We start from the raw sequence: 57525 nt of genomic DNA, 5'->3' as shown, positions 1-57525 counted from the left end.
GCGATCACCGCTTATTGACAATATTGCGCCTATTTCTGGCGTTTCACCGGGCATCAGGCCGACCGGAGTGCCCTCGGGGATCACCTGCCCGGGCTGGCCATAAATCTCTTGCAGGCCCGAAAACACGAATAAAAGGCCTGGTTGCGGCTCCAGAATGATCAGGTTTCCCAGATCCAGCAAGGGCCCTCGGTAGCGGATCGTTGCTGCAGTGGGTGATGTTACAAGCGCACGGGACCGGGTTCCCATAACCAGTCCTGCACGAGCGACCCCTGCGGCATCCGATTCACCGGCTTTGTGCAACAGGACGCCTTGCACGGGCAAAGTAATCTGCCCTTTTTGGTCCGAGACGCTGGCGTTGGTTTCAATGATCTCGCCCTCCGAGATTTCGGACAGCCCGCTTGCGAACCCATCCAGAGTCTCGGTCGAAGATATCAAAATGGCCGTGCGCACCGGGTCTTCAACAAACCGACGCGGCAAATCCGTGCGGTCCGCGATCGCTTCGCTCAAACGCGTGCGGGCGTTTTGCACACCGCTCAGCCCTTCTGTCAGAGTTTCCGAGGCGCTTTGCTGCAGAATCCGCAATGTCTGAACTTCGTTCAGGTCTTGTGCCAGCGCTTGTGCTTTGGCGTTGAGACCGGGTGTCACCTCGGACAGTATCATTCCGGTCCGCGCCGCGCCCAACGGGCCTGAAGGGTGCAACATCAGCACCGGTGGGGCGGTTGTTTCGATGGTTTGCAAAACGCCGAGCAATTGCCTGACATCCTTTTCGCGCGCTCTTAGTTCCGCGCTCAACTGCGCTTCGCGTGTTGCGGCCTTGCGCAGCCCGGACCGCATGGCGCTTAACCCGGCCTCATAGGCCTGTATCGTTTCGGTCAGCGCCCGCACCCGATCCCGGGCACTTTCAGCTTCGGTCAGCGAGATAGACGCCTGTTCCAGCATCTCTGCCGCTTCCAGCGCTGCTTGGGACGAATCAGTCTGGGCCAAGGCCTGCAAGGCTGACAGCAGATATATCGCAAGGGCGATCAGCCTCATGACAAAAGGCTTTCTCCGGTCATTTCGGTCGGCTTGGGCAGGTTCATCAGGTCAAGAAGAGTTGGAGCCAGATCGGACAGCCGACCTTGACGCAATTGCGCCCCTTCAGGTCCTCCAACCAACGCAACGGGCACAGGGTTCAGCGTGTGCGCCGTATGTGGGCCGCCGGTTTCAGGATCAACCATCACCTCACAGTTTCCATGATCGGCGGTAATGATCATTGCGCCGCCCGCCTTGTCCAAGGCGGCAACGACCTGAGCCAGCCCCGCATCGACAGCCTCACATGCCTTGATCGCAGCTTGCAGATCACCGGTGTGCCCGACCATGTCGGGGTTGGCATAATTGGTGACGATCAGGTCATAACCTTCCTCTATCGCCTCGACAAACTTGGCCGTGACCTCGGCCGAGGACATTTCAGGCTGCAAGTCATAGGTCGCGACTTTGGGGGATTTGGGCATAAAGCGATCTTCACCCTGTTCCGGGGTTTCCTTACCCCCGTTCAAAAAGAAAGTGACATGGGGGTATTTTTCCGTTTCAGCCAGCCGGAATTGACGCAAACCCTGTTTGGCCACCCATTCGCCCAATGTGTTCACAATCTCCCGTTTCGGAAAAACCGTTGTCATGTAAGCTTTGTGGCCGTCCGAATACTCGACCATACCCAACAGCGCCGACAGTTTTGGCCGCGGCCCGGTTTCGAATTCCGCAAAGTCCGGTTCACCGATCGCGCGTAGGATTTCGCGCGCGCGATCTGCCCTGAAATTCAGGCAGAAAAAGCCATCCCCATCGACGACACCCTCGTAACCATCCAGTACAGTGGGTGTGATGAATTCGTCAGACTCAGACTGGTTGTAAGCGTGGTCCACGGCACCATGCGCGGTGCTGGCCGCCCTGCCCTTGCCGTTGATCATCGCGTCATAAGCTTCGGAAACCCTTTCCCAGCGATTGTCGCGATCCATAGCGAAATAGCGACCGCTCACCGTGGCAATACGGGCCCCCTCGGGCAACTGCTCGTTCAGTTCGGAAAAATAGGACAGTGCCGATTTAGGGGCCACATCGCGCCCGTCCGTTACGGCATGAAGGGCGACCGGAACGCCGGCATCCGTAATGGCCTTGATTGCCGCAATGATGTGGTTCAGGTGCCCGTGGACACCGCCGTCCGAGACCAACCCCATAAGGTGAGCTGTTCCACCGGAGGACTTAACCTTGGAAATGAAAGCCTGCAGCTCCTCATTGTCAAAAAAAGAACCGTCTTCGATGGCCAGGTCAATCTGACCCAAATCCATGGCAACAACGCGGCCCGCACCGATATTTGTGTGGCCGACTTCGGAATTGCCCATCTGCCCGCTGGGCAAACCCACATCGGGGCCGTGCGTTATCAGCGTGGCGTGCGGGCATTCGGTCATGATCGCGTCAAAGGTCGGAGTGTGCGCCAGGTAGGGCGCGTTCGCCTGTGTGTCGTCGGACAGGCCCCACCCATCAAGAATGCACAGGACAACCGGTTTGGGGGTGGACATTGAAATTCTCCGATTACTGCTCTTGGGTCACCTTCTAGCGTCTGGCTGGCAAGGGGTGAACCGTCTTTGCAGCAATTGATGCAGAATTAATCAAGAAGTCAGGCAACGAAGGTCTTTCGCCGGAAGACATCACACCGCTGAACCATTCGAGATACAGGTGGTTTGGCGTATTCATTGAAAATCCCGGAAAATTTAATCCTTGAGATAGCTCTTGTAAGGGCGCGCCTTGCGGTCGCGATACTTGACCGTCAAATCCAGCGGAGCGTCATTTTCATCGTAAACACCCAAAACAACCCCCCGGCCCCGGCTCTTGGTACGCATTTCGATCAACTGCTGTTCAGAACGAGTGGTGCGCTGTGACGCCCGGCGAGTCCATGCGAACAGATGATCATACATTTCGGCAATCACGTCAGCATGATCAGCACTGTCGCCAAGATCGTTCAATTCCTCAGGATCGTTTTCCAGATCGAACAGGATCGGCCGATGACCACCTTCACAATGGATCAGTTTCCATTTCTTGTTTGCGGCCATGAACATCACAGCATCACGTACGGAGGCATCCAATATATCCGCGATGGGCGAGGCCGAATAATCATACTCGCAGATCGCGATGTCACGCGGCAGCACCTCTGTCGTCCCATGCAGGATCGGAAGCAACGAATGGCCTTCAAGGATATGTGTCGCCACTTCACCTCCGGCGAAGTCGACAAAGGTAGGTGCCAGATCAATGGACTCCACCAATGCATCGCTAACTGTGCCACGCGTCGCGTCAGCCTCAGGTGATGGATCATAGATAATCAGCGGCATCTTGGTCGAAGCATCGTGAAAAAAGGTCTTTTCGCCCATCCAGTGATCGCCCAGAAAGTCGCCGTGATCCGATGTCAACACGATCATCGTGTCGTCCATTCGTCCGGTTTTCTCCATCCAGTTGAACAGGCGGCCCATCTGGTCATCGGCTTGCTTGATCAGACCCATATAGGCCGGGATCACCGCATTACGAACGTCCTGCCGCGAAAAGGTTTGACCGATTTTTGTGTCCATGAAGGCTTTGAGCACTGGGTGCGCATTCTGGCGTTCTGCCTCAGAGCGCACCACGGGCAGCACATGTTCCGGTCCGTACATCGAGGCGTACGGTTCGGGTACGATGTAAGGCCAATGTGGTTTGATAAAACTCAAGTGGCAACACCACGGACCATCATGCGTTTCCATGAACTCGATACCACGACCGGTCAGGTATGGTGTTTCACTGTCTTCCTCGGCAATGTTTGCCGCTTCGGGCGAGTTTTTCAGAAACCAGCCGGACAGAACGTTTCCATCTTCATCCAATCCCGAATTGGCAAAGTCGTGCCAAGCGTTGTCGCTCTCATATCCTTTGGCTTTCAGAAACTTGTTGTATTCCTTCGCGCCGTCCGGATCGTAATACCCATCCGGCCCTTCGGGCAGCATACCGTCATCCCGTTCGAACACGTCAAAACCGCATTCGGCGACCCGGGCACCAATCAGGCTGTCGGGCTCCAACCCAAGCCGGGCCATCCCCTCAGCATCTGCCCGCATGTGGGTTTTGCCGACCAACCAGCAATCCATCCCAGCTTTGCGCAGATGATCGCCCATCGTGATCTCGCCGACCTTCAATGGAATACCGTTCCATGACGCCCCATGCGAGTGCACGTAGCGCCCAGTATAAGTGGACATGCGCGAGCTACCGCAGATCGGCGACTGGATATAAGCGCGGTTGAAACGGACGCCCTTGGCAGCCAAGAGATCGATGTTTGGGGTGTGCAGATGCGGATGCCCGTAACAACTCAGGTAATCCCAGCGCAGCTGGTCGAACATGATGAACAGAATATTCTTTGCCTTGGCCAACGCAACGCCTCCACGAAAGTCATGGGGTCTTCATTAGCCATTTCCATCCGCAGAACGAAGCAAAACTTGTTTCAGGCCTGACGTTCCATCTGTTCCAACATCTTCTTGGCGCGTTTGCACTGCAACTGATCGCGCAGTGGGCTGTCGGGATCGACGTCCTTTTGGCACACAACGCATTTATCCGCACCCGAGATCGCGTTCAAACCACCGCAGCTGCCCTTGATGGTCTTACCCATCAGCATGACGCCCAGAGACATGCCCACCATGACAAGAGCGAGAAGAATGAAGGCCAGAATAAAGGTGCTCATTTAAGCTCCAACAGTCAGTTTGATCCCAGCGCGTCTTTGAACGCAGTGCTATGCGTAGTGATATAGGCATTTTCGCCGCCTGTCACATCCCGCGAGATGAAATACACGGCAAGTTTATGGTCTTCCGCGATCTCCATTCCCTTTTCCTGACCCAAAGCAAGCATGGCTGTTGCCCAGGCATCTGCCATCATTGCGTTTTCGGCCAGAACCGTGACGGAGGTTGTTCGATGCGTGATCGGTCGGCCAGTAGTCGGGTCAATGATATGTGAATAGCGCACGCCATCCTGTTCGAAGAAATTCTTGTAGTCGCCCGAGCTGGCCATGCCGCGGTCATCCAGAGAAACAATCAATTGGATGCTCTGAGCGCCCGTTTCAGGTTTTTCGATGCCGATGCGCCAGGCTTCGCCCTGCTCGTTCTGACCTTTGGTGACAAGATCACCGCCAATCTCGACTAGATAATCTTCTATCCCGGTATCCTTCAAAGTTCCGGCCACGGCATCGATGCCATAGCCTTTGGCAATCGCGGACAGGTTGATGCCAACCTTGGCGTCGGACTTCGACAGAGTGCCGGCATCAGTGTCGAGCTTCAGCAGACGGTTTTGCCCTACGCTGGCTAGCGCGGCCTCAATTTCAGCATCTGATGGCACCGGGTCCTCGGGCTTGCGCGGGCCAAAGCCCCAAAGTTCGATCAGCGGCCCCAGAGTTACGTCAAAAGTACCCCCGGTTTTTTTGTGCACGTCATTCGCTGCCGAAAGAACCAGCGCAAATTCGTCCGAAACAGGCATCGGGTCAGTGCTGGTTGATCCCGAAAAGACAGAGACCTCGGAATTCGGATCCCAGTTGGACATTTTGGTGTTAACCTCAGCCAATGTTTCTTCGACAGCCGCGGCCAATGCAACCTCATCAAGATCTTCGCCAATCGCGGTAATATTGAAGGTCGTGCCCATTGTTTCGCCCGACAGACGAACCACCTCGGGTTCCTTCTCGAACAGACAGCCGGAAAGAAGGGTGAAAAGAGCCAGTACAGGCAAAAGACGCATGGGCGATCTCCGGGAAATTCTGTGCCCGGCATATGCCAGTGGCCCTCGCCAGAGTCAAACTGCGATCACATCTTAAGCGGTAGAAAGCCCAACATCAAAAGACCAATCCCCGCAGGTACACCGAACAACCACGCACGCTTTTGCCAACCTGGCGATTGTTGTTTCCACGCCATGCGAAAATTGTGACCGCTGACAACAACTGCAAAAAAGATCAACGCAGCTATGGGCGGAGTAAGATAGAGTTCACTCAAAAGCTCAAACTTCCTTTCCGCGCCCGCGATTTCGCCGATCCGTACAATTCCACCCTATACAGGTCGTTTAGCTGCGCTAAGGTGAAAGGGAAAGACTTTGCAAGAACCATAAGGAGATTGCCCATGGCTCCAACCTCATACCAGTCGCCGTCGCGCGGCGACAAGGCTGACAAAACGACGTACAGCCAATCGACGGAATCGAACCTGTCGCACTCGCAAACAACCGTGGCAAAGCTGCTTGAGGGTAAAGGGGACTCGGTTTTTTCGGTACGACCAACTGATACCATCCATTCGGTGGTCAACACGCTCAAGGAAAAGCGGATTGGTGCCGTACTTGTGACGGATCAGAATGGCGCATTGCAAGGAATTCTGTCGGAACGCGACATCGTTCGGCGGATGGCGGACACTCCCGGCCAGACCCTGCCACAATCGGTCGAAGACCTGATGACCAAGGATGTAAAGACCTGCACGCCTGAAGATCTGTTGAATGGCGTTCTGAAAACAATGACTGAAGGCCGTTTTCGCCATATGCCGGTGCTGCGCGACGGCAATTTGTGCGGTGTCATCACCATCGGAGACGTTGTCCATTTCCGCCTGAAAGAGCTGGAATACGAAGCCCTTCGCATGAAGCAAATGATCGTAGGTTAAGGCCCTTGCGTTCACACGGTCGAAAGGAACCGAACGCTCCCGCTTTGGATTTCGACGGCCGTTAAACGGCCTGAGGCGAAAGCACCAGTGTCAATGGATACGACCCGATTTCTAATCCGGGGGCGGTTTACTATCGTATGACCGTGTACGACCCATTGGGTGTCGCAGCGTGAAAGCCGAGGAAACATTGGGTGTCCCCACAAGCAGATTTGGCGTGATTGTTCATTCAGAGGTTGCCTAGGGTCCAGTGCGGCGTGAACAAGTGCAACATTGCCACTGGTCCAGGTCAACGGCAGATCTGCAAGCCATGTGAGCAAATCCTTTCCCATCGCACGGCGCAATTGTTTGGCAAGCTCAGGCCCGTGTTCGCTGATCTCGGTTTCACTTGGCAATGGAATTCCGAAAGATGCCAGGGTTTGCAAACCTCCGTTGTGAAACCAAAGATTAATATAACGCTGAGGATCATCGACAAAGCGCAACAGCATTTCTTCGTGATTGCCAAGAAGGCACTGAACACGCCCTTCTGATGTTTTGCTCAGATGATGCAGCTGGCGTAATACTTGGGCGCTGTAAGGCCCGCGGTCAATGTAATCACCGACGAAAACCAAAGGTCGCTGATCGTTTAGCCGCGGCAGCAATGCTTGCAGCAGGTCGAGACGCCCATGGATGTCGCCGACAGCCGTCAGCTGCTCTGCCGGCGCGATGTCGCACGACACAAGATCGGTGTTCTGGTCTGTGGAGGGCCGGAACTGTCGTCTGATCCAATCGGTAATCATATCTCACGTTCCCTACCCGGCCCGCGCGTCGGCAGCAATCAACAACTGGTTGAATAGGCAGAGTGTTGACCAAAGACCTCTATATGTCAGATATGACAATCAAAGTGTTCGACAACAGTCGTGCAAACGTCTGGGGCGGTGCCCTTCGATCAACGATGAGAGTTAAACGTGTTCTGAGGGTATTATGAAACGGGTTTTGATTACGGGTTCTGCAGGCTTCATCGGGTTCCATCTGGCCAAGCTGCTTTTGGCGGACGGGTACCGCGTGCACGGCTATGATGGGATGACAGACTATTATGACGTGGTCCTGAAACAGCGGCGACACCAGATTCTGCTTCAGAATTCGCAATTTACCGCAACTGAGGATCGATTGGAAAACGACGACCGGCTATTACAGGTCGCCGAGGAATTCCAGCCGCAAGTCATCGTCCATCTGGCGGCCCAGGCGGGCGTACGACACAGCTTGGAATTTCCCCGCAGTTATATTGAATCGAACGTCGTCGGGACGTTCAACGTGATGGAAATTGCTCGCCAACATAAGGTCGATCACCTGTTGATGGCGTCAACCTCGTCTATTTATGGTGCCAACGAAGAGATGCCGTTCATCGAGACGGAAAAGGCCGACACCCAACTGACCATCTATTCCGCTACAAAGAAGGCGAATGAGGCAATGGGGCATTCATATGCCCATCTGTGGGATTTGCCGACAACCATGTTCCGGTTCTTTACGGTCTACGGCACGTGGGGGCGACCTGATCTGGCATATTTCAAGTTTGTTGCCGCGATCTTGGAGGGCCGACCGATTGATATCTACAATCACGGCGACATGTATCGCGACTTCACTCATGTGGAAGACCTCGTGCGGGGGATCAGATTGCTGATCGACGTGCCGCCGGTGCGGCCATCCAGCCGTGAGGACATCGAGGACGGAGACAGCCTGTCACCCGTTGCACCTTATCGCATCGTCAATATTGGCAACGGCGAAAAAGTGCGTCTGATGGATTTCGTAGAAGCCATCGAAGAGGCCGTAGGGCAGAAAGCCATTAAGAACTTCATGCCGATGCAGATGGGGGACGTTCATGCCACCTGGGCTGACAATCGTCTGCTGCAGCGACTGACGAATTATCGCCCGCAAACAGACCTGAAAGACGGTATTGCCCAGTTCGTCGCGTGGTATCGGGATTATTACGGAAAATAGCGCTGGCAGGTCACCAAGTGAAAAAACCGGCGCATTCAGCGCCGGTTTTTCGTTTCTTACCCGCCGAAATCGTCGAGCATGATGTCTTCGCGATCCACACCCAGATCCAGCAGCATGTTGATGACCGACTGGTTCATGATCGGCGGACCACACATGTAGAACTCGCAATCCTCTGGCGCCGGGTGGTTCTTGAGGTATTCCTCGAACAGAACGTTGTGGATGAAGCCTGTATAGCCTTTCCAGTCATCCTCAGGCTGGGCATCCGACAGGGCCACGTGCCATTCGAAATTGTCGAACTCTTCGGCCAGCGTGTCGAAGTCCTCGACGAAGAACATCTCTTTCTTCGACCGCGCACCGTACCAGAAACTGATCTTGCGATCACGGTTCTCAAGACGCTTGAGTTGATCGAATATGTGGCTGCGCATCGGCGCCATGCCAGCACCGCCACCGATGAACACCATCTCTTTTCCCGTCTCGCGGGCGAAAAATTCACCAAACGGGCCCGAGATCGTGACTTTGTCGCCCGGTTTCAGATTGAAGATATACGACGACATCTGACCGGCCGGGATACCTTCGGACCCCGGTGGCGGTGAGGCAACCCGGACGTTCAGCATAATCATGCCCCTCTCGTCTGGGTAGTTGGCCATCGAATAGGCCCGCTCAATCGGTTCGTTCACGACCGATTCATACTGCCACAGATTGAACCGGTCCCAATCTTCGCGGTACTCTGCCTCAACGTCGAAATCGGTGTATTTCAACTGGTGCGCCGGGGCCTCGATCTGGATATAACCACCGGCGCGGAAGTTCACGTCCTCGCCCTCGGGCAAATCCAGAGTCAGCGCCTTGATGAAAGTCGCCACGTTTTCGTTCGAGCGGACGGTACATTCCCATTTCTTGACCCCAAAGACTTCTTCAGGAACTTCGATGTCCATATCCTGCTTCACAGCAACCTGACAGGACAGGCGATCACCGCACGACGCTTCGCGTTTCGTGATATGGCTTTCTTCGGTCGGCAAGATCGACCCACCACCGGAGTGCACACGTACACGGCATTGCGCACAAGTGCCGCCGCCGCCACAGGCCGAAGGTACAAACAATTTTTCAGCCGCCAGTGTTTGCAGTAGCTTGCCGCCCGCTGGCACGGCGATGGTTTTCTCACCATTGATGGTGATGTTCACATTTCCGGTCGAGACCAGTTTCGAGCGCGCGGCCATGATGATGGCCACCAGCGCCAGAACGATAAGGGTGAAAAGGACGACGCCCAGGCTAAACGTTTCCATTGACGCCTCCTTACAGTTTCACGCCCGAGAAGGACATGAAGGCCATCGCCATCAGTCCCGCGGTGATGAAAGTGATGCCCAGACCCTGCAAGCCGTCCGGAATATCCGAATATTTCAGTTTTTCGCGCACGCCCGCCATCGCGGTGATCGCCAGCGCCCAACCGAACCCGGAAGACAGGCCATAGGTCGTCGCTTCGGCAAAGTTGTAATCGCGTTCGACCATAAACAACGAACCACCCAGAATAGCGCAGTTCACGGTGATCAGCGGCAGGAAAATCCCCAATGCATTGTAAAGCGGCGGGAAGTACTTATCCAGGATCATCTCGAGGATCTGAACCATCGCCGCGATTACGCCGATATACGAGATCAGGCCAAGGAAGGTCAGATCAACATCCGGAAAGCCAGCCCATGCCAGCGCGCCCGGCTTCAGCAGATAGGTCAGCAGAAGGTTGTTGGTGGGAACAGTGATCGCCTGCACGACCATCACGGAAATTCCCAGACCCAGCGCGGTCGAAATCTTTTTCGACACGGCGATGAAGGTACACATGCCAAGGAAAAAGCTAAGCGCGAGGTTTTCGACAAAGATGGCCTTTACGGCCAGAGAGATAAGCCCTTCCATCAGTGTGCCTCTGCCTGCTGGATTTTATATTCACGGTCTTCGACCTGGCTCGGCTTCCATGTACGGAAGGCCCAAATGATCAGGCCGATGATGAAGAAAGCTGAGGGCGGTAGTAGCAGCATACCGTTGGGCACGTACCAGCCACCGTTGTTAACGGTTTCCAAAATGGTGACGCCAAACAGAGATCCGGCACCGAAAAGCTCGCGAATGAAGCCGACCAGCAGAAGGATCAGGCCATAGCCCATCCCGTTGCCCATCCCGTCAATGAAGGACGCGACCGGGGGGTTCTTCATGGCAAACGCCTCGGCGCGGCCCATCACGATACAGTTGGTGATGATCAGGCCGACGAAAACCGACAAGGTTTTCGAGATCTCAAACGCGTAAGCCTTGAGTATCTGATCCACCAGGATCACCAGCGAGGCGATGATCACCATCTGCACAATGATCCGGATCGAACCCGGAATCTGGTTGCGCAGGCACGAGATGAAGAAGGACGAGAACGAAGTCACGAAGATCACCGCCAGTGCCATCACCATCGACACCTGCAGCGACGAGGTGACCGCCAATGCTGAACAGATGCCCAGCACTTGCAATGTGATCGGGTTGTTGTCGACAAGCGGGTCGACCAACAGCTCTTTCTTGGTCTGAGACATCAGAAATCTCCTGCTTGCAGGTTGGCCAGAAAAGGACCGTAGCCCGCATCACCCATCCAGAATTTCACCAGGTTGTCGACACCAACGGAAGTCAGCGTGGCACCCGCCAGTGCATCGACATAGAAGTCTGGCCCTGCGGCGGGTTGCGACTTGGCGACGGTGATCTGCAACTCGCCCGCGTCGTCGCGCAGTTTCTTACCGCTCCACAGTGCTTTCCAGCGTGGGTTGTCCACCTCGGCGCCAAGACCGGGGGTTTCGCCATGCTGGTAAAACTGCAGGCCGAAAATGTCGTTGCCGTTGTTTTCCAGCGCAATGAACCCGTAAAGCGTGGACCAAAGGCCATAACCGTGTAGCGGCAGGATCACCTTATCCAACCCGCCCGTGTCATCTCGCAACAGATAGATAACGCGATATTTCGACTTGCGCCCAATGCCTGCTGGATCGTTGTCCAGTGCAACGCTCAGCTCAGGGTCGCTGGCGGCGGCGGTGTCGTCGAACGTAGTCGGATCGAACTGATCATCGACGAATTCACCAGTGGACAGCTCCAGCACGTGGGGCTCGAACGCGGCAAACGCTTCGGTCACGTCAATGCCAGGCTCGAACACTCCGGCGACCTGAAGTACGTTGACCTGCCTGTCCTTCAGGCGGTTAGCTTCCTGCACCGGGCGCAGGCTGACTGCAGCGGCGGACACGACCATTGAGGCAACGAGGCAAACGGCAACGGCGACGAAGATTGTTTTGCCAACCGAATCCGGTGAGGCCGCCAGGAATTTGGCCAGTGCGCCTTTTGGTTCTGGGGATTGCGTATCAGACATGACGACGCGCCCTCCGTTTGATGTTGGCTTGCACGACGAAATAGTCGATCAGCGGTGCAAAGACGTTCCCGAACAGGATTGCCAGCATCATGCCTTCAGGGAAAGCCGGATTGATCACGCGGATCATCACAACCATGACACCAATCAGAGCGCCGTAGATATAGCGACCCACATTGGTGTGGCTGGCCGAGACCGGTTCGGTCACCATAAAGGCCAGTCCGAAAGCATAACCACCCAGTACAATATGCCAGTACCATGGCATCGCAAACATCGGGTTCGTGTCCGATCCGATCAGGTTCAGAAGCAGAGTAAAGCCGATCGTTCCGGCCAAACAGCCAACGATCAAGCGATAATTGGCGATCTTGGTCATCAGCAAGAAGGCCAGACCGATCATGCAGGCCAGTGTTGACGTTTCACCAAAGCTGCCCTGAATTTGGCCGAAGAACGCGCTCGACCAGGTGATGCCTTCGGCGGCCAATGCCTGAACACCGTCAGCTGCCGATACGGCCAAAGCTGTTGCGCCCGAGAACCCGTCAACCGGAGTCCAGACCGCATCGCCTGACATTTGCGCCGGATAAGCGAAGTACAGGAAGGCACGCCCGACCAACGCCGGGTTGAGGAAGTTCTTTCCGGTGCCGCCGAACACTTCCTTACCAATCACGACTCCGAAGATAATCCCCAAAGCAACCTGCCACAGGGGCGTGGTTGCGGGCATGATCAGTGTGTACAGCATTGATGTAACAAGGAAGCCTTCGTTTACCTCGTGTCCGCGAACGGTCGCGAAAATGACCTCGAAGATGCCACCCGCCACCAGCGTGACAATATAGATCGGCAGGAAGTACATCAGCCCGTGCATGACGTTGGCAAAGATGCTGTCAGGGTTCAGTGAGATGCCAAATGTCTGCAGAATGGCAATCCGCCAACCGGTGGCCGAGTCAGGCCCCAGCGTAGCTATAGCCGAATTGGCTTGGTAGCCGGTATTGTACATGCCCCACAGAATGCAGGGGATCGTCGCGATCACGACATAAGTCATGATTCGCTTCATATCCACGTAAGATCGCGCATGAGGGGCGACGGTGGTCACAGTTTTCGGAGTGTAGATAAAGCTTTCCACCATCTCGTAGATAGGGAAATATTTCTCGTACTTGCCGCCCTTGGTAAAGTTCGGCTCGATCCGATCGAAGAAGCTGCGCAAACCCATTTGGATCAGCCCTCCTTTTCAATCTTGGTCAGGCAGTCGCGCAGCGCCAACCCGTATTCATATTTTGCCGGGCAGGCAAATCCCGCAAGGCCCAAATCCTCTTCGTCCAGCTCCAGCGCACCCAGTGCCTGTGCTGTATCGGTATCCATAACCAGCAACGCCCGCAGCAACTGAGTTGGCAAGTAATCCTGCGGCATCAACTCTTCGAAGATACCCGTCGGCACCATCGCACGGCGTCCGCCGTTCAAGTTTGATGTGAAGGCATACAGCTTCTTTGCGAATGCCGAACCCAAAACCGGTTGGGCCGAATACTTCGACGGCATCGGACGAATCCAGCCCATCGGAATTTGGTCGGGATCTTCCCGGATGATGCTGATCTGGCGGGCAAACCGGCCCAGATAGGCGGTAGGGCCGTCTGCTTTCTGGCCAGACAGGATCGAGCCCGAAATGATACGGGGGGTGCCATCCAAGTTGATTTCGTCTCGGGTCAGTTCGTCGGTCGATGCGCCCATGACGGTGCGGATCAAACGCGGCTGACGCGCACCGGGGCCGGTCAGAGCGACCACAATATTTGGGTCCAGATGTCCGGTCTGCATCAGGCGGCCAATTGCGATGACGTCCTGATAACTGATGGTCCAGACCTGTTTGTCACCCGCAAGCGGTTCAAGAAAGTGAATATGGGTTCCGGCCAAGCCCGATGGATGAGGACCGGCAAATGCCGCGACTTCAACACCGGCTACGTCTGCACCGGGGAGTGCGTCACCTTCTTTCTGGCAGAGATAGGTTTTACCATCGGTCAACTTGCTTATCGTCGTCAGTCCGGCGGCAAAGGCCTCGGTTGCCGCGGCGATGATCACGGCGGCGTCGGCGGCCAGAGGATCACTATCCATGGCGGTTACGAATATCGCATTCGGCTTAGCGCCAGGTTCAGGCATTTTCGAATATGGCCGCGTGCGGAACGAGGTCCACAAGCCTGCAGCGCACAGTTTGGCGGTCACGCCTTCAGCGCTGTCCGCATCGCCAACGCCCGAGAAATCCATGCCTGTGTCGTTGACGTCGGAAACCTCGATCACGACGCTTTGAAGCACTCGGCGGGCACCACGGTTGATAGCGATTACCGTTCCACTGACCGGTGCGACCATCATCGCGTCGGGCGCGTCCTTGTGACAGAACAACGGCGCACCACGTTTTACACTGTCGCCTTCCTGCACCAACATCTTTGGTTTCAGGCCGATGTAATCACCACCTAGCACGCCAACCGTCGTATATTTCGGACCCGGGTGAATGGTCTGGTCAGGAGCGCCTTCCACGGGCAGATCCAGCCCTTTTTTCAGTTTGAAAGTTTGCATGTCGCTACGTTCTTCCAAGCCTCTTTGTCTGCGCCAGCTTTGCCAACGCCCTTTCGGGGTTATGCAATAGCCCGGTTTTTTCAAGCCTTCGTCGCAAAAGCGTCGAAAACGGTCCAAAATCCGCAGGCGTATTTCCGATCATGGACCCTTTACGCGGGGATGGTCACAAACGCAAACCTGTTACCGCCAAAAGTTAAGAATGAGTCACACATTTCTGCGATTTATCGATCATATCCCCCAAATCCGCCCTGTAAAATTGCGTGTCGCGCCCACCGAACTTCCAGTGTAAGCAACCGGAATGGAAAAAGACACAGACTTGGAAATCTTTCTGGTGGCTACGCCAGGCCTTGAAGCACCTCTTAGTGCCGAGGCGCAATCCCACGGGTTCGCAGAGGTCAAAACCATACAGGGTGGCGTGACGTGCCGGGGACCCTGGCCCGAAGTCTGGCGCGCCAACCTGACGTTGCGAGGTGCCAACAAGGTACTTGTCCGTCTGGGCAGATTCCCGGCTGTGCATCTGGCCCAACTGGATAAACGCGCGCGTAAGTTTCCCTGGAGCGATGTCTTGCTTCCAGATGTTCCGGTCAAAGTCGAAGCCACCAGCCGAAAATCCAGAATTTACCATGCTGGCGCGGCCCGTCAGAGGATCGAGCGTGCAATTTCCGAGACATTGGGCGCTCCGATCTCGGCCGACGCCGACATTCGGATATTGCTGCGAATCGAGAAAGACATTTGCACAATCTCGGTCGATAGCTCTGGTGAGCTTTTACACAAGCGCGGTCATAAAGAAGCGATTGCCAAAGCTCCGATGCGCGAGACTATGGCCGCAATGTTCCTTAGGGATTGCGGCTACAGCGGCGACGAACCCGTACTGGATCCGATGTGCGGGTCGGGCACATTCGTGATCGAGGCCGCCGAGATCGCATTGGGTCTGCGCCCCGGCCGGTCCCGCAGTTTTGCATTCGAACAGCTGGCTGGCTTCGATCCTGACCAGTGGCAAGCGATGCGAAGGGGAACGACAACGGCAGAATGTCCTGTCACCTTTCACGGCTCGGACCGAAACACCGGTGCAATTGATGCAGCAACTGCCAATGCCGAGAGGGCACAAGTCAGCGCTTGGACACGATTTCAACAACGTTCTGTCAGTGACATCAAACCCCCTGAAGGTCCCGCAGGATTGGTCATCGTGAACCCGCCCTACGGAGCGCGAATTGGGGACGAAAAACGCTTGCGTTCTGTCTATGGAGCCTTGGGCAAAGCCCTTATGAGTCGGTTTCAGGGATGGCGTGTCGGAGTAATAACCAGCACCCCCGCTCTTGCTCGGGCGACTCGCCTGCCTTTACTGGCACCAGGCCCGGTGGTGGACCACGGCGGCACCAAGATCCGCCTGTACAAAACAGACACATTGCACTGATCGAAGCCTGGGTTCGAAGCGCATTCCCTTAAGGTTTTTCGCCACAGGATTCAGGTGACCGCTCTATAGAATCCACTTGCGCATCGGAAACGTCGCGTATAGATCACCGGCCACGGTCGGAGTGTAGCTCAGCCTGGTAGAGCACTGTCTTCGGGAGGCAGGGGTCGGAGGTTCGAATCCTCTCACTCCGACCAATAAAATCAGGAACTTACACGAAAATTGAAACTTGCAACTTGTGCAATCTTGCACGGGCTGCACAAAATCGCGAGGATGTTCTTGTGAAGAACCCTGTTCCATATGCGCGCCAACGGTCTGATTCTTAATGGGAAATCATTTACGACGACCCCAATACGGGTAAGAAGAAGCGCATAGTCAAAGGTACCAAGGATCAAGCTGAACCGGGGAAAAGCTATCCGAGTTTGACCCGGTCGAAACCGCTGACGCGGTCGATCCTGATACGCTACGTCTGCGCCGACGCATAGACGGTTAAGTTTGTGATATGCATGGTAAATCCTCCAATCCGCCACACCCCGCCTCAACGCCAACCCGACGTTGACGAAAGATCATACTAACTTGATGTGCGTACGCAGAGAATAGCTGCGAATAGCCTATATTAACGGATGTTGCGCGCGCCACAAATGGGGGTAAGTTCCCCAAGCTGCCATTGCCTATTAAATGAACGAACCTTGGCCGCGCTTCTCGACAATGCGACATGGATCATTTCTGCTAGTGCGTCAGCATAGAGCCTTCTGCATTCAATGGCGATGGAACCCGGAGCATCGGGTCATCGAACGGTCTTAATCCAGGGCCACTTCCAAGGTTGGGCTTTGACCTGCCAGTTCCTGAACCACGTCCCGCAAAACTGTTTCAAAGCGGCAAAGAGCTTCAGTTCTGTCCTGCGAGACGGGGTACAACAACCCGAATGTCATCCATTTTTCGGGAACAACCGGCACCAGGATCAAGTTTTCAAGACCAATCTGAGCTGAGACCAATTCATCTGCGATTGTGATGCCCGCCCCTTCCGCAACAAGCGAGCAAGCCAGTTGGGAAGATGCAACTTCGCAAGACTGGCCAGGAGATACGCCAGCGGAATGAAAGATATCATCCAGTTGGTCTCGAAGTAACAATCCCTGCATCAAACGGATGATAGGTTCATTCACAAGCTCGGTCGCTGCGAGTTCCTGTCGCTTGGCAAGTCTGTGATCAGCAGGCAATATCGCCTGCGCCCTAACTCTCAATAACGGTTGTGTGCGAATTCCCGGATGTTCAACGGGCAATGCTCCAATACCGATGTCGTATTCGCGCCCTGCTAACCACTTTCCAGCTTCGCGCCGCGCCCGGACATCCAGGCTGATGTTGATGTTGGAATGTTCTTTGAAAAACCTTGCTACTGCGCGGGCCGACAAGGTTTGTGCAATTCTGGGCATCGTGACAATACGTAGTGATTCCGTTCGCCCAGCACGAATTTCCGCCGCGATCCTCGGCACTTCATCCAGATTTTCCAGAATTCGCCCTGCCTCGCGGTAGAAGGCAAACCCTTCCGGCGTAGGTGTAAGGTTGCGGCCGCTTCGATCAAATAGTGTAAGTCTTAGTTCTGCTTCCAATCCCGATATCAATCGGCTGACAGCAGGCTGGCTCAGGTGCAGGATTTCCGATGCGGCAATCAGAGAGCCTTCGGACAAAGTGATACTAAAAGCGCGCAAGGCTTTGATGTTCATCGCTGCTGGCTTTCATTTTTTGCAAGAGTAGATACGATCTTTGCATTTTTATCAATTCCCAAACTTGGATAGTTTAGGGTCGAGCTTATGGGAGGACCCAATGAAACGTAGAACACTACTAAACACGGCCATTGCCGCCATTGCCGTAGCCACTTCAGCCACAGCCAGCTTTGCCGCTGACTGGCCTAAGCGCCCTATCAACTTGATCGTGCCATACAAGGCGGGTGGTGGCACAGATGCCTATGCCCGCGCCATCTCGGCGGCAGCTGAAGGCGTTTTGGATGTACCAGTCGTTGTTGTAAACAAGCCCGGCTCAGGTGGTTTGAACGGCGCCAACTCTGTTGTGGGTGCACGTCCAGATGGATACACGATGATGATGACGTCGGGCGGGTCGTTTCTTTTGTCGACCATGACGCGGGACACAGACATTGACGCGCTGGACAGTTTCAAATTTGTCGCTCAGGTCGGTCAGTTACAGACATCGCTGATGGTGCCAAAGGATAGCCCATTCGAAAACGTACAAGACATAATCGATGCAGCAAAAGCTGACCCAGGATCGCTCCGTTGGGCGCATTCGGGACGCGGCGGTTTTCACCATGTCGGTGGTATGGGCTTTCTGGCCGGCAACGGCATCGAGGCACAGGATGTACCATTCAAAGGTGGCGGACCAACCCGTGCAGCACTGATCGGCGAACAGGCGGACTTCGGCTTCCTTGGTGTACAGCAACTGGCGGGATTTGAAGACCAGCTGCGTGCATTGGCGGTCAACAGTCAGGACCGTGATGGCATCATGAAGGATGTGCCTTCCTTTGGTGAGCTCGGAATACCTTTTGCCGCAGTTTCGTCCCCGGTGATTGTGTTCGCGCCAAAGGATACGCCACCCGAGGTGGTTACGGCGATGGAAGCCGCGCTGGAACAAATCGTAGCGAAACCCGAGTTTGCCGAACTTCTGGCCTCACGCGGGACCGGCCCGGTTTATCAGAGCGGTGCAGATGCCAAGGCAACTCTGTCGGCAATGAAAGAGGACGCCGCACCTTTGGTGGAAAGCCTGACGAACTGAGACTGACAGGATCGGGTGGCGATATCGCCACCCGATCTTTCTCAACGACCAATGTGTGACGGAGGGAATTATGCGTACTTATGTCGAAGGTCTTGTTCTGACAGCCATTTCATGTGTTGCCATCTGGGGTGCCTGGCAAGTGCCAGCGGCCTCGCCCGGTGATACATGGGCAGGCATTGTACCTTTTGCTGCTGCTGTTGCGCTGCTTGCTCTGTCCGGGTTCCTAATCATTGGGGCCACGCGTCAGAGCGCAGGTGAAGCACAAAGCGAACCTGACAATGGGGCCACGCTGGAGATAGTCGGTCTTTTCATCATTGCGCTGATCTATCAGCAATCTTTCCGATGGTTCGGATATCTTGTTCCGACCGCGATTGTTGCTCCGCTGATTCTCTACATTTTCGGCGTCCGTAGTCGGATTGGATTGGCGCTGTCAGTCGTTCTGTGCCCGCTGGTCTTTCACGTCATCTTCTTCGTGCTGCTCGGCGTATTCCCACCCTACGGCGAGGTCTTTGATCTGCTGAACTGGATTCAGGGGTAACAAATTATGGAAATCTTTCCCGCTCTTCTTTCCGTGATTACAGATCCGATGCTGCTTTTCGCCATCGTATTGGCAGCGTTTGTTGGCATGATCGTGGGTGCGACCCCCGGTTTGACCGCATCAGCCGCGATCGCAATGCTGTTGCCGATCACTTTCTATATGTCGCCCCTTTTCGCCTTGGCGTTTCTTTACGTGATTGGAAAATCCGGGCGCTATGGTGGGTCTATTGCGGCCATTCTGTTCAACACTCCGGGCACAGCCGCCAGTGCTGCCACGCAGATCGATGGCTATCCGCTGGCCCGCGCAGGCAAAGCGGGCAAGGCGATGAAGGTCGCCACTATTTCGTCGATTATTGGCGACATGATGGGTGATATCCTGTTGGTCATTGGTGTTGGGTTCATTGCGTCCATCGCATTGAAACTGGGGCCGCCGGAAACCTTCGCAATCTACTTTGCCGCCTTCGTTGTGATCGGATCGGTCATCGGTAAATCCATAGTCAAGGGGTTGGCCTCGGCCCTGATGGGCATTTTGGTCGCCATGGTTGGGCTTGATCCGATTTCGAGCGAAGAACGCTACACTTTCGGTTCTTTTGACCTGTCCAACGGTATCGGTCTCGTTCCCCTGATGATCGGTGTATTTGTTTTGGGCGAAGTGTTTGCCCAGCTAGAAGAGCGCCGGAAAACCCAGGGAGAGACCAAAGAGAACGACAGCACACAAGACGGGAATAATCTGACTTGGGAAGAATACAAACCTTGCCTGCCGCACGCCTTGCGCGGTGGATTCATCGGCGCAGGTATTGGTGTCTTGCCAGGGCTGGGCTCAGCAATTGCGGCTTTCATATCCTACGGTGAAGGGAAACGCCGGGCGAAAAACCCTGAACAATGGGGCAAAGGCGCGTTGGAAGGTGTTGCCGCACCCGAAGCGGCAAATAATGCGGTGTCCGGCCCTTCGATGGCACCACTGTTAACGCTAGGAATACCCGGGTCGACCATTGGCGCCATCCTACTTGGTGTCTTCCTGATCCATGGCATTCAGGTTGGACCAACACTTTTTCTGACGGACAAGGAATTGGTCTATAAGCTGTTCGCTTGCGGCATGCTGGGGATCATTGCGTATGGCTTGATCGGCTATTTCGGGGCGACACAAGTCGCTCGGCTAATTCTGAAAATCCCGACCAACGTCCTCTATCCGATGATCTTCATGACCGCCTTTGTCGCCGCCTACTCTGCAAGTGGGTCGATGTTTGATGTGACCGTGATGACCGTGGCGGGGTTTGTTGGTTGGTTGATGCGAAAGCACGACTTCAACATAGCCGCCTTCGTTATCTCATTTGTGCTGGCAAAAGGGGCTGAAGAGACATTTCGTCAATCGCTCTTGATGTCGGATGGGGGCGCTCTGATATTTGTCGAGCGTCCAATCGCGCTGGCTTTCATAATCATCGGTGCAGGCGCGATAGCGTTCCGTGTCCGGGGTGTCCTAAAAGACCGAAAGCTTGCGCCGGGGGGGCTGGGTGATGCTTGAGTTTGGTCTTTACCGCGACTGTTTCTCGACCCTCGACATGCGGGTTATCTGGTCAGAACACAGCACGATCTCAGCCTGGCTGAAGGTCGAGCAAACCCTGGCTCGATGTCAGGCCGAGGCGGGGCTTATTCCCAGCGATGCAGCCCGTGCGATTGAGGCTTTGTCGCCCCAGATGCTCGACAAGGATCAAATGCAATCAGACATGCTGACTGTGGGTCGACCTATCGTTGGGCTTATTCAGCAGATGCGTAAAGCGCTTGGCGATCATGCGAAATACTTTCACTTCCGTGCAACGACGCAAGACATCATGGACACGGCTCTTGCGATGCAAATGAAGGCCGGGCTCGAAGAGATCGAACTGAAATTGCAGCGGCTTGCCGCGATTTTGGAAAGCCATATGGACCAACACCGGGGCACAATGATGATCGGGCGCACCAACGGTCAGCACGCCGTGCCAATCTGCTTCGCTACCAAATTGCAGGTTTGGAGGTCTGAATTGTCGCGTCGCCAGAAAGCAATCGACGACGCCGCAAAGCGAGGGTTGAACGTTCAGATTGGAGGGCCGGTTGGAGATTTGCGGGGGTACGACAAAGACGATGGTCCACAGATCAAACGGGCTGTTGCACAGGCGTTGGGACTGAGGGTCGTAGACCCACACTGGCAAAATGCAAGGGATGGAATATCAGACATCGTGACGGCGCTTGGCGCGCTTTGCGCGACGATCTGCAAGATCTCACACAACGTGAATTTGTTGTCCTCAACGGACATCGCCGAAATTACTGAAACTCATGAAACGGGTCGAGGCGCCTCATCTGCAATGGCGCATAAACAGAACCAACGGGCGTCCGAGTTTGGCGAGGCTGTCGGAAGACTGGGACGCCAACGCGCCGAGCAGATTGGCGAATTGACCTTGCACCAGCACGAGCGTTCCGGCGGTGTCTGGATCGGCGAGTGGATTGTGGTGCCAGAGGTTTTTCTTTTGACATCCGGGGCCGTCCATTGGGCCGGAAAACTATTTGGCAATCTTGAAGTCGACACCGATTCAATGCGGCGAAAGATACCGGAAGCGGCAACAAACGCTGAAACCTTAGTGCATTGAAACAACTTCTCGGGGCTGTGGCGCACCGCTCTAGCAGAGATTTATTAATTGTCATTATTGACAATATACTTTGAATAGTTATTTGTCAGATGTGACAATAAACGAGAGAAACGATGCCCCGTCCCAGTCTTAAAGACCAGCGATCAGAACAGATTCTTGATGCATATCTCACCTGTGTGTCCCGTTTCGGATTGGAGGGGGCAACCCAAGAGCGCGTCGCAGCTGAGGCCGGGGTCAAACGACCCATCCTGCGCCACTATTTAGGTAACAAGGACCAGATGACCGGGGCCCTTATAAACCATGTCGTAGACAGGTTTGCACAGGCGACAACCGCCCTTCGGGGCGCGTTGGAACCAACGGGCACGACAGCTGATCTGATCGACCTGCTGTTTGATAAATCTGTCCCCAATGATCCGCGCGTAATGCTGGCCTACCAGTCGCTTGTCACATCCGTCGCTGATCACCCGTCAATGCGACAGCCCCTCGTCGATAGCTTGGAAGAGTTTTTTGAGGTGATCGAAGCCGTGTTGAAACGGGCCTCCCCGAACGCCCCTGCTGCCCATATACGCGCGGTTTCGCAGGGGATTTCTGCGACATATGTGAACCTGGATTCTCTGACCCCGCTTAATCCGCCAGAGGTCTGGCGCGAAGAGCTGAAACAGGCTGCAACGATCCTTGCCGCCAGCCTGGAGGCGACCGTATGAGCACCCAGCGCCTTGTCAATTACATGGCTTTGCCAGTTCTTTTGGTTGCGGCTGTACTGGGGCTCTACTGGGTTTGGGGTCTGCTGTTTCTGTGGTGGTTGGTGCCATCGATTATGACGGGCCAGACTGCACTTGTATTTGATATCTCGCGCGAACACGATCCGATCCTTTTCTGGGCAGTAGCGATCCTTTGGGCTGTATTCGGCCTGATGATGATCGCGGCCAGCCTGTTTCCCTCCTATGCCATCTGGCTTGTTTAAGAGGTTGCCATGACCCGAATGTACCACCGCCTTCCCGTTGACGCCTATACGTCCCAAGATTGGTTTGAGCGCGAACAAAGGCAGGTTTTTTCACGCACCTGGCGCTACGCAGGTTTGGCCGAGGATGTGCCGGAGCCCGGTCATTTTGTGTCGATACAGGCCGGGCTGAACAACATCTTTATCGTGATGGGGCGCGATCACCGTCTGCGGGCATTTCATAACATCTGCCGTCACCGTGGTACACAGTTGATCCGGGCTGTCGGGAAAACGCAAAAGGCGCTGACGTGCCCCTACCATGACTGGACATACGACCTCGAGGGCAACCTGATTTCTATTCCCGATGAAGCAAAGGAGTATCCCAATGGGGTCGACAAATCCTGCCTCGGCTTGAAACCCGCCAGTGTCGATATCTGGCGTGGTATGCTTTTTGTGCATCCTGATCCAAATCCGCCCAGCCTTGTTGAGTGGTTCGGTGCGGTTGATCCGCTGTTGGGACCACACAAACCGGAAGAGCTGGTGGAATATCCCGATGCGCGGCAAAGCTATGAGATCAAGGCCAACTGGAAGATCGTGGTCGAGAATTATATCGACGTCTATCACCTGAGCCATCTTCATTCCAACACGCTCCACATGTATGATCATGCGCGGGCGGAATACGGCTGGAAAGGTCCGCATTATCACTTCTGGGAACCGCCGGCGCCTGATTATGCAAAGGATTTGGAGAAAAACCTGCCTACACCGCGGGCAATACCGGAACCCCATATTGGGGCCTGGGTGCCAATGCTGTTTCCCGGTATAGGGCTTGGCGCGGGCGAAGATAGCTGGAACATCTTCATTATCACGCCCTTGGGGCCTGATCTGACGCGCGTGGAAAACCGCACCAAGCTGGCGAATGCCTCAGGGTGGGAGTTTCAGAAACAGGAATGGAGCAGTTGGAGTTTCTGGAAGGATTTCGGCGGCCCGAAATATCCCGACAGCGACGCAATCAGCGAAGATGATCCAATGGCGTCAGGTGATTTCACAGCCGAGGATATTTACGCCTGTGAACAACAGCAAAAGTCTTTGACCAGCCCGTATTTTGAGGTCGGCCCTGCCGCCAACGGAGAAAGCCCGGTTGTCAGACACCAACAAGCAATCCTGGACTTCCTCGAGACACAAGAGGCCGGAACTTAGCCAGATGCCTTGGGTCAATATCGAATCGCTCCTTCAATTGCTTGTTCGTACAACTCCCTCCGCTACGCTGAATTTGGAAAGTAAATGAAACGCATTTTTGCAACCTTTATCGGTACGATCCTGGCAACTGGACTGGTCTTGGCCAGCCCGTCAGACGAACCCAAGGACTTGGCGGCGCGCTATCTCAATGCAACAGAAGAGGCAGCAATCGCTGCGACGTGGAAAGACTGGCACCCGAAGGCGGTGCATACCGTCACAATCAAATTCGGGCTGGGGCAGCCAGATGAGAAGTTTTCCTATCCGGTGGCCGATTGGGAAACACTTCCTGATTGGCATCAGGATCCCACATTGGCCGACGCGATGCAGGGATACAGTGAAACGAGGCGCGAGGCGCCCAGGATTTCCTCGGAATTCACCGACGGCGGCACGCGTGTCATCGCCAAGACACGTGTCGATTACATCTGGGACGACACAACTGGAACGATGAACCAGACGGACAGTTTTTTCATCGTCCCCCAAGCTGGTCGGCTGGCAATCCGAGCTCTTGACACCACGTTTGATTATCGTTGAGGAAACCATGAACCCAGATTTCTTTTCCCTGAAAGTTTCTGAAATCCGGCCTGAGATTAAAGGCAAAGCCACAAGCGTGACCTTTGATACACCGACCAATCTGGCAGAAACCTTTTGCTGGCAAGCCGGTCAGCATGTCACTCTGCGATTCCATTTCAACGAGAAAGAGCAACGTCGCAGCTACACCATTTCCAACCCACCAGGTGCCCCTCTGCGTATCACGGTAAAACGGGTCGCCGGTGGGCTTGTGTCCAATCATATCGGAGACCACCTAAAGCCCGGCGATATGGTCGACGTCATGCCGCCATTCGGTCAGTTCTCCCTGACGCCGGATCCACTGAAACGTCGCACCCACTATTTCTTTGGTGCAGGCAGTGGCATCACGCCGCTATTCGCAATGATCAACGCTGTCCTCAAAGAAGAAACTCATTCAGTGGCTCATCTGATTTATGGCAACGCCGATGGCGAAAGCACTATCTTTGGCAAAGAACTGGACAAATTGAAAATTGAGCATGCCGCCCGGTTCACATTGCGCCATGTCCTGTCGGCACCCTCGCTGTGGAGTTGGATAAGCCCATGGCGAAAAGGCCGCGTGGATGCCGAAGCCATAAAGATCGCCGTGACGGAAACCCCACCTGTGGCGCAAGATGTCCAATACTGGATTTGCGGACCCGGAGCTATGAATAAGGACGTGAGCAACGCGCTGATGGCACTGGATGTACCTGCGAACCGAATTCATATGGAAAGCTTCGGAGGGGCTACAATGACAGCTTCCAGCGTGACGGGTATCGCCGCCAAAGCACAAGTTAATCTGGGAGGGTCGACATACGAGGTTCCTGTTTCTGCAGATCAAACCCTACTGAATGCGATACTGGCGGCTGGCTTGACGCCACCTTTCAGTTGCCAGTCCGGAGTATGCGGCGCCTGCAAAGCGCGTCTAACAAAGGGACAGGTCCATATGCATGCTCGAATGGCACTTGAAGACAGCGATGTCACCCGCGGAGAAATACTATCCTGCCAGAGTGTCGCTACCTCAGATGAACTGAGCATTAGCTTCGACAATTAGAGACGCGGTTCTGGTACTAAGCTCTCTACCAATTTCGACAAAATCCTAGCTTCAAAGCAGTAAGTTCATCCGGCGTCGACTTGACCAAACACCGGGTAACCCGTTTCAATTTGACCGAAGTGATTGGCCTGTATCCAGTTTTGCCTCGTTCACTTTGTGACAGACACGATGTATTAATAGCCGCGAATGGGGCAAGTGCAGCGAACGACCCCTTTGGGTGGCCCCTGCATTGCAAGAACTTTTTGGTAATGTTTGCGGGTATTTTGTCAGTACTTTCGTCTGTCCGGCCTGTTTGCGTGGCGACATTGTCGCCACTGGCCTTGATGACTTCCGCAAGCGAGGTTCCAACCGGCTTATCGACGTCCGAGGGTCGCTGCCGTTCCCAGAGTGTCCTTGCTCTTGGTTGACTTAATTCCGCATCACCACTTCAACGTCTTGCATCTTGCGGGCAGTCGGCCCGGTTAGAACGCAGGCTGCCGGTATTCCTGTTTCTTCGTGAGCATCGCCCAGATGGCCCGCGCGGCCTTGTTGGCCATGGCGGCTGGGCGGCAAGTATCGCAGACGCTGCCGCCATCACGGCCCATGTCAGGGACTCTTTGAAAGTCTTTGTCAAACCGCCAAGTTGACGGCCGAATGCGCACTTTCCCTGCCGAAGATGTGCCGATTTTCATGAGATAGGGGTTGCTCAATCTGTTCTGGTGGCCTGACGCCTGGATGACGCGTTTATGGCCCTGTATGCAAAAAGCGCACCAAGTCATGTGCCGATAATACTCACATGCCTCTTTTCCGTTGGGCATCCCGAACGAGTGCGGCGAGGCGATAAAACCCATGAGCCATCTTGGTATAGGGAGTGAGCAAGAAGAATGTCAGAACCGAACCCAAATGGATGGCAAGCAGTGCAGGCATCAATGCAGATGAGCCGAGGACGTAGAGAACAAGCCCGCTCAGCCCAACAAACCCAAGCAGCAGGATAAAACCGATATCACCTCCCCATGCAGCAGGGTCACCGAGATCACGGTCAGATTTTTGTTTAAGGTACACCATGGTGCCGCAACCCACCGTCAGCAAAACACCACCAGAAATCCCGAACAGCTTGGGCAATGACCATAACCCGTAGGGCGCATGCATTCCGAAGCCGTAATGCAAAACAGTCGCGATCGAGGTCGACGCAAAGCACAGCAGGAATCCATACATGATGGTTTGGTGAGTGTGACGTCGCGCCTGGCTAAAGCGGTCTTCGTCCTCGAAATTACAGCCCTCACCGTGCCCTGCGGCGAGATCCTGCATTTGACCAGCGCGTTTGAAAGCAGCCGTCACGTCAGCCACTTGGAGAGGTTTGCCGCCAACCTTAACCCAATAGCGCCTTAGGCTGAGGAATATACTAAAGAGCGGCAGCACAAACGCAGGGGCGAAGATCGCGACCATCGCATTATGCGACAGGACGGCGTAGAAACCCTCCCCTCCGCTGGATCCAATGACGCGAACGGCCCAGAACAGCAGCGCAAACCCGATCATAAGCGCCAAAGCTATGGCACCACCATGCGTGTGAAATCGGCGCGCCAGTGGCTGCGGCCAGGCAAAGCTTTCCCAGCTATCACGTCGCACTTCAGCCAAAGCTTTCGGTAGATTGAGGTCGAACTCGTGCGGAGCCGTGTACTGGCAGGCATAGTAACACCCCCGGCAGTTGTGGCAGAGATTTGCCAGTTGCGTTATTGCACCGTCCGAAAACGCGCGTTCGGCATTAAGCGACGGAAAGACCGAGCAATAGCCTTCGCAATAGCGGCATGCATTGCAGATCTCGGCCTGACGGCGCGCTTCTTGTATCAGGTCAGCTTGCATAGGCGGCGGCCTCGCGCCCTGCGATGCGACCGAAGACGGTCCCGATAGTCATGCCGAAGCCCGCCAGATAGCCCTGTCCAAGGATCGAGCCGGCCATGGTTTCCCCGGCAGCCCAGAGGTTTTTGATCTTGCCTGAGGCGGTTGAGCACTGTGCCGTGTCGTCGACTTTCAGGCCCAGATACGTAAACGTCACACCGGTTCGTAACAAATACCCGTAGAAAGGCGGCTCGGTGATCGGGCGCGCCCAGTTGGATTTGGGTGGACTAAGGTCCGAAGTGGCTACCCCATCCAGTTCAGTCGGGTGAAACCCGCCGGTATCACCGCACGCAGCATTGAACTCGGTGACGGTCGCCGTCAATTTGTCGGGCGACAGGCCCATCAGCGCCGCCAGTTCCTCCAGCGTACCCGCCTTAAGCGGCGGGAATACTGACGGCATGAACAGGTTCAGTGATTTGCTATCGATGATCACGTAGCCCACCTGATCCGGCTGGGCCGCCACCAGACGTCCCCAGATCGCATAGCGCTTGGGCCAGACATCTTCGCCCTCGTCATAGAACCGCTCGGCTTCTTTGTTCACGACAATGGAAAACGGAACGCAGTCCAGACGGGTGACAATCCCGCCATCGAATTTGGGCGCACGCCCGTCGATGGCAACGGCGTGGCACTGGGTTGGATCGCCGACGCGCTCAATGCCTTGATCCAGAAGGTCGGCCAACACCACACCTCGGTTGTACGGCGTGCCGCGGATCAGGAAGTTCTTTGCAGGTTCGCCCCAGGCGCGGGTCAGCCAATCGGTATCGGCCTGAAACCCGCCCGAGGCGACAATAACTGCCTTGGGAGAGACGCGATGTTCTTGCCCCGCATAGGTGAAATCGACCCATTCGATCTGATCACCATTCAGCTCCAGATGCGTGACTGCGGCTTCGTACCGGACGTCGACACCCAACCCGGCGGCCGTCCGGTAATAGGCATTCACCAGAGATTTGCCGCCCCCCATGAAAAACGCATTGGTCCGAGCAAGGGACAAAGTACCTGAAAGAGACGGTTGGAAGCGGACCCCGTGCTCTTCCATCCACGGCAAGCAATCTTCCGAGGTTCGGATCGCCAAACGTGCCAGGCGTTCGTCAGTCTTGCCACCCGTGACTTTCAGCAAGTCGGACAGGTATTCATCTTCGCTGTACTCCTCGACCAATGGGCCCAGAGGACCTGTGTGCATACAGCGAAAGTTGCGCGTGTGACGTGAGTTTCCCCCGCGATACGGTTTTGGCGCGGTTTCCAGGATCAGGACCTTCGCACCCGCTTCGGCAGCTGTCATTGCCGCACATAGGGCCGCGTTACCCCCTCCGATCACCGCGATATCATACAATTCCATTTGAGCGGCCATGTAACGTGGTCCTACTGGCTCTGATCGCTTGTGCGGTCACGTTCCTGCAGCGCGCGGATGCGCATGCGTTGGGCCGCCTGGATATGCGCGCGCATTTCGGTTTCTGCTGCGGCACCGTCGCGCGATTTCAGGGCAGCCATGATGTGCCGATGTTCGACCACTGCAGTTTCTGCCCGATCACTGTCCAACAGCTGTGACGGCCCAAGGATCAGCAGCGCCTTTTGCAGGGACAGCATGGACTTCGCCAGAAACCGGTTCTTGGCTGCATCCAGCAAAGTGGCGTGAAAAATCCGGTTGATTCGAGCTGCATCCGGACCTGTGCCGGCCTCAGCCAGCCGATCATTTAAAACTTCCAACTCATCAAGTTCAACATCCGAGGCTGCCCGTGCCGCCAACCGCGCAGCGGTGCCTTCAAGCACGGCACGCATCTCATAAAGCTCCATCACTTCAGCGTAGTCGAGGCTGCGGACCGTTGCGCCCAGCCTTGGCACATGCATTACCAGCCCGTCCGCTTCAAGCTGTCGGATCGCTTCGCGGATTGGTGTGCGGCTGACACCCAAGCGTTCAGACAGCTCGATCTCGCGCAAGCGATCGCCAGGCAAGAGCGTGCCGTCGCGGATCTGCTCCAGCATGCGCTGATACGCGGAATTGCCTTGTGGGCCGGGCTGTATTGGGTCGTCCTGGACGGTCATAGCGCGTACACTTGTATATTGCGTGCATTTGTATACACTTGGATACATAACGAGTCAATGACCCTGAAAGCCAAGTTTTGAACAGCCTGAAAGCCCAACCAGCTATGCTGAAAAAAAGGTCAATGACACTTGGCTTTGCGACGCTTGGCACGCTGATCTTCTGGGTATTCCTTCCGTGCACCAGGGACCTGCGTTCCAAACGGCTGCATGTTGTTGACACAATGGCTGTGCCCGTAGAGTTGAAGGGGTTGACCGGTGACAGGACCTGGAGAAATACGTTCATCGCTAATTAGCCGGATGTGTTGTGTCGCATGGCAACGATGCTCTTTCGCGTGATGCAGCCCGTCAGCTTCTGAAAAAACTGGAAACGCGGGCCTTGCAGCATGATCTGGCCATATCCCTTCAGGAAAGCGGTGGGGTGAACTTACATTATTTATCAATGATTGGCAGCTTGACACCGATATGCAGCGTCGCGCTAATTTTGGGTTTAACAAGGGTAAGGCACATCGTGCATCGTGGAACAGATTGCGGATTGATCAGCCGAGGAAAATCCTGGGCCAGCCTGCAGGAGATCAGCACTTCCCTATCGCCGGGATGAACTTGTTTAAAGCCATCATCAATTCCTGGAATATCGAGCAACTTGACCTCGTTGTCCCGCAGCAGAAGAAGGCCGGAAAGGATGCGCCGGGTTAACTCCTCTTACACATCTCACTCCCTGGTCGGGCGAAAATAATCTTCACATGCGAACACAGGTGGCGACAGGTGAAAGCAGAAATTGTCTGAAGTCTCCCAGGCCTTCTAATCCGATATTCGTTTGCCGTTCGATTTGACAATGCGGCGTCCTGTAGATGACGATTGCGGAATGATTAAACTACAAGAAGAAGTTCGCCAGTACGGCAAAAAACCCTCTCGCGTCGTCGTGCTTCACGGCGGGCCTGGCGGCGCCGGAGAGGTCGAACCGTTTGCGCGTGAACTCGGTTGCAGGGGCTTTGACGTACTTGAACCCTTTCAGTCGCGCCGGTCAGCGAATGGACAGGTGAACGAACTCAGATCGCAAATTGAACAATATTGCAAGCCACCCGTTGTTGTCATCGGTTGGTCGTGGGGTGCCTGGCTCGGATGTTTACTCGCCGCGCAACACGAAATTTTAGTGAGAACGCTCATCCTTGTCGGCAGCGGACCGCTCGAAGCGAATTACGCCAGAGCAATCCAAACCACGAAAAGCTCTCGCCTGACAAACGATGAACGGACCGAACTGAAGGCTCTGCGTCCCATGGCAGGAGACCCCACTCACGTTGCACGCTTTATCGAACTCAGCGATCTGGCAGATACCTACGCACGAGACATGTCCCCGCAACCCAAAGTTATGTTTGACGGAGCGATACATCAGGCGGTGTGGCGCGAAGCAGATGGCATGCGCAAAGATGGCGCGCTTCTTGATGCGATTTCTACCATTCGTTGCCCTGTCATAGCAATCCATGGAGATCACGATCCAAGGCCTTCGGAAGGCGTGCGGCTGCCATTGCAAGCGGCACTTCCTTCGGCAGAATTTGTTGAAATCAAACGATGCGGGCACAAGCCCTGGCAGGAAAAATACGCAAGTGACGAATTTTACCGTCTGATGGAAAGAACGATCGCATAGACGGCGACAATTGAAAAATCTGGTCCCAGCGTCCCATAGGGCGCTCATCCGGACTTAATTCCAAGATTTTCAGGGTCATTCGTTGCCCGTGGCAAAGCCGCCTTGAAGGGTCGCAGCTTTCAAATTCTCAGTCGAATGTAAGATCTTCGACCGGACTGTCCTGACGCGCCATTCGACAAGATCCGCCACATCGGCTGCGACGTCACCACCGGCATTGACGCGGTGATCAATACCGCCAGAGTCGAAATCGGCAACCGAGGCATTGTGTTTGGTCTGAGTGGCATTGGGCTGAATGTGATTCAGGGCTTACGCTTGGCGGGAGCCGACCAGATCGTCGGTGTCGACCTGAACCCCGGTAAGGCTGAGATGGCCACGAAGTTCGGCATGACAGATTTCGTGAACCCGTCCAAGATCGACGGTGACCTTGTCGCGCATCTGGTGGGCCTGACCGGCGGCGGTGCCGACTATACGTTTGATGCGACTGGCAATGTTGGAGTGATGCGCACCGCGCTGGAAGCTGCGCACAAAGGCTGGGGTGAATAGATCATCACCGGCGTGACACCAGCTGGGGCGGAAATACCGACCCGCCCATTCCAGTTGATTACCGGCCGTAGCTGGCGCGGTACGGCCTTTGGCGGCGCGTCAGGCCGTACGGACGTGCCAAAGATCGTTGACTGGTTCATTGACAGCAAAATTGAAATCGACCCGATGGCCACAAGCTCTTGCTGGATGAGATCAACCACGAGCTTGATCTGATGCACGAAGGCGAAAGCATCCGCGCCGTCGTCGAGTTCTGACTACGGGACTAGACGGCATAAACACAGTCCGCGGGCCAGCATTTATGGCTTGCGGGCATAGTCCAAAAAAATCAATGCGCGATCCTGTTTCAGGCTGGCTACGAAACGCAACTAAAAATAGTGGCTTCACGTGTCGTCAAACGCAGCTTGATATCGGCATCCATTCGTGAATATCGAAGCCCGCTCTCAGAAATTGTCAAATTAACAGAGGCAGGCGGTTCCTTGCTGCGTCGCTATAGCGGATCTGGAACATTTCGGCCCATTCTACTTGCTACTTGCTTCATCCCAGTACTGAACTAAAAGAGGCACTCGTCAATCGGTAGGTTGCTTCAGGTTAGACGACGACCATCAGTGTCATAGATTACGGAGGTCTCCCGGTGTTCGCCGACCTCATCATGGGCATTGCAAACACGTCTACCCAAAGACAGGTCGCGGCAACCTAAGAAACGGACTGCGCCAAGGCACACGAGCGTTGGTGAGTTGCCTGATTTCATGATCCGCGTCTGACTACCCGGTAGTCGGCAGAAATTTGACGTGCAGCAATAATTGTGTCGCTTGCAGGCTAACTTGTCGTAAATTGGCTTGTGACCTGAATCACTGTAAGAGAAAAAACGGTATGAACTGTCTGTGTATTCCCAACCGTCTGGATCGCCGTGCCACCGGCTGTGATCTGGTGATCGCTGCCTGATCGCGGGCGTTTGCCCTTCTGTATCACGCTGCGATCACGAATATTCGGAATACTCCATGACAACTGCTTTGCGCCTCGCCATTGATATTGGCGGCACTTTTACCGACACGGTACTTGTCTCTGGCGAAGAGACAATACTGGCTTCGACCAAAACCCTAACCACCCATCAAAACCCAGCGGAAGGTGCCATGGAGGGCGCACAACGTGTGATGGCGCAATCCGGACGGGCGCTGGAGGACGTCACCGGTTTTATCCATGGCACGACACTTGCGACCAACGCGCTGATCGAACGGCGGGGCGCGGTTGTCGCCACGATCTGTACCGAAGGGTTCCGGGACATCCTCGATATCGGATATGAACGGCGGTATTCCCAATACGACATCAACCTCGAGAAGCCAGACCTGCTGGTGCCGCGCGAGCGTTCTCTGAGCATCCGCGAACGTATGTCGGCAGAAGGTGTGGTGCTGATTGAACTGGACGAGGCGCAGCTCGACCGGTTGCTGGCTGAAATCGACGCCTGCGAAGCCAAGGCTGTTGCCATCTGTCTGATGCATTCATACGCCAACCCGGCCCACGAAAGACGCCTGCGGGATCTTCTGGTTGAACACCGCCCGGATCTGACTGTATCGATCTCGTCCGATGTCAGCCCCGAAGCGCGCGAGTTCGACCGGCTGTGCACCACCATCGCCAACGCCTATATCCAACCGTTGATGGAGACCTATCTGAACCGCTTCGTTGATCGCTTCGAGGCAGAGGGCGTGACCTGTCCGATCCTGATGATGACCGCCGGTGGCGGCATGTGCACCGTGCGTACCGCTGCGCGCTTTCCGATCCGGCTGGTGGAATCCGGCCCGGCCGGTGGGGCCATTCTGGCCGCCCACATCGCCGCCCGAACCGGGCTGAACGAGGTGCTGTCTTTTGACGTCGGCGGCACCACCGCCAAACTGTGTCTGATCGACAAGGCCCGCCCGCAGACTTCGCGCTCATTCGAGATCGCCCGCGCCGCGCGCTTCATCAAAGGATCGGGAATGCCGGTGCGTATTCCGGTGATCGAGATGATCGAGATCGGCGCCGGTGGCGGCTCCATCGCAGGGGTCGACCGGTTGGGGCGCCTGACTGTCGGGCCAAAATCGGCGGGTTCCGAGCCCGGGCCGGTCGCTTTCATGCGCGGCGGCATCGATCCTACTGTAACCGACAGTGACATCACACTGGGCTATATCGTGCCTGACATTTTCGCCGAGGGACATATTCAGCTTGATCCCGAAGGTTCGAAACAGGTTCTGGCGAAAGTGATCGGATCAGAGCTTGATCTGGATGCCGTTGGCTCAGCCGATGGCGTCAGCCGCATCGTTGACGAAAGCATGGCCAGCGCGGGTCGGATGCACGCGGTGGAATCGGGTAAGGATCTTGGACCGCGCACAATGATTGCCTTTGGCGGCAACGGGCCGCTGCATGCCAGCCGAGTGGCGCGATCTGCCGGAGTCAGCCGCATCGTGATCCCGCCCAATCCAGGCGTCGGCTCGGCGGTGGGTTTCCTGTTCGCGCCAGTGTCGTTCGAAATCGTCCGCTCGCGCTATTCGCTGTTGGACAGCATGGACATGGACGAGATCAACGCACTGTTCGACGCCATGATCACTGAAGCAAAGGATGTGGTCGTCCAAGGTGCGGGCGATGCCCCTACCGAGACGCTGCGCACCGCTTTCATGCGCTACAACGGACAGGGCCACGAGATCGAGATCGCCTTGCCCGACCGGCATCTGACAGCAGACGACATCGCCCCGCTGACCGCCGCGTTTGAAGAGGAATACCGTAAGCAATTCTCGCGCCCGGTGCCGGGGATGCAGATCGAGATCCTCAACTGGGCCGTGCGCGTCGCCACCCGCGACAGTGCCGTGCCTCCGGTGTCCGAAACGCCCGCGCTGTCCACAATTGCGGCATCGGACATCCGCCCGATCACCTGTGATGTGGACGGAACGCTGAAACAGGCCGCCTTTGTGGCCCGGTCTGACCTGAAACCCGGCAACCGCGTTTGCGGCCCGGCGCTGATCCACGAGCCGCAGACCACCACGCTGGTCTCAGCCGATTTCTCGGCCCATGTGGATGCAATTGGAAACCTCGTCCTGGTTCAGGACCAGAAAGGAGGCGCATGATGACGACCGATCTTCCCCCCGCTCGCCTGCAAGTGATGTGGAACCGCTTGCTGGCGGTGGTCGAGGAACAGGGCCAGACCCTGATCCGCGCCGCCTTTTCCCCCATCGTGCGTGAATGCGGCGATATCTCGGCCGGGATTTTCGACGTCAACGGCCGGATGCTGGCGCAGGCCGTGACTGGCACGCCGGGCCATATCAATACCATGGCCGAAGCAGTGCTGCACCTGCGTGGCCGCTTTGCGCTGCAGGACATGAAACCCGGCGACATCTACATGACCAATGACCCATGGCTCGCTTCGGGGCATCTGAATGACTTCCTGTTGATGATGCCGGCTTTCAAGGATGGCAAAGTGGTGGGCTTTACCTCCTGCACCTCTCATCTGGTGGATCTGGGCGGGCAAGGCATGGGCCCCGAAGGGTCCGACATCTATGATGAGGGACTGCTGGTCCCGCCCTGCAAGCTGGTCGAGGAAGGCACCCCCAACGCGCTGCTGCTGGACATCATCCGTGCCAACAGCCGCGAGCCGATTGCCAACGACGGCGACATCTATGCGCTGATCGCCTGCTGCGAGGCTGGGGTAAGCCGTCTGGTCGGCATGATGAAAGAATTCGACATCGACGATCTGGACACGCTTGGCTGCTATATTATCGACACCTCGCGCCGCGGCACGCTTGAGGCCATCGCCGAGGTGCCCGAAGGCGTCTACAAGAACGCGCTGAAGATGGATGGCTATGAGAACGAGCTGGAGCTGCACGCCACCCTGACCGTCACCAAATCGGGAATGCATGTGGATTTCACCGGGACTTCGGGTTGTTCGCGCAAGGGCATCAACGTGCCGCTGAACTATGCCACCGCCTATACGGTGTTCGCGCTGCGCTGCATCGTCGGGCCGGATATTCCAAACAACGCGGGTTCGCTTGAGCCGTTTACCGTGGACGGGCCAAAGGGCTGCATTCTAAACGCGCAGCGCCCGGTTCCGGTTGCGATGCGGCACACGCTGGGACAGGTGACGCCCGATCTGGTGCTGGGCTGCCTGCATCAAGCCCTGCCGGATCAGGTTCCGGCCGAGGGCGCTTCTTGCATGTTTGATCTGCCGATGCGTCATGCCCCCGAAGTGGCCCGCGATGGCGGGCGCGAATTTGCCATTGAACCGGTGCACAATGGCGGCACCGGCGCGCGGCCCCATGCAGACGGGTTATCGGCCACAGCTTACCCATCGGGTGTTTTTGGCTCTCAAGTCGAGATCACGGAAAGCGTGGCCCCCGTGATCGTGTGGCGGCGCGAGCTGCTGCCGGATTCCGGCGGTGCCGGCAAGTATCGCGGCGGCCTTGGGCAGCGGATCGAGATGACCTCCTCCAACAACGCGCCTTTCATCGTGTTTCTGTCGGTTGAACGCCTCAAATTCCCGGCTCTGGGCCGTATGGGTGGTCAACCCGGCGCGCCAGGACGCATACGGTTCCGCGATGGGGACAGCGACATTCCCGGCAAGGGCGAATTGCGCGTGGAAGGCGATGACTATCTGATTTTCGACACGCCAGGCGGTGGCGGCTTTGGTGACCCGGCTGAGCGCGATCCAGAAGCGCTGGCATTAGACCTCAGGCGTGGTTTGGTCAGCGCAGAGGGCGCCAAATCCTACGGGGGTGCATCATGATCCGCGCAGTTGAACACGTCCGTGGAATGGGTGCCTATGCCCTGGCCGATCTTGGTGGGCCTGAGATTGTGTCGCTGGCCCAGAACGAAAGCGCCTTTCCCGCCAGCCCGGCTGCGGTTGCGGCGGGACAGGCGGTGCTGGCGGATCTGACGCTCTATCCCGACCCCGAATGGCCCGACATGCGCGCGGCCATCGCAAAAGTGCATACTCTCGACCCCGCCCGCGTCCTGTGCGGTGCCGGTTCTATGGAACTGATCGGCTGCCTGATCCGCGCCTTTGCCGGGTCGGGCGATCACGTGTTGGGCACGCAGTATGGTTATGCCTTTGTTGCCTCGGCAACGGCACAAACACAGGCGGAATATGTCGCGGCGCCCGAGATCGATCTGACTGTATCGGTGGACGCGATTCTGTCTTCTGTCTCGCCGAAAACCCGCATCGTGTTTGTCTGCAATCCGGGCAACCCCACTGGCACGCTGATCCCGAACTCCGAGATCATCCGGCTGCGCGCCGCCTTGCCCGGCAACGTGCTGCTGGTGGTGGATCAGGCCTATGCGGAATTCGCGGATCAGGCTAATGACCCGGTAGAGATTTTTGCGCTGACGGGTCGCGGCGACACGGTGATCACGCGCACTTTCTCCAAGGCTTACGGGCTGGCCGGGGCGCGGGCCGGATGGGGATATTTCCCCACTGAGATCGCAGGTGAGCTGCGCAAGTTGCTGAACCCAAACAACATCTCAATCGCGTCTCAGGCAGCGGCTGCTGCGGCGATGCGCGACCAGGCGCATATGCGCGATGTGGTCAAGCAGACAACGGTGCTTCGCGACGGGTTCGCGCGGGAATGTCGCGAACTGGGTTTGATCGTGCCCGAAAGCCACACCAATTTCGTGCTGATCCGCTTTGCCTCGACTGCCGCAGCAAAACGCGCCGATGCCGCCCTGCGGGCCGAAAACCTGCTGATGCGCGGCATGGGTGGCTATAGCCTGTCGGATTGCCTGCGCGCGACCATCTGTGCGCCCGCGACAATGAACAAGGCCCGCGACGTATTGATAGGTGCACTGACATGACCGAGACCCGAACGGCCGCCAAGATCGGCGTGCTTGTGCCCTTCACCAACACCAATCTGGAACCGGATATGGAGATGCTGCGCCCGCCCAACACTACCGTCCATTTCCAGCGTATGGGCGGGTATGACGTCGACGAGATTCCGGGCGCTGACCAGATGGCGGGTCTGGGCGCGTCCGATATCAGCCATGATCTGCGGATGATCTCGGGGGTGCGGCCTGATGTAGTGCTTTATGGCTGCACCTCGGCGACCCTGACCCATGGGCCATCTTTCGATGCGGATCTGGCGCAACAGATCAAAGCCGGGTCCGGGGCACTGTCGCTGACTGCCGCCGGATCGCTGATCGCCGCGATCAAGGCGCTGGGAGCCACGAAGGTCAGCTTTTCCTCACCCTATCTGGGCGAGATCAATACTCAGGCGATGGATTTCATGGCCCAGAACGGCATCGAAACGGTGAACTGCGCCGATGTAGGCCGCGAGTTGGGCAATTACGGTCAGGGCGAACTGACTCCGGACGAAGTATACGATTTGGCCTGTCAGGCCGACCACGTCGACGCGCAGGCGATCGTGCTCAGCTGTACCGACATGCGCTCGGTAGAGGCGATCACCCTGATCGAGAAAACGCTGGACAAACCTGTAGTGACGTCAAATCAGGCCATGGTGTTTGCCCTGATGCGTGCCCTTGATCTTCCCAAGCATGGAGCTGTCCCAGGGCGCCTGTTCGATCTGCAGTAAACGAAGGCCGGGCTGATTGCCCGGCCTTTAGCTCCTACGGCTCGTCTGTGCCGATCTCTTCCTTGCGTTGCGCGATATAGGCATCCAGTTCTTCGCGGATGGCCGGGTCCATCGCGGGTTCTTTGTATTCCCGCAAGGCTTGCTGCCATATCTCAGTCGCCCGGTTCAGCGCAGTTTTGGACCCTGCGGCCTCCCACGCGCCGTGGTTTTGCCAATCGGACAGCATTGGCGCATAGAACGCAGTCTCATAGCGCTCCATCGTATGATCGACGCCAAAGAAATGCCCACCAGTCGGGACGTCCTTGATGGCGTCAAGCCCCAACTCGCTTTCGTCGAACTTCAGCGGTTTCAGGAATTCCATCATGTTCTGGAGAATCTCGACATCCATGACCAGCTTCTCATATGACGCGGTCAGTCCGCCTTCGAGCCATCCGGCGGCTTGATAGACCAGATTAGCCCCGCCCAGAGCGGCCCCCCAGGTGGCCATCATCGTTTCATAGGCCGCCTGCAAATCCACCACGTTCGAGGCATTGGCGTTCGACGTACGATAGGGAATGCCATAGCGGCGCGTCAGCTGACCGCTGATCATATTGGCCTTGGTGTTTTCCGGGGTACCAAAGGCCGGTGCGCCCGACCGCATATCCACGTTCGAGGTGAACGCCCCATACATCACCGGTGTGCCCGGATTGACCAGCTGGGTCAGGGTCACCCCGAACAAGGCCTCGGCATTCTGTTGCGCCAGAGCGGCGGGCAAAGTGACCGGAGTCATCGCCCCCATCAGAGTGAACTGCGTGATCGTGACCGGCTGGCCATGCTCTGCCATGGCGATCAAGCCGTCCCCCATCGCATCGTCGAACAAGCGCGGCGAGTTTACCGAAATGATGGTGATCACCCCCGGATCCGCGCGCATCTCTTCCAGCGTCATGCCGCGGGCGATGGCCATCATGTTGAAGCCGTCCATGGCCCGCCCCCGCCCAATCGCGGTGGCATGGAAGCTGAGGTCGCTATAGGTCAGATTGGCGTTATAGGTATCCAGATGCCGGTTGTTTGCCGGCATCTCCTGCGGCGCTGTCACCTGATTGCCGATCAGGTGGATTGCGTTGAAATGATGGGCCAGTTTGATGAAGTTGCAATAGTCTTCATAATTGCCCGGACGACGCCCATTGATGCAGTCGTGTACATTTGGCGGGCCGGCGACGAGGCCAAAATTGACATGGTCGCCGCCCAGCGTGATCCGCTTGGCCGGATTGCGGCCGGTCAGAGTGAATGTCGTCGGAACCGTCTTAAGGGCTTCATTGACGATACTCTCATCAATGCGGATCGTCTTGGTGTCTCGATCCACAATGGCACCGGCCTGCTCGAACAGGTCCATCACATTGTCGCCCATGACGCGAATACCTGCCTCGGACAGGATACGCATCGAAGTGGTATGCAACTGATCCAGTTGCACCTCGCTCAGCAACTCCATCTTGGGGGCTGAGTTCACGATGTTTTGCCACGGCAACTGCTGGATATCGGCGCTTGCCCGTGCGCTTTTCCCGCGCCGGCCACCGCTTCGGGATGTACTGCGTCTGTCTCGTGTCATTTCAGTATCCTCTTTCGGGATTGACGATGTTTGTCAGCGCTTCTCCCTTGCGATAGCGCCAAAGATTGTCAGAAAACATTTCGACCGATTTGAGGTCCCAACCCTCGTAAACAGACGAGCAGTGCGGCGTTACGATCACATTGTCGAACCCCCAGAGCACATGGTTCGCAGGCAGTGGCTCGATGGAAAAAACATCCAGCGCCGCGCAAGGCACCGGTTTCCAAAGCGCGCACAAGCGGAACTTCATCGATCAACCCCCCGCGCGAAACATCGACGATCACCGCACCCGGTTTCATCGCCGCAAAGGCTAGTGCGTTCACCAACCCCCTAGTGCTGTCCAGAAGCGGTACGCAGACAACAATGAAATCCGCACGGGGCCAGAGGTCGGGCAGCGCGTCCATGCCGTGAACTTCATCCACATTCGGTGTGCCCTTGGGGCGTGCGCGCACGCCTATGGTAGAGAGACCCATTGCCTTAGACCGTGCGGCAACGGCCATACCGATCTGCCCAAGCCCCAAGATCAGCACTGTCTTGCCGTCAATCGGTTCAACTTTGCCGGACATCCATTCCCGCCGTGCCTGGGCGGCTCTGAACCCCGGCAGATCCAGGGTGAAATGAAACATCGCCCCCAGCGCGTATTGCGCAATCATATCCGCCGCAACGCCGGCGGCATTGGTCACGGTGAACGTGATTGGGTCCCACGGGTTCATATGATCCGTGCCCGATCCACCGACTGAGACCCATTTGACGCTGGGCGCTTCAATCAGAGCCTGCCGCGGAAAACCCGGCGTACCGGCAAAGCGAACCGAATAGACAACCCCAGCCTCGGTTTCGTCAACCATGCCCGGCAACGCGTCATAGCTGTCGCAGGTGTGAATTTGCAGATCAGGGTGTCCTTCGGCCAAAACCACGAGGGCAGCATCCGGGTTGTTGGTATGCAGGATTACGGTGGGGGATTTCATGCGGGTACCTCGGAATTGAATTCGGCGCTGGCCGTGGCCACCGCAGTGGCAAAAAAGGCGGTGGCGGCAACGTCAAACAAAACGTCAAAGCCGATGACCTCGCGGTCGTTGCGCCATATGATCGCCTCGACATATCCCACACGGGTCTGGGCGATCCGCCCAGCCGGGAAGGCGCTCGGTGACAAATCGACTGGGCTGATTTTGGCCATCAGATCAAACAGGCGCGGGCCGGTCAGGCGCATAATCCCCCAAGCCTCCTCGCGCCACGAGTAATAGCCTTTTGGCGCAGCAGCAGCCTCCCACCGGGAGCGCAGATCAGCGGGGCCGTTCAGCACCACGGCCTCTTCCTTGCCGAACCGCAGGATGTCATTGGCGATTTCGTTAACCTCGGGCACGGTATAGCCCTGCGCTTGCAGAAACGCCATTGTGCCCCGACCTTTGAGGCCGAAGCGCGGCGTATGGCTGAAATCCTGCAGTGTGACGGGGCCAGAGACAAGCGATGTGCCTTCGGCGGCCCCCCGGGATCGAGCGGATAGAGGCGCATGATCACACCTCCTGCCGTTTGTTTTCGGGATCAAAGAAGGCATGGCCGCGCACCGGCACCGTCACCCGCGCGCCGTTGCGGCATTTGACGGTGACCTGCGCGCCCTTATGCGCGTCATCGCCATGCACATAGGCTAGCGCGATATAGGTGTTCAGCGTCGGCGACCACAGGACCGAGGTCACATGCCCCACCGGCACATCGTCCTTCAGCACCAGACAGCTTTCACCCGGCACATCAGGTCCGTCGAAGGTCAACCCGACCAGCTTGCGCGGCAGACCCTTGTTGCGGCGCATCTCGATGGCGCGTTTGCCCACGAATTATGGTTTGGTCTTGGAGATCGCCCATTCGAACCCCAGCTCGTCCGGCGAGGTCAGCGCGTCGGAATCCTGACCGATCAGGATATGGCCCTTCTCGAGCCGCAGAATCCGGCTGGCTTCCAGCCCGTAGGGGTGCAACCCGTGCGGCTCGCCCGCCGCCAACACCGCATCCCACAGGGTTTGGGCATAACTCGTGGGGCAGTGCAGCTCATAGCTCAGTTCGCCGGTAAAGCCGATCCGCATGGCGCGCACCGAAACCCCGGCGACCGTGCCACTGCGCCCGTCCAGATAGGCAAAGCCATCGCGCGTGAAATCGATGTCGCTGTCCAGCGCTTCCACCACCTCGCGCGCCTTCGGCCCGGTGATATTGAACCCGGAAAAGGCCGAGGTGACGTTCAGCACATCGACATCCAGCCGCCACTGCGCGTTCCAGAACAGCATGTCCGCATAAACCCGCGCCACCGCGCCGGTTGTGGCGGTAACATAATAAAGGTCCTCGGCCAGACGATAGGCCACGCCATCGTCGATCACCGTGCCCATTTCATTGGTCATCAGGCAATAGCGGCAACGGCCCACGGGCTGTTTCTTGTAGGCCATAGTGTAAATGCGGTTGAGGAACTCGCCCGCATCCGGCCCGCGCACTTCAAGCCCGCCGAGGGTCGAGACATCCAGCACGCCGACCCCATCGCGCACCGCGTGCACCTCTTCCTCGATCAGGCGTTTGGCGTCTTGTTTGGGACCGTAGAAATAGGGTCGCCGCCAAGCCCCGACCGGGCGCATGTCGGCCCCCCGCCGGATATGTTCGTGATGCAGCGCCGTGTGCCGGTCGGCCGGGTGATGATGGCCGGACAACACGCTCTGCGTTTCCGGGCCAAAAGGCGGGCGGGCCGTGGTCACGCCGATCTGCCCGATGCTGCGGTCGGTCGCCTTGGCCACCACGCGGGCGGTGGCCAGCGCCGAGTGCCGCCCCTGCGACGGCCCCGTGCCGACAGTGGTAAAGCGCTTGATCAGCTCAAGCTCGCGATAGCCTTCCTTGATGGCGTTTTGCAGGTCCTTGACCTGAATATCCTCGTCCCGGTCGACAAAGTCCTTGCCATTGGGATGCGCCGCGATGGCCGGTTCGAAATTGGTCAGCGCAGCTTCGGCATCCTTGACCGGCGCAATGTCGCGGGTCGGCAGGCCCAGACGGTTCAGCGCCGTATCTTCGTCATAGCCCAGCTTGGCCCCGGCATGACAGGGAGTTGCCACATCGGCGCATAGCCGACCGATATCACCAGCAGGTCGCAATCCAGCCAGTCGCCACCGACCCGTACGCCAGTGACATGCGTCTTGCCGCGCGCCTCCAGTTCTGCGCTCAGCGCGCCGCCGCTGCCGCCCGGGCGCGGATCAACCACCGCTGCCTGTTCGACACCTGCCTCAAGCAAATCCAACGCCACCCGGTAGCCATCAGGATTGGCGGCCAGCACCACGGCGCGTTGCCCCGGTTTCACACCATAATGCCGCATCAGCCGTTGCACGCAGGTGCCCGGCAGCATACCCGGCAGGTCGTTGTTGCGGAAAATCGCGGGCTGTTCGATGCAGCCGGTGGCCAGCAGAACCTCGCGCGCGCGGGTCTTGAACAGCTTGTTGCCCCGGATCAGCGGCAGCCAGTTATCCTCGAACCAGCCATTCACCACGGTGCCGGTCATCAGCCGCAGGTTCGGCAGTTCTTCGGCCCGCGCCAGCAGCGCAGGCAGCCGGTCCACGCCGTCACAGCCATAGCTCAGCGCGCCGCCCGCAACCGGTTCCTGCTCGGCCAGAATGACGTCGGCCCCGGCCTCGGCCGCTTCGATGGCGGCGGTCAGTCCGGCCAGCCCCGCGCCCACCACCAGCAGATCGCAGAACAGGTTGACCTTTTCGTAATCCTCATGTGGCGCGGAGATATCCAGCACGCCCAGACCTGCTTTCTTGCGGATCAGCGGCTCCCACAATATCATCCAGCTGTTGCGGGTCGGGCCCATGAAGGTGCGGTAATAGAACCGTACCAGCATGAACCGCCCCAGCTTGTCCATGAATGCGTCGCAGTCCCGCGCCAATGATCCGTTGACGTTCTGCGCCGTGACTTGCTGCCCTGCCGAGATCGGGTGGCGATCGGCTTGCACATTGGGGTCCGACGGCAGTTGCACCAGCGTATCCGCCTCGGCCCCTGCCATCGACACCGGCGCATCGCGGTTGATCCTGTTGCCCCAGGGCGCGGGAAGTCGTGCCATCACATCTGTTCCAGTTCTGAGGGGTCAAAGGTGCGGATCACCTCGTTTGTAGTGGCGTTGCGTTCGGCCAGAAAGAAATAGTTCGAGGGCACGTGCCGCCACCATTCCACCAGCGTTCCGCGTGAATTGTCGGCGCGGAACAGATGGCGGGCCCAATCCTGATCGCTGGTGGCATCCGGGTCGGGATTGGCCTTGAGCGGACCAAAGTTCTGGAATTCGTTGATGTTGCGAGGGCCGTTCATTGGGCAGGTCAGGATTTTCATGTCAGTGGCTCGCGGCTGTAGCGCCCATTTCGTTGAGCAGGTCGAAAGTGGCGAAACGTTCCATGGTGAAAGGTTCGAGGATCGGCGCGACCTTCTGGTTGGCGATGGTCTGCGCCATGTATTTGTCCGCCACCGGCGTGGCCTTGAACCCCCAGGTGCCCCAGCCGCAATCCAACCACAGGTTGGACAATGGACTGGCCCCCATGATCGGCGAGTAATCGGCGGTCATGTCGGTCGTCCCGGCCCATTGCCGCAGCAGGCGCACCCCGTGCAGGAACGGGATCAGATGCACCGCGCCTTCGGCCAGATGTTCTTTCATGTCCAGCGTCGAGCGGGTGGAATAAAGCTGATACGGGTCCGAGCCGCCGCCGATCACGATCTCACCGCGTGATGACTGCACCAGATTGGTGTGCAGGCTGACCGAGCTGACCAGCGTGTGCAGCCACGGCTTCAGCGGCTGCGTGACCATCGCCTGCAGCGGATAGCAGCGGATCGGCAGTTCCACCCCGGCCTTCATCGCCTTGTCGTAGTTCATGCCGCCAACGGCAATCATCACCTGTCCGGCACTGATATCGCCGCGATTGGTGCGGACCCTGGTGATCTTGGCACCGCCGACGTCAAAGCCTTCGACTTCAGTGCGCTGGTGGATTTCCACCCCGCGCCGGCTGGCCTGCGCGGCATAGCCCCAGGCCACCGCATCGTGCCGCGCTGCGCCGCCGTCGGAATGCCACAGGCCGCCCATGATTTCGAGTGGCCGCCCTCATCCATGTTCAGATGCGGGGACAGGTCCCTGACCGCCTGGGCATCGACAACCTCGATATTGGTGCCTGCATGTTTGCCCATCTCGGCCCGCAAGTGGAACGAGCGCAACGTCGCCTCGGTATGCGCCAGCGTCAGCTGACCGCGCTGGCTGAACATCACATTGAAGTCAAGCTCCTCGCTCATCTCTTCGTAAAGCTGTACGCCTTCCTTGTAGAACGCGATGCATTCCTTGGTGATGTAGTTCGAACGGATAGTGGTCGTATTGCGCGCGGTGTTGCCGCCCGCCAGATAGCCCTTTTCCAGCACCGCGACATTGGTGATGCCGTGGCACTTTGACAGATAGTGCGCACAGGCCAGCCCGTGGCCACCCCCGCCCACGATTACCACATCATAGCTGGATTTCAGCTCCGGCGTGGCGGGAATGTCTCCGGTAACCGGGTAATCGGCGGATAGCCCGTATTTCAACGGCCTCAGCGGCATTCGTTTTGTCCTGATATTACGTCTTATCGGCGGCGTCGTAGATCAGTGCGCCAAGGTCCGAGAATTTCGATCCAGGCGCCTGCAACCCCAGAACCGCGTCGCGAATGGCAGCGGCGCGCGCAGCGCCTAGCGACGGTGCGGCAAATTCCATGAACTTGCCGACCACTTCGGCCTCATCCATCGGCGCCTCGGGACCGCCGCGCGCATGTACGTCGCCCGACTCCAGCACTCGCCCATCCGTCAGGGTCATACTGACATCGGCAAAGCGGCCCTTGGGGAAACGCTCGGAATGACGCGCTGCCTCGGCAACCGAAATACGCTCGACGATCGTTGCAACCAGCGGGTCGGACAGACCGGCTCCGGTGATGTGCTCGACTCCGATCCGGCCATGCGCCACCAGCGTGGCGACGGCAAAAGGCAGCGAGTATTGCGCCTTGGATGTGTCATCCGGCATTCCCTGAAACAGGCAGGCGCTTTCCTGGAATGTGTTCACGTGGATCGCCGCGATATCCTGATGCGTCAGATCATTGTCGCGGATCAAGGCGCGTGTGGCGTCAATTGCCGCATGGGCCCAGCGACAGATCGGATAAGGTTTCACATATTGATGTTCCATCTGCCAGAACCTGCCCAGATCCCGCCAATGAGGCGCGACCTCTTCGGCCTCGATGGTGATTGCAGGGGCGCCGGTAAAGCCTTTCTCGGCCAGAACTGCCGAGGATATACCCACCATCGCACCCCAGCCCGATCCATCATGCAGCATGGTGGGATTGGCGATCTCGCGCATCATCTGGCTGCGCGGGCCGTGATATTCGGCAATGCCCATGGCTTGCCGCATCTGCTCGACGCTCAAGCCCCGCAGGCGCGCCGCCATGGCCACAACCCCCAGCGCGTTCCACGCGCCCGATGTGTGATAGTCGCTAACCGTGTCATGCAGGGAAATTCCGGCGCGTCCCGCGACCTCATACCCGACGATCACCGCTGCCAACGCCTCGGGGCCGGAAAAATCGCCAACGGTTTCCGCCAGCGCTGCCAATGCAGGAACAACAACCACCCCGATATGGCCCTTGGTCGGGTTGTACCCGTCGTGGCCGTCCAAATTGTCAGTCTGGGTTGCCGCGGCATAGGCCGCGCCGGCCACACTGACCCGGCGACCGTCGAACAGCATCCTAGCGCTCAGCCCCGCCTCACCCGCGCCATATAGCGCGACGGCGCTGTCGCGTGCGATCTGCCCCGCCAACATCGGGCCGGAACCGATGGTTATGCCCAGCGAATCCAGCAACATAAGTGCCGCCGCCTTGCGCGCACTGTCGGGAAAATCCTCTGCCCGGCTACCAAGGGAGAATTCTGCGACGGTATTGAAAGTGTCGGTCACGGCGTCCTACGAGAGCTTTTTCAGGGTTAAATGTATCGGGTGAAAACTAGGCGTGTTTGCGAAGCGCGGCACGAAAACAATCATGGGGCAATGGCCCCGGAATATTTGTGGCTGGGACCGCGCGTATTTTCGCGTATGACACAGACACACGAGTTGCACAGAAACACGACACCGGACTGCCGGCGTACTATTATGGCCCTGCGCCCTGTCTGAGGAACCCTAGTCATGATGAAACTGCCCCACCTGACCTTTCTGCGTTCCTTCGAGGCCGCCGCCCGCCTTCTGAGTTTTACCAGCGCCGCGGTCGAGCTGAACTGCACCCAATCCGCCGTCAGCAATCATGTCCGCTCGCTTGAGGAATTCATCGGCCGACCTCTGTTCGTGCGTCATGCCCGCTCGCTGTCGCTGACCGATGTGGGCGAGGCTTATCTGCCTTCAGTCCGCCACGCCCTGCAGGAAATCGATGTGGCCACACAATCGGTCATCCAGCGTTCGCATACCCGCAAGGTGGTGGTGTCCTGCCCGGTCAGTCTGGCCGAAAACTGGTTGCCGGATGTGATCCGGGGATTCAACACGGTGCATCCGGACATCGATTTGACGGTTCATGGCACCGTCTGGACCGATGTCGAGCCGAATGTCTCGGATATTTCAATTACAATCAATCATTTAGATGATGTCTCGACAGACGCAAAACGGCTGTGGGTCGAGAAATTATCAGTAGTTTGCGCCCCCGGTTTCCTAGTCAATAACGCGCCTCTGACCAATCCCGCCCAGTTACAGGAAGCGTCCTTGATACACATACTGGGACGCCCCGCCTATTGGGAGCACGTGGCGCGGCATTTCGGGCTAGTCGATCTGAATCAGAAGGACGGGTTGCGGACAAACGTATCGAATCTGGCAATGGAAATGGCAGCCAAATCGTTGGGATGCGTTGCCCTCCCACGCTCGCTGGCGCAGTCATATGTCGAACGAGGATTGCTGGTCGAGCCTTTCAAGTTCGATCTGAACAGCCCCTGGGCCTATTTTGTGCGGCTCAAGGAAAAACCTGTCTCGCCACCGGTCAGATTATTTCAAGACTGGCTGTTGAAGGCCGCCATTGAAATGAACGCCTGATTGGTAAGATAAATGCAGGGCCGGTCAAGTGGCCCCTTCCATCACTTTCGGTTTGACGTCGCGCAGCTTTCCGCCCTTAGGATCGTGCAGCGGTTCAGCGAGCACCTGTGCTTTATGCGGCTTGCCGATCACCTGGATGACCACGTCATTGCCGGGCTATGCCACTTCGGGGATGCAGAAACCCAGCGCAAGCGACGTCCCTGCTGAATATTCATAGGCCCCTGAGTTGACAGGGGCCCACGGACCGGCCGTCGGGTGTAAAGACCGGTTTACTGCCGATGGCGTCAGCTTTTACAATCACGTCCAATTCGTAGACGGACAGCACTTCACGGGGTGCTTTGTCCTTGATAGACAGGCCTCTTTGTGCGGGAAGTCCTTGTCGAGCTTGATCAGACTCGTCAGCCCTGCTTCTTGCCGCCAGTACTCCTGAAAGTTTTCCCGACACAAGGACCCATAGCCCTTTTCGACGCGAATAATCCCCAGCGCCCGACCGCCCACCGGGCCGTCGCCGCATTCTTTGGCGGCCTCAAGTAATACGGTGTAAAGCACGATCTGATCAGTCTCAGGGGGATAGATGTGCGCCAGAAGCACTACAGCATCTCGGAAATGGCAATTATGCAGATGTCTGTTTTCCAAACCTGTCCAGCACGTTGCGCGTGATCTGTTCGACCTGCCAGTCACCGCGCGTTAGCCCCACCACCCATTCGCAGGTTACTGCAGTAAAAACCTCTCCCTGACCGCGTTGCCAGTGTATGATCGCCCCATTGCCGCGACTGCTGCGATCCAGCGTCTCATCGTTAAGTTCGCGAACATGCGTTCAGCTTTGAAGGCAGCGTCAGCGTTGCCGACGTACAGTGTCTCTCCCCAGATATCATTCTCAGGCTCGACGTTGGTGGCCAGACCAAGCGCCAGTATCTCAATAGCAGGGTCTGCTCCGTCTGCGCCGGTGGGGAAGGGCAAGCCGTCGTCCATCCTGAAATCCAGCCCGTCCACTTCATACCCAAAAATCCGCGACCCTGATCCCAATTGATCTCCATACCCCAACTGAGCGCCCTTAAGCGCTCAATGATTGGGGCGATATACGGTAAACCCACGACTGCCCTGACCGACGCACCGACCCAGGCTGGCATAAGTACCTTTCAAGCCATTGACGCCGAAGGCCTGTACACCGGGCCAATTGACTGGTGCAGCCTCCCAGGCGGTTGTCACCAGATGTTCGTGCTCTGTGCCGACAAGCGGATCAGTCTCAGCTGTATATTTGAAACAAATCTGGGTTTGACCCTCGTCTTCGATCCGGGTTTGCCAAAGAAAGTTTCCCGCGAACCGGGCGGCGCGCCCACCATTGCACGCAAAGCTATCGACATTGTGGCGCATGTTTGCAGACCAATATTCATCATGCCCTACAAAGACAGCACATTTGTACTTTTCCAAGAACTCCCGATCAGTTTCCAGATCGTGCTGGGTGGCAAAATCGAACTCATACCCCTGCGCTTCGGCCCATCGGGCGAAATGACGTTCATAGCTGGCCCACCCCGCAGATGCGTATTTCTTGGAGTACCCATAGGCATACGCCCATTCCATATACGGGTAGCGTACCATCTCACCGGGCACGTGCGGAACATCGGCAACCGCCCGCGGGGCCCCTGCTGGCAGTTTACCGAACCCGCGCGTCCATGGTCGTTGAGTTGACACAACAGGAGAAAACGCATTGCAATCTGGTCCTGCAATACCCTCGTAATGGTTGGACCCGCCCCAACAATTGTAAGCCAGCCACGTTCCTGTGGCACAGACCAGTACATAAGGCGCAGCTGGTTTTTCTGCTGCGCGTTTCAACAGAAACAGGTGGTGTGCTTCTACCTGCTCGCCAGCTTGCTCTGCTCTGCTCTGCTCTGCTCTGCTCTGCTCTGCTCTGAACGTTACGAGATAACCACCCTCGCGCCAATCATCCGGAATGGTGAGTTCGTAAGAAACATCCCAGCGGCAACCCGCAACTGAACAATCCTCGGGCGTTTCCTGATGCTCTCCCTGTAGCCCGCTTTCCCGGAACAACGGTTCGTAGGATGCACCGTCGCGACCGATTTCCACCTCCCATTCTCGCGCTGTTGTTGAGACCCGCAGCGCCAATTGATCGCCCGGAGAGTAGGTCATGCGATCCGTATATCCCCAAATCTCCAACACACGGTCGTCGCAGGACGGCCCGATGTAATAGTTGTCCAGAATGTGCCGGGCCTTGGCCCGGGTCCTTGGCGTGATGGCAGGGCCTATGGTTTCCGAACGCATCATGACTGATTTTATTCTGGCAAGTACTTTACCGACCAGCATTCAGCGGCTGATCCTGCAGTGATCATCGCGTCGATTTCGTCGTCAGTAAAATCGATACCCCTTAAGACGTTGCGCGTATCCGCGCCGTATTTCGGCATCGGTCCGGGAATGACAATCTCGGCGCGTTCAGGCCGTACGGCATTTGGGGCAACAAGATCGCACCACCGGCCCATCGGGTGCTCGTCATGCCGAATGACGCTGAACGTTCCCTGCGTCAGATCAATATTTCCGGCGCTTTCGGCCTGCAACACGGCGTCGCGTGTATCATGCAGCGAACCAAGGGGCATGACAGTGCAGGAGGTACCGGCAAACGCCTGTTGCCAATATTCAGCAGGTTGCTTGACAAACTGATCCGCCAGAGCCCCCGCCAATTCCTCGTCCGGTGTATCGGCGACACTGGCGAGTTCGGCGACACGGTGCAGGGCTTCGCGCTGTTCGGTAGGGGCGGCAAAGAACATCCAACCGTCGGCCGCGCGGTAGCAATGATAAAATGGCCCCCATCCCATGGCCTCGCGCCCGGCGGGTTCGTCAAAGGGGGCACGGCCTTCGAAATCATACATCAATTGTGCCTGAATGAGGTTCCCGGCCGCTGCCAACGCTGCCCGCGCAATCCCGCCTTTGCCTGTTTCCTGCAATCTCAACAGAGCCGCGCCAAGCGCAACACAAGCGCAATAGCCAGTCAGCACATCAATCGTACCGAAATGCGCATGTTCTTCGGGTGTCGACATGCCGCCGCCAAAGCGCACCATAACCCCGGTCGCGGCCTGTGCCAGATCGTCATAACCCAAATGGTCCGACTTGGGTCCACGCGCGGGGCCGCCGAAGGCATCGAGCTGCACCAGTATGAGCCGTGGGTTGATCGTCGCCAGCTCTTCTTCGCTCAATCCCAAGGCATCGCGCTGCTCGTCTGTTCCGTTCATGGTGACAACATCCGAAGATTCGATGAGCCGCCGCAACGCTCGCCGCCCGCCATCCGAGCCCAGGTTCAGCAATGTGCTCTTTTTACTGCGATGCGCGTGCAGGCCGAAAACCACGGTATTCCACGGGTCAACCGAAGGCTCCACCGGTTGAACCGAAGTCACCTGAGCACCATATCGCGCCAGCGTAGACCCAATCGTCGGACCGGCGATCACATTAGTAAGGTCCAGCACCTTCAAACCGTCAAGCCAACCTTTTGTTCCATCGCCCATCGATCCACTGCGGGGTGGTTCGGAGAGTATCGATGAAATGGGGGCGCTCTCGGGGTCTGGACCCGGCTGTTTGACTAGCGCGGCACCATCATCCGACAACCACGCGACATTGCCCATCTGCTTCATGTTCCCATGACGCCGATCGTCTACCTCCAGCACCAGACCTGACGCCAATGCATGCGGGTCCGCCAGCCATTCCCTTGTGAACCGCTGGGTCGTTGCAGGGGCCTTGGCGGCCCCAAATAAGGCTTCCCACTCATCAGACGGCTTTGTAAGAAAGGCCTCTTTCATCGCGCTGGAAACACGTGCGCGGTCGCTAGCTCCGACCGGGTAGTTTCGCAGCGACCATTCATCCGGCCAGTCTGCGGTATCAAGATAGGCATCGAAGTCCGGCAGTTGGACGGCGAGATCCTTAAGGCCAAGTGTCTCCAGCACCCGTCGCGGATGCGTTTTTACACTGCCCGCTACCACGTAGAACCCACGTCCGTCGGCGCAGGTATAAGTTCGGTAGAACGGATCGAGAAACTCTTCCAGCTCCGCAAAACTCAGGTCCATCGGCAAGCCTTCGGCTGCGCGCCGGTCAAGCTCCACCTCACGCGGAGACTTGTAGCGTTCAGGGTAATCTTCAATTTGCTCGCAATTATAGACCAATCCTTCAAGCAACGCTGAAGCCAAAGGCACCTCGATGTGATCCCCACCGTTCCGATCACGCGCGGTCAGGGCAAACTGCACCGCCATTGCACCAAACGAAGAGCCATAGGCCGATGCCAGCGTCAGCGGGGTAAAGGATGGGTTGATCCCCATCAGCCGCCGGTTCAGCCCCATATCCGTGAACTGGCCGGTGCGGGCAGCGATCACGGCTTCCCACGCCGGAAGATGGGCCAGCGCGGGATCGGTTGAGGCGAATCCCGGCAGCGACACTGATATTATGCGCGGATTTATGTCGCGCAGATCCTTCGGGCCCAGCCCCAATTTCCGCATCACACCGGGTCGGAAGTTTTCGATCACGACATCAGCGCGCGCCACCAGATCGCGGGCAACCTGCAATCCCTCTTCTGTTTTGAGGTCGATTGTCACTGCCGTCTTGCCACGTGACAGCATATCCGTGACCGGTTCTTTCAATCGCGGCCCACCGGGCGGGTCGATGCGGATTACCTCGGCACCCAAATCAGCGAGCATCATGCCTACTAGCGGGCCAGCCAGATATTGGCCGAAATCGAGAACACGAATATGATCGAGGGGTCTTGCAGTCATTCGTTTCTACTCTTTCAAAGTGATAGATCTTTTTGCTGCGGAGCGGATTGATCGTAGGAGTTCGCCACCCGCTTCCCGGAAAAGAGCAATTTTCCGAGCGTCGATCACAGCGTGATCAACCCGGCACCAGTCCTTGCCCCACACGATGATATGGTTCCGACCGGGCCTCATCGTCTCCTCCTGCGACAGCTGGGCTCACCGTGCCGCCGAACAAAATCAGGAAGTTGTTCGATTCGACCAAGGCGTGTCGCAAACGAGCAAATTGCCCCACAATCACTCGATTAGCGTGCCATTCGGAAGCGTCCCAGGCTCTGCATGATGTTGGATTTAGTTTCGGCGGGGTTGCCAATGTCCTAAGGCAATAGGACAGCAATTTGGATGGCAGAACGGATAGATCTCGCGAAACCTGGCAGACGCCAAGAACCTCCAATACAATTGGTTGCAATGCTTAAAGCTCGAACGATTTCAGGATCTTCCAATTCTCGATCGGCACGTTTTGACTGGATTGAACCAAATGCAGATGCCGGAAGCACAGTTGTGTTCCAATCAGGCTTTTCAACACTTTGGCTTCGGCCGTTTTGATCTCCGGCGCGATCGGACCATAAGCCACGCTGATATGCGGCAGGAACTCTCGCGGACACTGAGAGACGGGCAGTACGTTTGCCAGTGTTTCTTGTTTACTGACCAAGTCGGGCGTAGGCGACAGATCCAGGTACAGAGATTTGTAGAACAGATCTTCGGCACCAATTCCTTTCACAGTCAGGCTGTGGCCTGAAAAGCCTGCCGAAATTCGGCTAAGAATTGTGACAAGCTCCGCCTCATCCCCCGCAAGATCACCCATCAACGTCACATGGGGCAAAAAGGTTGGCGCATTATGAGCATGGGCAAAACTCTTGATCCGAGTACTCAGATCGGTCAGTTGAGGTTCCTCCGGCACCATCCAGACGGAATAGGTTGCAACGTCAGCCTTCATGCTCAATGCGTTCCTCGAGAGATAAATTCCGGTTTGATCAGGATTGTTTCACTGGCTTTTTCAGGCTGATCCAACCGCTCGGTGAGTAACCGCAAAATCTGTGAAACGGTCTGATCCATGTCGTTTCGGACCGTGGACAACTGAAAACTCGGCCATTGAGCGATCGCAATGTCGTCAAACCCAACAACGGACAGATCAGATGGAATAGACAGGCCAAACTGTTGACGCCCGGCGGCAATCGCACCCAGTGCCATTGCATCGTTTGCACAGAACAAACCGTCCAATTCAACGTCGTTACTTAGAATACCAGTCAAGGCCTCATACCCGCCTTCGTAGCTGAAGTCGGAATGCTCCAGGATGGCAGGCTTAAACCCCGCCTTGGTTAAAGCGCTTTCAAAACCCGCTTTACGTTCCTGATCCGAAGATAAATGCGCCAGACCGCCGAGATAACCCAATCGGGTTTTCCCACGGGCAATCAATTGAGTCACCGCCAATTCAGCCCCGCGCATGTTGTCGCAGCAAACACAATCCACGCCCTCAGCGTCCATTACGCGTCCCGACACGATCAGCGGGATGTTCAGTTTGGCGCAGTGCGTCGCAACTGATTCGTCCACGCTTCCGCCCCGCAGAATCAGCGCATCCAGCGGATAAGCCAGAACTTCGAGAATTTCTGCTTCGGATGTTTCCGCAGACCCGCCAAGCACGACAGGCCACTTGCCCATCGCGTACAATCCCCGCATTAGCTTAGCCAGAATTTCGCTGTCATAGTGGTTGACCAGATCACCCGTTACAATAGCCACAAGGTTCGATCGGCCCCTACTTTGCAGGCCAGCCGCAAGTGCGTTTGGCCGGTACCCAAGCTGTTCAGAAACCTGAAGAATCTTTCTTTTCTTACCCTCATCCAAAGGTGATCCAGGCGTGAATGCACGCGACACAGCTGAACGGGAGACGCCTGCAGCTTGGGCAACCTGTTTTGCCGTAACGCGGCGGGGCTTGGATTCTTTACCTGTAGTCATGTTTCAGTGAGGTCTCGTTTCGAAGGGCCGGAACTTCTTTACCGATTATCTTAAATTTGGGGTTGCGTCATAAAGGTGTCATTTCCTACCGTTACATGAACACGTGTTCACTACATTTTTGTAGCAGAATTATGAAAGATGCAAAATGAACCTTGCTCCTGTCGACTACGAAACTTCTTCATCCACGCTCGGAGCGGAGATCAAGCTTCGAAATCTGCGCGTGGGATATGCCGAGCAGGACGTGCTGTCCGATATCGACCTTGACGTGAAGGCTGGTGAGTTCATTGCGCTGCTCGGGGCATCAGGCTGTGGCAAGACCACATTGCTGCGGGCTCTTGCCGGGTTTGTGCCGGTGCGAGGAGGTTCGATTTCTGTAGACGATCAGGACATGAGCCATACAACGCCCGAAAAGCGTGGAATGGCGATGATGTTCCAATCTTACGCGCTGTGGCCCCACATGAATGTGGCTCAGAATATCGGATACGGGCTGAGGCTGCGCAAAAAAAACAAAGCTCAGATCGCGGCGCGCGTACAGGAAATGGCCGCGCTTGTAGGGTTGGGCGATCTGATCCATCGCAAGATCGGTGCATTGTCCGGTGGTCAGCGTCAAAGGGTGGCGCTTGCTCGCGCTTTGGCAATCGACCCGCCGGTATTGCTGCTGGATGAGCCGCTCTCCAACCTTGATGCAGGCATCCGCGCAAACATGCGTCACGAAATCCGAAGCTTGCAACAGCGGCTTGGCCTTACCACGGTTCTGGTGACCCATGACCGGGAAGAAGCCATGTCGATGGCTGACCGAGTGGTCATTCTGAATCAAGGTCGGATCGCGCAGGTCGGCACGCCGGAAGATGTCTTCCACACGCCTGCAAACCCCTACGTCGCCCGGTTCATGGGGGCCGGAAACACTCTGCTAGGTGTCGCTGAGGTAGGTAATCAGTTTGTTGATCTGACACTGGACGGTCATACACATCGCCTGCCGAGGCCCGGTCAGGATCGCGCCGGGGTGCATTTCCCAGACTGCAAATCCGGCCCGGTTGAGATCCTGTTTCACAGCGATGCCGCTCAGCTGGGTGCCATGGCAAATGACTGTCTGTCGCTTCCCGGGACAATCCTTCAGCATTCTTATCTGGGATCGGTCTATCGTCACGAAATCCAGGTCGGCGAAACCCGGATCATGGCGGACAATCCCAACAAAATGCCCATCGGCTCGGTTGTCGATGTAAGCGCACCGGCCACGGCTTTGAGTCTGTTTCCTGCAAAGTCCCAGACAGCCGTGACCGGACATGAGGCGGCGAGTCAGGCCGCGCAACACCTCTGAGACCCTGGAGAAACACCATGACTTCCAAGATTGCAAATCTTTTTACCTCGGCGGCCTTAGCGCTTGCCATAGGCAGCATGGCCCAAGCCGAAAACGTGCTCAACGTGGCCTCTGGCGGCAGCCAGAACATGGTTGACTACGTGACCGATTATCTTGGGCCGCTATTCGAAGAACAGAACCCGGGCTGGGAAGTGAACGTGGTCGGTACCGGCCCAGGCAACGCAGGCAGTCAGGCGATCCTTGAGAAAATCAAGGCTCAGGCCGGAAACGAGACCTGGGATACGGATGTCGTCGTCATGACCCAACTGAAATCCGGTGAAATGGTGACCGAAGGTCTATTGCAGAAATACGTAGGTGACATCGAGACCGGCAAACTGGCCACGCGCGACACATCTAAATCTGCATTGGGCACCGATGTGGAAGGGTATGTCATGCCGATGTTCCACAGCCAGACCGCAATCGCCTACAACCCCGATCTGGTCAGTAACCCACCAGCAAGCTTTGATGAACTGAAAACTTGGACTGCTGAAAACAAAGGCGCATTCGGCTATAATGGCATCAAGAACGGTATGTCGGGCGTCGCGTTCACAGCCGCTTGGATGTATGCCTATGCGGGCAACACCGATCAGTTGATGAACGGCCCCTATGATCCGGAGTTGAAAAACAGCTGGGACCAGGCGCTGAACGACCTGAAAGCTTTCAACGAAAACGTCACCTTCACCCCCGGAAACGCCGGTACTTTGGACATGATGAACCGGGGCGAGATCGTGATGGGCCCGGTCTGGGTTGACATGTTCTACACATGGCAGGCCGACGGTCGTCTGAACCCGAACCTCAAGCTGCTGCTGCCCGAACCGGGTATGCCGGGCCAGCCTTACTACTATGCGGTTCCGGCCAAGGCGGAAAACGCCGAAGCGGCGCGTAAGTTCATTGCACTGGCCACCAGCCCCGAAGTTCAGGCTGAGGGCATCGTCAAACGCTTCAACTGGTATCCGGGCATCGACGCCCAGCATGTCGAAAGCGCGTTGGATCAAGAGACCTGGAACAAGCTGTTCACAGACGTGACACCGGAAGATCTGGCAGCCAAGGGCAAACCCTTCCCGCTGGGTCCGTTCTTTGACGACATCCGCGAAGCTTACGAACAAAAGGTTTCCAACTAAATCCCCCTCATGGAAACCAATGTGCGGGCCTTCCTCCATGAGGCCCGCACTCAAAACTCTTGGACTGAACCCCGATGATCACCCGAAAAGCGTCTCTGTTCCTGATTGCGCCAGCAATTATCCTGCTTGGCTGCCTGTTTCTTTATCCTCTCGGCTATTCCCTGTTATGGGCATTTCGGGATGAGGAATTCGGCGGTTGGGGACTGCAGAACTTTGCAAAGGCTTTTGCACTGTATTCCAACGATGTCCTGTTCACTCTGATCATTGTTACATTGTCTACAGCGATTATCGGCGTTCTGTCCGTTGCCATTGGCGGCTATCTGACGCTGGGCG

General features: G+C 56.8%; 51 protein-coding genes, 1 tRNA gene and 3 pseudogenes (2 of these 55 cut by a window edge). 24 read left to right on the top strand and 31 right to left on the bottom strand.

What is annotated here, in order from left to right; genetic code table 11:
• The 5 genes from Q0816_RS08000 to Q0816_RS07980 all read right to left on the bottom strand — a co-directional run.
• A protein-coding gene (locus Q0816_RS08000; protein WP_298849231.1) for a peptidase M23 crosses the window boundary here: on the bottom strand, nucleotides 1–1032 show its 5' portion. Its footprint begins 99 nt before the window's first position; only the first 1032 of its 1131 coding nucleotides appear in the window; the start codon lies at nucleotides 1030–1032; its stop codon lies beyond the left edge, outside the window.
• Nucleotides 1029–2546, bottom strand: a complete 1518-nt coding sequence (gene gpmI, locus Q0816_RS07995) for a 2,3-bisphosphoglycerate-independent phosphoglycerate mutase (protein ID WP_298849229.1) — start codon at nucleotides 2544–2546, stop codon at nucleotides 1029–1031. Before gpmI ends, Q0816_RS08000 begins: the two co-directional genes overlap by 4 nt.
• Before the next feature lie 192 nt (nucleotides 2547–2738).
• A complete protein-coding gene (locus Q0816_RS07990) occupies nucleotides 2739–4409 on the bottom strand; it encodes a sulfatase-like hydrolase/transferase (protein WP_298849227.1) in 1671 nt (556 codons plus the stop codon).
• Nucleotides 4410–4480: 71 nt separating this feature from the next.
• The gene (gene nqrM / locus Q0816_RS07985) at nucleotides 4481–4717 is read right to left on the bottom strand and encodes a (Na+)-NQR maturation NqrM (RefSeq protein WP_298849225.1); all 237 of its coding nucleotides are present in this window, start codon (nucleotides 4715–4717) and stop codon (nucleotides 4481–4483) included.
• Between the two features lie 14 nt (nucleotides 4718–4731).
• Nucleotides 4732–5757, bottom strand: a complete 1026-nt coding sequence (locus tag Q0816_RS07980) for an FAD:protein FMN transferase (protein ID WP_298849223.1) — start codon at nucleotides 5755–5757, stop codon at nucleotides 4732–4734.
• 374 nt (nucleotides 5758–6131) lie between these two features.
• On the opposite strand from Q0816_RS07980, the gene Q0816_RS07975 reads away from it, so the two are divergent.
• Entirely contained in the window at nucleotides 6132–6656 is a 525-nt protein-coding gene (locus Q0816_RS07975; protein ID WP_298849222.1) for a CBS domain-containing protein, read from the top strand.
• 11 nt (nucleotides 6657–6667) lie between these two features.
• On the opposite strand, the gene Q0816_RS07970 is transcribed toward Q0816_RS07975, so the two are convergent.
• Nucleotides 6668–7432, bottom strand: coding sequence for a metallophosphoesterase (locus Q0816_RS07970; protein WP_298849221.1), 765 nt, complete (start codon nucleotides 7430–7432; stop codon nucleotides 6668–6670).
• Nucleotides 7433–7616: 184 nt separating this feature from the next.
• On the opposite strand from Q0816_RS07970, the gene Q0816_RS07965 reads away from it, so the two are divergent.
• Complete coding sequence (locus Q0816_RS07965; protein WP_298849219.1) at nucleotides 7617–8630, top strand: NAD-dependent epimerase/dehydratase family protein; 1014 nt, start codon at nucleotides 7617–7619, stop codon at nucleotides 8628–8630.
• Between the two features lie 56 nt (nucleotides 8631–8686).
• Here the strand turns inward: Q0816_RS07965 and nqrF are convergent, their stop codons facing one another.
• From nqrF to Q0816_RS07935, 6 genes are read right to left on the bottom strand one after another with little or no spacing between them, the layout of a single operon-like run.
• Entirely contained in the window at nucleotides 8687–9910 is a 1224-nt protein-coding gene (gene nqrF, locus Q0816_RS07960; RefSeq protein ID WP_298849217.1) for an NADH:ubiquinone reductase (Na(+)-transporting) subunit F, read from the bottom strand.
• Between the two features lie 10 nt (nucleotides 9911–9920).
• Entirely contained in the window at nucleotides 9921–10529 is a 609-nt protein-coding gene (gene nqrE / locus Q0816_RS07955; RefSeq protein WP_298849216.1) for an NADH:ubiquinone reductase (Na(+)-transporting) subunit E, read from the bottom strand.
• The gene (locus Q0816_RS07950; protein ID WP_298849214.1) at nucleotides 10529–11182 is read right to left on the bottom strand and encodes an NADH:ubiquinone reductase (Na(+)-transporting) subunit D; all 654 of its coding nucleotides are present in this window, start codon (nucleotides 11180–11182) and stop codon (nucleotides 10529–10531) included. Before Q0816_RS07950 ends, nqrE begins: the two co-directional genes overlap by 1 nt.
• On the bottom strand, nucleotides 11182–11997 hold the full coding sequence (locus Q0816_RS07945) for a Na(+)-translocating NADH-quinone reductase subunit C (protein ID WP_298849212.1): 816 nt from the start codon (nucleotides 11995–11997) through the stop codon (nucleotides 11182–11184). The genes Q0816_RS07950 and Q0816_RS07945 overlap by 1 nt, the downstream gene beginning before the upstream one ends.
• On the bottom strand, nucleotides 11990–13198 hold the full coding sequence (locus tag Q0816_RS07940; protein WP_298849203.1) for an NADH:ubiquinone reductase (Na(+)-transporting) subunit B: 1209 nt from the start codon (nucleotides 13196–13198) through the stop codon (nucleotides 11990–11992). Before Q0816_RS07940 ends, Q0816_RS07945 begins: the two co-directional genes overlap by 8 nt.
• Before the next feature lie 5 nt (nucleotides 13199–13203).
• Nucleotides 13204–14547, bottom strand: a complete 1344-nt coding sequence (locus Q0816_RS07935) for a Na(+)-translocating NADH-quinone reductase subunit A (RefSeq protein ID WP_298849202.1) — start codon at nucleotides 14545–14547, stop codon at nucleotides 13204–13206.
• A 298-nt stretch (nucleotides 14548–14845) separates the two neighbouring features.
• Between Q0816_RS07935 and Q0816_RS07930 the strand changes: the two genes are divergently transcribed.
• The gene (locus Q0816_RS07930) at nucleotides 14846–15961 is read left to right on the top strand and encodes a class I SAM-dependent RNA methyltransferase (protein ID WP_298849201.1); all 1116 of its coding nucleotides are present in this window, start codon (nucleotides 14846–14848) and stop codon (nucleotides 15959–15961) included.
• A gap of 117 nt (nucleotides 15962–16078) precedes the next feature.
• Nucleotides 16079–16155 (top strand) — tRNA-Pro (locus Q0816_RS07925).
• Nucleotides 16156–16758: 603 nt separating this feature from the next.
• Here Q0816_RS07925 and Q0816_RS07920 read toward each other — a convergent pair.
• Complete coding sequence (locus Q0816_RS07920) at nucleotides 16759–17679, bottom strand: LysR family transcriptional regulator (RefSeq protein ID WP_298849200.1); 921 nt, start codon at nucleotides 17677–17679, stop codon at nucleotides 16759–16761.
• 100 nt (nucleotides 17680–17779) lie between these two features.
• On the opposite strand from Q0816_RS07920, the gene Q0816_RS07915 reads away from it, so the two are divergent.
• The 9 genes from Q0816_RS07915 (at nucleotide 17780) to Q0816_RS07875 (ending at nucleotide 25670) form a co-directional block, all read left to right on the top strand.
• Complete coding sequence (locus tag Q0816_RS07915; protein ID WP_298849199.1) at nucleotides 17780–18739, top strand: tripartite tricarboxylate transporter substrate binding protein; 960 nt, start codon at nucleotides 17780–17782, stop codon at nucleotides 18737–18739.
• Nucleotides 18740–18809: 70 nt separating this feature from the next.
• A complete protein-coding gene (locus Q0816_RS07910; RefSeq protein WP_298849198.1) occupies nucleotides 18810–19277 on the top strand; it encodes a tripartite tricarboxylate transporter TctB family protein in 468 nt (155 codons plus the stop codon).
• Between the two features lie 6 nt (nucleotides 19278–19283).
• The gene (locus Q0816_RS07905) at nucleotides 19284–20798 is read left to right on the top strand and encodes a tripartite tricarboxylate transporter permease (protein ID WP_298849197.1); all 1515 of its coding nucleotides are present in this window, start codon (nucleotides 19284–19286) and stop codon (nucleotides 20796–20798) included.
• Nucleotides 20791–21897 carry a lyase family protein gene (locus Q0816_RS07900; protein WP_298849196.1) on the top strand — a complete coding sequence of 369 codons (1107 nt, stop codon included), beginning with the start codon at nucleotides 20791–20793 and terminating at the stop codon, nucleotides 21895–21897. The genes Q0816_RS07905 and Q0816_RS07900 overlap by 8 nt, the downstream gene beginning before the upstream one ends.
• Nucleotides 21898–22010: 113 nt before the next feature.
• Complete coding sequence (locus Q0816_RS07895; protein ID WP_298849195.1) at nucleotides 22011–22601, top strand: TetR/AcrR family transcriptional regulator; 591 nt, start codon at nucleotides 22011–22013, stop codon at nucleotides 22599–22601.
• Nucleotides 22598–22861: a hypothetical protein gene (locus Q0816_RS07890; protein ID WP_298849194.1), complete on the top strand. Its 264-nt coding sequence runs from the start codon at nucleotides 22598–22600 to the stop codon at nucleotides 22859–22861. The genes Q0816_RS07895 and Q0816_RS07890 overlap by 4 nt, the downstream gene beginning before the upstream one ends.
• Before the next feature lie 9 nt (nucleotides 22862–22870).
• Nucleotides 22871–24034 (top strand): SRPBCC family protein, encoded by a 1164-nt coding sequence (locus Q0816_RS07885; protein WP_298849193.1) that lies wholly within the window; start codon nucleotides 22871–22873, stop codon nucleotides 24032–24034.
• A gap of 84 nt (nucleotides 24035–24118) precedes the next feature.
• Nucleotides 24119–24604 (top strand): hypothetical protein, encoded by a 486-nt coding sequence (locus tag Q0816_RS07880; protein WP_298849192.1) that lies wholly within the window; start codon nucleotides 24119–24121, stop codon nucleotides 24602–24604.
• A 7-nt stretch (nucleotides 24605–24611) separates the two neighbouring features.
• Entirely contained in the window at nucleotides 24612–25670 is a 1059-nt protein-coding gene (locus tag Q0816_RS07875) for a 2Fe-2S iron-sulfur cluster-binding protein (protein WP_298849191.1), read from the top strand.
• 771 nt (nucleotides 25671–26441) lie between these two features.
• Here the strand turns inward: Q0816_RS07875 and tcuB are convergent.
• From tcuB to Q0816_RS07860, 3 genes are read right to left on the bottom strand one after another with little or no spacing between them, the layout of a single operon-like run.
• The gene (tcuB, locus tag Q0816_RS07870) at nucleotides 26442–27509 is read right to left on the bottom strand and encodes a tricarballylate utilization 4Fe-4S protein TcuB (RefSeq protein WP_298849190.1); all 1068 of its coding nucleotides are present in this window, start codon (nucleotides 27507–27509) and stop codon (nucleotides 26442–26444) included.
• Complete coding sequence (gene tcuA, locus Q0816_RS07865) at nucleotides 27499–28893, bottom strand: FAD-dependent tricarballylate dehydrogenase TcuA (RefSeq protein ID WP_298849189.1); 1395 nt, start codon at nucleotides 28891–28893, stop codon at nucleotides 27499–27501. Before tcuA ends, tcuB begins: the two co-directional genes overlap by 11 nt.
• 11 nt (nucleotides 28894–28904) lie before the next feature.
• A complete protein-coding gene (locus Q0816_RS07860; protein WP_298849188.1) occupies nucleotides 28905–29585 on the bottom strand; it encodes a GntR family transcriptional regulator in 681 nt (226 codons plus the stop codon).
• A gap of 462 nt (nucleotides 29586–30047) precedes the next feature.
• On the opposite strand from Q0816_RS07860, the gene Q0816_RS26015 reads away from it, so the two are divergent.
• From Q0816_RS26015 to Q0816_RS07825, 7 genes and pseudogenes are all read left to right on the top strand, one after another.
• The gene (locus Q0816_RS26015) at nucleotides 30048–30278 is read left to right on the top strand and encodes a hypothetical protein (protein WP_367180475.1); all 231 of its coding nucleotides are present in this window, start codon (nucleotides 30048–30050) and stop codon (nucleotides 30276–30278) included.
• A 121-nt stretch (nucleotides 30279–30399) separates the two neighbouring features.
• Nucleotides 30400–31227, top strand: coding sequence for an alpha/beta hydrolase (locus Q0816_RS07850; protein ID WP_298849186.1), 828 nt, complete (start codon nucleotides 30400–30402; stop codon nucleotides 31225–31227).
• A 162-nt stretch (nucleotides 31228–31389) separates the two neighbouring features.
• Nucleotides 31390–32024, top strand: a pseudogene (locus Q0816_RS07845) (zinc-binding dehydrogenase); the annotation flags it as partial.
• A 744-nt stretch (nucleotides 32025–32768) separates the two neighbouring features.
• Nucleotides 32769–34862, top strand: a complete 2094-nt coding sequence (locus tag Q0816_RS07840) for a hydantoinase/oxoprolinase family protein (protein ID WP_298849185.1) — start codon at nucleotides 32769–32771, stop codon at nucleotides 34860–34862.
• On the top strand, nucleotides 34862–36514 hold the full coding sequence (locus Q0816_RS07835) for a hydantoinase B/oxoprolinase family protein (protein ID WP_298849184.1): 1653 nt from the start codon (nucleotides 34862–34864) through the stop codon (nucleotides 36512–36514). Before Q0816_RS07840 ends, Q0816_RS07835 begins: the two co-directional genes overlap by 1 nt.
• Nucleotides 36511–37578 carry a histidinol-phosphate transaminase gene (locus Q0816_RS07830; protein WP_298849183.1) on the top strand — a complete coding sequence of 356 codons (1068 nt, stop codon included), beginning with the start codon at nucleotides 36511–36513 and terminating at the stop codon, nucleotides 37576–37578. Before Q0816_RS07835 ends, Q0816_RS07830 begins: the two co-directional genes overlap by 4 nt.
• Entirely contained in the window at nucleotides 37575–38312 is a 738-nt protein-coding gene (locus tag Q0816_RS07825; RefSeq protein WP_298849182.1) for an Asp/Glu racemase, read from the top strand. Before Q0816_RS07830 ends, Q0816_RS07825 begins: the two co-directional genes overlap by 4 nt.
• Nucleotides 38313–38346: 34 nt before the next feature.
• On the opposite strand, the gene Q0816_RS07820 is transcribed toward Q0816_RS07825, so the two are convergent.
• The 10 genes and pseudogenes from Q0816_RS07820 to Q0816_RS07775 form a co-directional block, all read right to left on the bottom strand.
• Nucleotides 38347–39897 carry a trimethylamine methyltransferase family protein gene (locus tag Q0816_RS07820; RefSeq protein WP_298849181.1) on the bottom strand — a complete coding sequence of 517 codons (1551 nt, stop codon included), beginning with the start codon at nucleotides 39895–39897 and terminating at the stop codon, nucleotides 38347–38349.
• Between the two features lies 1 nt (nucleotide 39898).
• Nucleotides 39899–40520, bottom strand: a pseudogene (locus tag Q0816_RS26010) (NAD(P)-dependent oxidoreductase).
• Nucleotides 40521–40855: 335 nt separating this feature from the next.
• Nucleotides 40856–41284: a hypothetical protein gene (locus Q0816_RS07810; RefSeq protein WP_298849179.1), complete on the bottom strand. Its 429-nt coding sequence runs from the start codon at nucleotides 41282–41284 to the stop codon at nucleotides 40856–40858.
• Between the two features lie 121 nt (nucleotides 41285–41405).
• The gene (locus Q0816_RS07805; RefSeq protein ID WP_298849178.1) at nucleotides 41406–41717 is read right to left on the bottom strand and encodes a glycine cleavage T C-terminal barrel domain-containing protein; all 312 of its coding nucleotides are present in this window, start codon (nucleotides 41715–41717) and stop codon (nucleotides 41406–41408) included.
• A gap of 3 nt (nucleotides 41718–41720) precedes the next feature.
• Nucleotides 41721–42968 carry a hypothetical protein gene (locus Q0816_RS07800; RefSeq protein ID WP_298849177.1) on the bottom strand — a complete coding sequence of 416 codons (1248 nt, stop codon included), beginning with the start codon at nucleotides 42966–42968 and terminating at the stop codon, nucleotides 41721–41723.
• Complete coding sequence (locus Q0816_RS07795) at nucleotides 42911–43969, bottom strand: FAD-binding protein (protein ID WP_298849176.1); 1059 nt, start codon at nucleotides 43967–43969, stop codon at nucleotides 42911–42913. Before Q0816_RS07795 ends, Q0816_RS07800 begins: the two co-directional genes overlap by 58 nt.
• A complete protein-coding gene (locus tag Q0816_RS07790) occupies nucleotides 43969–44232 on the bottom strand; it encodes a sarcosine oxidase subunit delta (protein ID WP_298849175.1) in 264 nt (87 codons plus the stop codon). The genes Q0816_RS07795 and Q0816_RS07790 overlap by 1 nt, the downstream gene beginning before the upstream one ends.
• Before the next feature lies 1 nt (nucleotide 44233).
• Nucleotides 44234–44974 (bottom strand): FAD-dependent oxidoreductase, encoded by a 741-nt coding sequence (locus Q0816_RS07785; RefSeq protein ID WP_298849174.1) that lies wholly within the window; start codon nucleotides 44972–44974, stop codon nucleotides 44234–44236.
• A 41-nt stretch (nucleotides 44975–45015) separates the two neighbouring features.
• Nucleotides 45016–45474: pseudogene (locus Q0816_RS07780) on the bottom strand (FAD-dependent oxidoreductase); the annotation flags it as partial.
• Nucleotides 45475–45490: 16 nt separating this feature from the next.
• A complete protein-coding gene (locus Q0816_RS07775; RefSeq protein ID WP_298849173.1) occupies nucleotides 45491–46846 on the bottom strand; it encodes an MmgE/PrpD family protein in 1356 nt (451 codons plus the stop codon).
• Nucleotides 46847–47071: 225 nt separating this feature from the next.
• Between Q0816_RS07775 and Q0816_RS07770 the strand changes: the two genes are divergently transcribed.
• Nucleotides 47072–47959: a LysR substrate-binding domain-containing protein gene (locus Q0816_RS07770; protein ID WP_298849172.1), complete on the top strand. Its 888-nt coding sequence runs from the start codon at nucleotides 47072–47074 to the stop codon at nucleotides 47957–47959.
• Between the two features lie 711 nt (nucleotides 47960–48670).
• Here Q0816_RS07770 and Q0816_RS07765 read toward each other — a convergent pair.
• The 5 genes from Q0816_RS07765 to Q0816_RS07745 all read right to left on the bottom strand — a co-directional run bounded on the left by Q0816_RS07765 (nucleotide 48671) and on the right by Q0816_RS07745 (nucleotide 54714).
• On the bottom strand, nucleotides 48671–48985 hold the full coding sequence (locus Q0816_RS07765; protein ID WP_298849171.1) for a hypothetical protein: 315 nt from the start codon (nucleotides 48983–48985) through the stop codon (nucleotides 48671–48673).
• A 36-nt stretch (nucleotides 48986–49021) separates the two neighbouring features.
• Nucleotides 49022–50242: a N,N-dimethylformamidase beta subunit family domain-containing protein gene (locus tag Q0816_RS07760; RefSeq protein WP_298849170.1), complete on the bottom strand. Its 1221-nt coding sequence runs from the start codon at nucleotides 50240–50242 to the stop codon at nucleotides 49022–49024.
• A gap of 8 nt (nucleotides 50243–50250) precedes the next feature.
• Nucleotides 50251–52725 (bottom strand): CoA transferase, encoded by a 2475-nt coding sequence (locus tag Q0816_RS07755; RefSeq protein ID WP_298849169.1) that lies wholly within the window; start codon nucleotides 52723–52725, stop codon nucleotides 50251–50253.
• 448 nt (nucleotides 52726–53173) lie between these two features.
• Nucleotides 53174–53698 (bottom strand): 2'-5' RNA ligase family protein, encoded by a 525-nt coding sequence (locus tag Q0816_RS07750; protein WP_298849168.1) that lies wholly within the window; start codon nucleotides 53696–53698, stop codon nucleotides 53174–53176.
• Nucleotides 53699–53700: 2 nt separating this feature from the next.
• Nucleotides 53701–54714, bottom strand: coding sequence for a LacI family DNA-binding transcriptional regulator (locus Q0816_RS07745; RefSeq protein WP_298849167.1), 1014 nt, complete (start codon nucleotides 54712–54714; stop codon nucleotides 53701–53703).
• A 145-nt stretch (nucleotides 54715–54859) separates the two neighbouring features.
• Between Q0816_RS07745 and Q0816_RS07740 the strand changes: the two genes are divergently transcribed.
• From Q0816_RS07740 to Q0816_RS07730, 3 genes are all read left to right on the top strand, one after another.
• Nucleotides 54860–56032, top strand: coding sequence for an ABC transporter ATP-binding protein (locus Q0816_RS07740; protein WP_298849166.1), 1173 nt, complete (start codon nucleotides 54860–54862; stop codon nucleotides 56030–56032).
• A 17-nt stretch (nucleotides 56033–56049) separates the two neighbouring features.
• Complete coding sequence (locus Q0816_RS07735; protein WP_298849165.1) at nucleotides 56050–57192, top strand: extracellular solute-binding protein; 1143 nt, start codon at nucleotides 56050–56052, stop codon at nucleotides 57190–57192.
• A 74-nt stretch (nucleotides 57193–57266) separates the two neighbouring features.
• A protein-coding gene (locus Q0816_RS07730) for an ABC transporter permease (protein ID WP_298849164.1) crosses the window boundary here: on the top strand, nucleotides 57267–57525 show its 5' end (the start). 578 nt of this gene lie beyond the right edge of the window; 259 of the gene's 837 nt are visible here — the first part of the coding sequence; it begins with the start codon at nucleotides 57267–57269; the stop codon falls past the right edge of the window.

Origin of the sequence: uncultured Ruegeria sp., assembly GCF_947497005.1 — a bacterium.
Classification (GTDB): domain Bacteria; phylum Pseudomonadota; class Alphaproteobacteria; order Rhodobacterales; family Rhodobacteraceae; genus Ruegeria.
Note: the sequence above shows the minus strand (reverse complement) of the source record. Positions and strands in the feature narration are given on the sequence as shown.

Coding starts and splice junctions, on each gene's coding strand:
- gpmI (WP_298849229.1), bottom strand. CDS start 2,546: ATGTCCACCCCCAAACCGGTTGTCCTGTGCATTCTTGATGGGTGGGGC.
- nqrM (WP_298849225.1), bottom strand. CDS start 4,717: ATGAGCACCTTTATTCTGGCCTTCATTCTTCTCGCTCTTGTCATGGTG.
- Q0816_RS07980 (WP_298849223.1), bottom strand. CDS start 5,757: ATGCGTCTTTTGCCTGTACTGGCTCTTTTCACCCTTCTTTCCGGCTGT.
- Q0816_RS07975 (WP_298849222.1), top strand. CDS start 6,132: ATGGCTCCAACCTCATACCAGTCGCCGTCGCGCGGCGACAAGGCTGAC.
- Q0816_RS07970 (WP_298849221.1), bottom strand. CDS start 7,432: ATGATTACCGATTGGATCAGACGACAGTTCCGGCCCTCCACAGACCAG.
- Q0816_RS07965 (WP_298849219.1), top strand. CDS start 7,617: ATGAAACGGGTTTTGATTACGGGTTCTGCAGGCTTCATCGGGTTCCAT.
- nqrF (WP_298849217.1), bottom strand. CDS start 9,910: ATGGAAACGTTTAGCCTGGGCGTCGTCCTTTTCACCCTTATCGTTCTG.
- nqrE (WP_298849216.1), bottom strand. CDS start 10,529: ATGGAAGGGCTTATCTCTCTGGCCGTAAAGGCCATCTTTGTCGAAAAC.
- Q0816_RS07950 (WP_298849214.1), bottom strand. CDS start 11,182: ATGTCTCAGACCAAGAAAGAGCTGTTGGTCGACCCGCTTGTCGACAAC.
- Q0816_RS07945 (WP_298849212.1), bottom strand. CDS start 11,997: ATGTCTGATACGCAATCCCCAGAACCAAAAGGCGCACTGGCCAAATTC.
- Q0816_RS07940 (WP_298849203.1), bottom strand. CDS start 13,198: ATGGGTTTGCGCAGCTTCTTCGATCGGATCGAGCCGAACTTTACCAAG.
- Q0816_RS07935 (WP_298849202.1), bottom strand. CDS start 14,547: ATGCAAACTTTCAAACTGAAAAAAGGGCTGGATCTGCCCGTGGAAGGC.
- Q0816_RS07930 (WP_298849201.1), top strand. CDS start 14,846: ATGGAAAAAGACACAGACTTGGAAATCTTTCTGGTGGCTACGCCAGGC.
- Q0816_RS07920 (WP_298849200.1), bottom strand. CDS start 17,679: ATGAACATCAAAGCCTTGCGCGCTTTTAGTATCACTTTGTCCGAAGGC.
- Q0816_RS07915 (WP_298849199.1), top strand. CDS start 17,780: ATGAAACGTAGAACACTACTAAACACGGCCATTGCCGCCATTGCCGTA.
- Q0816_RS07910 (WP_298849198.1), top strand. CDS start 18,810: ATGCGTACTTATGTCGAAGGTCTTGTTCTGACAGCCATTTCATGTGTT.
- Q0816_RS07905 (WP_298849197.1), top strand. CDS start 19,284: ATGGAAATCTTTCCCGCTCTTCTTTCCGTGATTACAGATCCGATGCTG.
- Q0816_RS07900 (WP_298849196.1), top strand. CDS start 20,791: ATGCTTGAGTTTGGTCTTTACCGCGACTGTTTCTCGACCCTCGACATG.
- Q0816_RS07895 (WP_298849195.1), top strand. CDS start 22,011: ATGCCCCGTCCCAGTCTTAAAGACCAGCGATCAGAACAGATTCTTGAT.
- Q0816_RS07890 (WP_298849194.1), top strand. CDS start 22,598: ATGAGCACCCAGCGCCTTGTCAATTACATGGCTTTGCCAGTTCTTTTG.
- Q0816_RS07885 (WP_298849193.1), top strand. CDS start 22,871: ATGACCCGAATGTACCACCGCCTTCCCGTTGACGCCTATACGTCCCAA.
- Q0816_RS07880 (WP_298849192.1), top strand. CDS start 24,119: ATGAAACGCATTTTTGCAACCTTTATCGGTACGATCCTGGCAACTGGA.
- Q0816_RS07875 (WP_298849191.1), top strand. CDS start 24,612: ATGAACCCAGATTTCTTTTCCCTGAAAGTTTCTGAAATCCGGCCTGAG.
- tcuB (WP_298849190.1), bottom strand. CDS start 27,509: ATGCAAGCTGACCTGATACAAGAAGCGCGCCGTCAGGCCGAGATCTGC.
- tcuA (WP_298849189.1), bottom strand. CDS start 28,893: ATGGCCGCTCAAATGGAATTGTATGATATCGCGGTGATCGGAGGGGGT.
- Q0816_RS07860 (WP_298849188.1), bottom strand. CDS start 29,585: ATGACCGTCCAGGACGACCCAATACAGCCCGGCCCACAAGGCAATTCC.
- Q0816_RS26015 (WP_367180475.1), top strand. CDS start 30,048: ATGCAGCGTCGCGCTAATTTTGGGTTTAACAAGGGTAAGGCACATCGT.
- Q0816_RS07840 (WP_298849185.1), top strand. CDS start 32,769: ATGACAACTGCTTTGCGCCTCGCCATTGATATTGGCGGCACTTTTACC.
- Q0816_RS07835 (WP_298849184.1), top strand. CDS start 34,862: ATGACGACCGATCTTCCCCCCGCTCGCCTGCAAGTGATGTGGAACCGC.
- Q0816_RS07830 (WP_298849183.1), top strand. CDS start 36,511: ATGATCCGCGCAGTTGAACACGTCCGTGGAATGGGTGCCTATGCCCTG.
- Q0816_RS07825 (WP_298849182.1), top strand. CDS start 37,575: ATGACCGAGACCCGAACGGCCGCCAAGATCGGCGTGCTTGTGCCCTTC.
- Q0816_RS07820 (WP_298849181.1), bottom strand. CDS start 39,897: ATGACACGAGACAGACGCAGTACATCCCGAAGCGGTGGCCGGCGCGGG.
- Q0816_RS07810 (WP_298849179.1), bottom strand. CDS start 41,284: ATGGCGTTTCTGCAAGCGCAGGGCTATACCGTGCCCGAGGTTAACGAA.
- Q0816_RS07795 (WP_298849176.1), bottom strand. CDS start 43,969: ATGGCACGACTTCCCGCGCCCTGGGGCAACAGGATCAACCGCGATGCG.
- Q0816_RS07790 (WP_298849175.1), bottom strand. CDS start 44,232: ATGAAAATCCTGACCTGCCCAATGAACGGCCCTCGCAACATCAACGAA.
- Q0816_RS07785 (WP_298849174.1), bottom strand. CDS start 44,974: ATGGGCGGCCTGTGGCATTCCGACGGCGGCGCAGCGCGGCACGATGCG.
- Q0816_RS07770 (WP_298849172.1), top strand. CDS start 47,072: ATGATGAAACTGCCCCACCTGACCTTTCTGCGTTCCTTCGAGGCCGCC.
- Q0816_RS07760 (WP_298849170.1), bottom strand. CDS start 50,242: ATGATGCGTTCGGAAACCATAGGCCCTGCCATCACGCCAAGGACCCGG.
- Q0816_RS07755 (WP_298849169.1), bottom strand. CDS start 52,725: ATGACTGCAAGACCCCTCGATCATATTCGTGTTCTCGATTTCGGCCAA.
- Q0816_RS07750 (WP_298849168.1), bottom strand. CDS start 53,698: ATGAAGGCTGACGTTGCAACCTATTCCGTCTGGATGGTGCCGGAGGAA.
- Q0816_RS07745 (WP_298849167.1), bottom strand. CDS start 54,714: ATGACTACAGGTAAAGAATCCAAGCCCCGCCGCGTTACGGCAAAACAG.
- Q0816_RS07740 (WP_298849166.1), top strand. CDS start 54,860: ATGAACCTTGCTCCTGTCGACTACGAAACTTCTTCATCCACGCTCGGA.
- Q0816_RS07735 (WP_298849165.1), top strand. CDS start 56,050: ATGACTTCCAAGATTGCAAATCTTTTTACCTCGGCGGCCTTAGCGCTT.